Consider the following 55458-nt stretch of genomic DNA (forward strand, 5'->3'; position numbering starts at 1 on the left):
ATGCGCGAGGGCGAACTGGCCCTGTGCGACGCGGAACTGGCCGAACGCTGGGGCGAGCAGCCGCTCGCCGCATGCGGGGTGCTGGCCAACTTCACCCTGGTGCGGGCCACGGACATCGTCCTCGACCCCGATGAACTGGAGCCGCGCGAGGGCGACTTCGCCGAGCCCGACGACGCGGGGCTGCTCGACGCGGTCGACGTGTGGTGCGAGGACGTGCTCGACCGGCTGCCGGACACCCCGGTGCCTCCGGTCGCCACGGAGATCGTCGCGGTGCGCGACCTGGACCTGGTGGACGACGACTGCTGGCCGCAGGCCCTGACACTGCTGGCGCAGCCGCCGCTGCGGGACGCGCTGACCCAGCCCGTACGCATCCTGCTGCCGGACGGTACGACGGAGACGGTGCGGCCGTACACGGCGTGGTGGCTGCGCGACCACCCGGTGCTCGACGGCCGCCGCCCCGCCGGCCTGCGCGCGGCAGGCGCGGACCCCCTGCTGGAGGGCCTGTACGAGTCGGCCGACACGACGGGCTTCGAGGACACCCAGGTGCTCCACGCCCTCGGCGTACGCACCTCCGTCGCCGCGCTGCTCGACGAGCCGGGCGGCGCGGCCGAGCTCCTGGCCCGCCTCGCCGACCCCGGCCGCCGGGTGCGCGCGGACCGGCTGCACGCCCTGTACACGGCGCTGGCCGACCTCGACCCGGAGCAGGTCACGCTCCCCGACGAGCTGCGGGCCGTGGTGGACGGTGAGGTGGTGGTCGTTGACGCGGCGGAGGCAGTCGTGGCGGACACCCCCGACCTGCTGCCGCTCACCTCCGGGCTCCCCCTGCTCCCGGTGGCACCCTCGCGTGCGGCGGACCTGGCCGAACTGTTCCAGGTGCGCCGCCTGAGCGAGGCGGTCACGGCGGAGGTCACGACCGAGGGCGAGGTCCACGAGGTCCCCGAGTCCGTACGGGTCCTGCTCGGCCCCTCGACGCCGGCGACATACGCCGAGCACGAGGAGCTGATCGCGGGCGGCGTCGAACTCGACTGGCGCCGCACCCCGGACGGCGTGCTCCACGCCGCGACGCTGGAGGGCGTGGCGGCGGCCCTGGCCTGGGCGACGGCCCAGTGGCCGCGCCGCTTCGAGGTGGCGGCGCTGCTGGAGGACGCGTCGCGGACGGCGGAACTGGAGAGGGCGCGCTGGTTCGACGCGTGAGCCCCGCGCTGGGGCAGGATGCGCCGATGGACGACCTCATACGCGCCTGGGAACGCATCGAGACCTGGCTGCGAGAGCGCCAGTGCACCAGAGCTGTCTCCGCGCTGCACCCGCCGGCTTCCGAAGAGGCCATCCAGTCCCTCCAGGCTGCCATCCCGTACCCGCTCCATCCGCATCTCGTGCAGTGGCTCCGAATCCACGACGGCGCCCCCGGATGTGACGCCCTCATCTGGCCGGGCGGCTACGTCCCGTACGGCACCGAAGGGCTCAAGGCCGGGCCGGAGTACATGAAGGAAGGGCTCGAAGAGTTCCTCGACCAGTTCCCCGAGTATCGGGACGATCCCGAGGACTGTCCTGCGGTTCCGTGGGCGGATCCGCTGTGGCTCCCCATTGCCGGGACGAACACGGGTGAGAGCCTCCTCATCGACCACCGGCCCGGCGACACCTACGGCAACATCATCGAGGTCGACTATGAGAGCAACGAGGTCACCGCGGTTCGCTGGAAGGATCTGGGAGAGATGATCGGGCTGATGGCCGAGTCCCTGGAGTCCGGATCCCCTATGCCATATTCGCGCCAGAATTCGCGCGTTCCTCAACTGGACGAAGGCCCACCCAGGTACCTCAACTGGAAGTTGGAGAAAATCCAGGACTAGGACGCGAGAAGACCCCTCCCGTAGACCCGCAGGAGTGGGCGAGCGAGCCGGTGATGCACGGGCGGGTGTCGGGGACGCTGAAGGTGAAGCCGCGGGCGACGCCTGTCTCGTACACCTCCACCGGCGCACGCGGGTAGCCGAGCCGATCATTTGGCCGAGACAAACTCGCGTCTGCCCGGTCGTCAGGGCCAGGTGCGCTCGAGGCGGTCCCGCCGTACGGCATACGCGGCGGGACCGCCCTTCTCGACGGCCCGGTAGATCGCGTCCCGGCGCGCGTCGAGCCGTTCGGCCATGTCGATACTGCGGAGCTGCTGATTGTCGAGGTAGAAGAGCACTGCACTACGGTCCAGAACAGGCTGGATCTCAAGGTCCCTGGTCTTGATGCGGCCGTCCTTCGACAGCGGGACCCAGGACTGGTCCAGGCCGTGGGCAATCCACTGCTCGTCCGGGATGTCCTGTGCGTCTGTCGGGAAGACATCGCCGATGCAGTGAACCGCCCAGCCGCGAGACCTCAGTTCCTCCGCGACGCGGCGCCCAAGGTTGCGGTCGAGGAAGAACTCAGGCGGCAAGGCGCACCACTGCGTGGCACAGAGCGTCGACCTGCTCTGGGCTCATGTCGAACTCGTAGGCGATCTCCTCGACGGTTTCGCCGGCCTCCCAAAGGTCGGTGACGGCCTTGACCGGGACGCGATTGGTCGCGATGACCGGCAGACCGCGGCCGAAGCGTGGGTCGATCACGACCGGGACGGACTCCGGGTACTGCCTCAAGCGCAGACTCGAAGGGAAGTCGTCGTCCGCGTCCCAGGTCAGGTAGCGGAGGTAGTCGGACACCACCTCGTGGATCGGGGCTTGCCCGTCCCTGGCTCTGCGCAGATCACCGAACCCGTGCTCGACGAAGATGTCCACGCCATCCGTCGCGATCCGCTTCGAGACGAGGCCGTAGGGGGTGTCGAAGGCGTTGCGTACCGCGGCGGCCGCTTCCCTGATCTCGCTCATGCGCAGGCCCAGCGAGCGCAATGACCTCAGGACATGGGCTTCGGCCACGGCGATGAACGGCACCGAGGGCTGGTTCTTGCGCACGGGTTCCACTTGGTGGACCAGGGGGGCTCCCGCCGCTGTGCCCTTGAGCCAGGAGGTGAGGGTCGACGACGGAATCTCCAGGTAGGAGGACGTTTCCGCAGGAGTGAGAAGCCCGTCCGTAAACCTGTCGACCATGATCCACCTCCTGCTGCTGTCAGGTCCGGCACCATTGCAGCACCAGGTTCCCACGACGGGAGCGGCGGCACACGAATTGCTCAGCACGCCGCCGCCAGGCCGGCGCCCGGTGGGCAGTCGCGGCAGCGGCCCGGTTCCGCCGCGCGGAAGGCGCGTTTGCAGCCGCCGTCGCAGGTCTGCCAGGGCAGGACGGCCGGGGGCGAGGACTGGGCCGGGGCGGGGGCGGGCAACTCGCGGAGGCGGTAGGCCAGGATGCGGGCGGGGCGGGCGCGCAGCGGTTCCGGGAGCCTGATAGTGAGGTGCTCGGTGATCTCCTCGGGGCTGATGCCCAGTGTGAGCCACTCGGTCACCGCCGGGGCGAGGCGGTCGACCTCCCCCCGGGACAGGATCAGCCTGCGGTCGACAAGGCGCAGCGAGGCCAGGACGACGGCGGCCCGCGGGTCGGGCTCGGCGACCCGCACCGGGGCAGGGGCGTCGGGCCGGGCGACCGGTACGGGTACCGGGGGAGCGGCGTCCGGGACGGGCACAGGCTCCTGCCGGGGCGGCCTGGGCCTGCCCGGCCGCGGCGGCACCGGCGGTTCCGGCGGCGTGGGGTCGCCTTCCTGCGGCGGCACGTCGTGGAAGAACGTCCGCGTACGGATCAGGCCGCCCGGTCCGCGTTCGACACGGCGCTCCAGGTAGCCGTCCGCCTCCAGCTCCCGCAGGGCTCGCGAGATCAGGGTCTCGCCCTCGGTGAAGTGCTCGCACAGGGCGTCGATGCGTACCGGTTCGCCGTCCGGCAGGGACAGGATGTAGGCCGCGACACCGACCGTGACCGCGCTCCCGCGGCGCTGGGCAAGGGCGTTGGCGATCACGGTGAAGTCCGCGGCCAGGCGGGTGCGGACGTGGATCACGCCGGAGGTCGGTGCTCCGGCGGGGGCGCGCAGGAGCGCGTTAGACTGCGACTCAGCCATCGGGAAGGTACTGCTTCCTGATCGGTGAGGCCCTCGATCGGGATGCCAGTCCCGGCCGGGGGCCGTCATATGCCAGTTGGTGCGGCGAACGTAACGGCCCGCCATCCCGCCCTGCAAGCCGGTCACCCGTCCGGGTGACGCCGGGGAGGGTGGGAGGGGGGAAGGTTCTTTCCCCCGGGTTCTTTAAAGGAGTTGGCGGCCCACCGCCCCCCGACGAGCCGGGGCGCGGAGAGGGTCGCGGAGACGGCCGGACACCGGTCCCCCGACCGGCCGGGAGCGGTCGGCTGAGGAGCCGGGGCCCGTTCTCGGCCCGCTGATGAACACGGCTCAGCGGGACGCGCCCGAACTCCCTTCCGCGCACGCCTCGTTCGACCCCGACCCCGACCCCGCCCGCAGCAGTGACGCGCCCATCGGCGTGAGGGTGTGCAGCACCGTCGTGCCGTCGCGGACGCTGGTGAGGAGTCCCGCATCGCGCAGCGCGGTGGCATGTCTGCTGGCGGAGGACGCGGAGACGCCGGCGGCGCGGGCGATCTCGCCGGTCGTGGCGCCGGCCGCCGCGGCGCGCAGGGCCGTTGCCCTGGCGCGGCCGAGCAGCGCGGTCAGTGGTTCACCGGGAGGGCTGTGCGTGGCCGCCGGCTCGTGGGGCAGCGGGTACCAGAGGACGGGTGGCAGGTCCGGGTCGGCCAGGCTGACCGGGGCTTCCCGGGCGAAGTACGAGGGGACCAGTGTCAGCCCGCGGCCGTTCAGGTGCAGGTCCCGGTCCTTGGCGGGGTAGGTGACCTCCAGGACGGGACGGCGCCAGTGCATCGTCGGCCCGAGGCTCGCCAGCATGCCTTCGACACCGCCGTCCAGCAGCCCGCGGCAGCGCGCCGTCCGTTCGGCCTCCACACGCGCGTGGATACGTTCCCCGTATGGGGCGACCACCGCCTCGTAGTACCTGCGCAGCAGCCGGACGAATTCCTTCCGTGTCGGCAGTTCGGCCATGCGCGGCGCCCACGAAGGGGCCCCGACGATCCGGTCGAGGACGGACATCTCCGAAAGGACGCGGCGCGGAGACGCGGCCAGGATCGATTCCATTCCGTCGTCGAGGTCGGCCGTGTTCCCCGGAGTCAGAAAGTCCGGAAAGTACGCGGCTCTTGGGAACAAGGGCAGGACGACGCTGCGCAGGGCGCGCTCCAGTCCCTTCTCCCGCAGGGTGTGCCGCGCCGTCCGGTGCCAGTCCGCGTGGGCCCACCGGCCCTTGCGCGTCTGGAGGCGGTGCAGGCTGGCCGTCGTCTCCCACAACGGGTCCGGGACGGTCGCCAACCTCGTTCTGGCCAGGTCTGATTCGCTGAAGTGGATGCGGAGCATCTCGTTCCCCCCGGTTGAGCGCTGCCATTGCGTTCAGCCGCAACAGCATGGTCCGGCCCCCGGGACCTGAGCAAAGGTTTGTCGTGCAGGGCGAGTCGCGGTTCCTGAAATCCTGACCCGAACGCTCAGCCGCCGCCCCGGCTGACGCACGGCACACCCAGCGCGCTCCGTGGCTCCCGGACACGGCGGACCCCGGAGCGCGCCGCGGTGCGCTCACCCCGGCATCCGCCGCCCCACCACCCGCCACGCCGTCTCCAGCAGCGCCGCGCTGCCCGCCGCGATCGCCACCGCCGTCCACGGCATCGTCACGCCGACCAGCTTGAGCGCGAAGAAGTCCTGGAGCCAGGGAACGATCAGCACCACCAGGAAGCCCGCACCCATCGTCGCCACCAGGCCGATCCGCCACCAGGTGTAGGGGCGCGCGATGATCGCCAGGACCCACATCGCGACCAGGAACAGCGTCAGCGTCGCCGCGCTCGTCTCCGCGTCCAGCGCGCCCGGGCCGCGGTAGTGGGCGCGCGCCAGCAGGTACGTGCCGAACGTCGCCGCCGCCGCGATCGCGCCCGCCGGGATCGCGTAGCGCATCACCCGCCGTACGAAGTGGGGCTTCGCCCGCTCCTTGTTGGGCGCCAGAGCCAGGAAGAAGGCCGGGACACCGATGGTGAGGGTGGACAGCAGGGTCAGGTGCCGGGGGAGGAACGGGTACTCCACCTGGGAGCACACCACCAGGATGGCGAGGAGGACGGAGTACACCGTCTTCGTCAGGAACAGCGTGGCGACGCGCGTGATGTTGCCGATCACCCGGCGGCCCTCGGCCACTACGGACGGCAGCGTCGCGAAACTGTTGTTGAGCAGGACGATCTGTGCGACGGCGCGCGTGGCCTCCGAGCCGGAGCCCATGCTCACCCCGATGTCCGCGTCCTTCAGCGCCAGGACGTCGTTGACGCCGTCGCCGGTCATCGCGACCGTGTGGCCGCGGGACTGGAGCGCGCCCACCATGTCGCGTTTCTGCTGCGGGCTCACCCGGCCGAACACCGCGTGCGCGTCGATCTCCGCGCCCATCGCGGACCGCTCGGCCGGCAGCCGGCGGGCATCGACCGTGCGGCCCGCGCCCGGCAGTCCCAGTTTGCCCGCGACCGCGCCGACCGCGACCGCGTTGTCCCCGGAGATGACCTTGGCCGCGACGTTCTGGTCGGCGAAGTAGCGCAGGGTCTCCGAGGCGTCGGGGCGCAGCCGTTGTTCGAGGACGACCAGCGCCGCAGGTTTCGCGCCGTCGGCCGGGGCCGGCGCGTCCAGCTCCTCGGCCGCCCGCGCGAGCAGCAGCACCCGCAGGCCCTGCTGGTTGAGGGCGTCGATCTCGGCGAGGGCCGGGTCGCCGTCCGGCAGCAGGACGTCCGGCGCGCCCAGCAGCCAGGTGGACGTCTCCCCGTTGCCCTCGCTGAAGCTGGCCCCGCTGTACTTGCGCGCCGAGGAGAACGGCAGCGACTCCGTGCACCGCCACTCCTCGCTGTCCGGGTACGCCTCGATGATTGCCTGGAGCGAGGCGTTCGGCCGGGGATCGGACTCCCCGAGCGCGCCGAGCACCTGCCGTACGTACCCCTCGTCCGTCCCGCCCAGCGGCCGCAGCTCCGTGACGTCCATCCCGCCCTCGGTGAGGGTGCCCGTCTTGTCGAGGCAGACGACGTCGACGCGGGCCAGGCCCTCGATCGCGGGAAGCTCCTGCACGAGGCACTGCTTGCGGCCGAGGCGGATCACGCCGATCGCGAAGGCGACGGACGTCAGCAGGACGAGCCCCTCGGGGATCATCGGCACGATGCCGCCGACGGTGCGGGCGACCGAGTCCCTGACGTTGGCGTCCTTGACGACGAGCTGGCTGATGATCAGGCCGATCGCGGTCGGGACCATCATCCACGTCACGTACTTGAGGATCGTGGAGATGCCGGAGCGCAGCTCGGAGTGGACGAGGGTGAAGCGCGACGCCTCCTCCGCGAGCTGGGCCGCGTACGCCTCGCGTCCCACCTTCGTCGCGGTGAACGCGCCGCCGCCCGCGACCACGAAGCTCCCGGACATCACCTGGTCGCCGGGCTGCTTGAGGACGGGGTCGGCCTCGCCGGTCAGCAGCGACTCGTCGACCTCCAGGTTGTCGGCCTCCGCGATCTCGCCGTCGACGACGACCTTGTCCCCCGGCCCGAGTTCGACGAGGTCGCCGAGGACGATGTCGGACGTGGAGACCGAGGCGGTGACCCCGTCGCGCCGTACGCGCGGCTTCGCCTCGCCGATGAGGGCGAGCGAGTCGAGGGTCTTCTTGGCGCGCAGCTCCTGGACGATGCCGATGCCGGTGTTGGCGAGGATCACGAAGCCGAAGAGGCTGTCCTGGATCGGCGCAACCGCGAGCATGATCACCCACAGCACGCCGATGATCGCGTTGAAGCGGGTGAAGACGTTGCCGCGGACGATGTCGACGGCCGAGCGCGAGCTGCGCACGGGCACGTCGTTGACCTCGCCGCGGGCCACCCGCTCGGCGACCTGGTCGGCGGTCAGCCCGGTCGCGGGCGCGGCCGGCACCTTGGGGCGCGGTGGCTGCCGGGGGTGTACGGGGTCGAGTCCGGCACCCGCGTCGACAGCGGGTCCGCGGGGCTCCTGGCCGTCCATGTCGATCTCCGCCCGCTGCGTCATGGTTCCGACGGTACGGCGGGCGGGCCGGCTTCACCCCCCGGGCGGGCGGAAGATCGGACCGGGGGAGGACCCGAATGGTCCCGTGGGACTACGGACCGGGCGGCGGGGCGGGGTCGTGTCGTGTTCGGGCGGACGCGGTCGGCGCCGCCGGTTCCGGTGGGTGCGCTGCGGGCTCGGCCGGCCGCGCCGGGCCCGGGTCGGGTCGGTGCCGTCCCGGCGGACGCCGGTCGGCCCCGCCGCGGGGCGGGGTGGGACGCTGCCGCTCCGCGCCGGCCCGGGCGTCAGGCCCTCGCGCGTCAGGCCTTCGGGCCTGCTTCCGGCGCCTCGGCCGCTTCGGCGGCCCGGCGCTTGATCGCCGCGTCCCGGCTGCGGACGTACCAGATGCCGATCAGGCCGAGGCCGCCGCCGGCCAGACAGGTCCACACCCACCAGGTCAGGTCGCGGTCGGCGAACCAGCCGTAGAAAGGGACCTGGACGAGGAACATGACGAACCACAGGATCGTGCCGCCGGTGATGGTGGCGACGATCGGCCCCTCAAGGGGCTCGGGTGCCTCGTGCCTGGGGGTCCATTTCGCCATGCGCACAGTGTAGGTCCGGGACCGGAGGCATCCGCCGGGGCAGTCCCGGCAGGGGTCTACGCGCGGAGATACCGATCTTCCACCTTATATGTTCATACTGAACGAGTTTGCGTCCGACCGGTTTCGTTCGTATGAACCTCCGTACACATCCCCCACGAAACCGGGTGAGAAAGGTCCTGCATGTCCCCCACGGCCACCGCCGAGGTCGCTTCTTCCGGCCTGCCGCCCACGCCCCAGCAGCCCGTCGGCGGTCTGGACCGCTTCTTCAAGATCTCGGAGCGCGGCTCCACGGTCGCGCGCGAGGTCCGGGGCGGTTTCGCCACCTTCTTCGCGATGGCCTACATCCTCGTGCTGAACCCGATCATCCTCGGCAGCGCCAAGGACATGTACGGTCACCAGCTCGACGGCGGCCAGCTGGTCACCGCCACCGTCGTCACGGCGGCCTTCTCCACGCTCCTGATGGGCGTCATCGGCAACGTCCCGATCGCGCTCGCCGCCGGTCTCGGCGTGAACACCGTCGTCGCCCTCCAGCTCGCGCCCCAGATGGCGTGGGCGGACGCGATGGGCATGGTGGTGCTCGCCGGCTTCGTGGTGATGCTGCTGGTGGCCACCGGGCTGCGCGAACGCGTGATGAACGCGGTGCCGCTCGGACTCCGCAAGGCGATCGCCATCGGCATCGGCCTGTTCATCATGCTCATCGGCCTCGTGGACTCCGGGTTCGTCACCCGAATCCCCGACGCCGCCCACACCACCGTGCCGCTCCAGCTGGGCACCGGCGGTCACCTGCTGGGCTGGCCGGTCCTGGTCTTCGCCCTCGGCACCCTGCTCACGCTCGCGCTGATCATCCGCAAGGTGCCGGGCGCGATCCTCATCTCGATCGTCGTGATGACCGTCCTCGCGGTGGTCATCAACGCCGTGGCGGACGTCGCCTCCTGGGGTCTGACCACGCCCGAGTGGCCCGGCAACCCGCTCTCGACACCGGACTTCGGCCTGATCGGCCAGGTCAGCCTGTTCGGCGGCTTCGAGAAGGTCGGCCTGCTGACCGGTGTCCTGTTCGTCTTCACCGTGCTGCTGTCGTGCTTCTTCGACGCGATGGGCACGATCCTCGCCGTCGGCGACGAGGCAGGGCTCATGGACAAGGACGGCCACTACCCCGGCATCAACAAGGTGCTGGTCGTCGACGGCCTCGCCGTCGCCGCGGGCGGCGCCACCTCCTGCTCCGCCAACACCTGCTTCGTGGAGTCCACGGCCGGTGTCGGCGAGGGGGCCCGTACGGGTCTCGCGTCCGTCGTGTCGGGTCTGCTGTTCTCGCTCGCGCTGTTCCTCACGCCGCTCGCGACGATGGTCCCCTCCCAGGCGGCGACGCCCGCGCTGGTGGCGGTCGGCTTCCTGATCCTGGCGGGTTCGGTCAAGGACATCGACTGGAGCGACTTCACGATCGCCGCGCCCGCGTTCCTGGCGATGGTGATGATGCCGTTCACCTACTCGATCACGCACGGCATCGGCATCGGCTTCATCGCGTTCAGCGCGCTGCGGCTGGCGACGGGGCGCGGGCGCGAGGTGCCCGCCGCGATGTACGCGGTGTCGGCCGTGTTCGTCTTCTTCTACGCGATGCCGGCGCTGGGCCTGACCTGATCCGCCGGAGCGGGGGCCGTCAGGTCCTCCCGTAGAACTTCTCCGTCTCGTCGACGGCCGCCTTGAAGCGTTCGTCGAAGTCGTCGCGAATGAGCGTCCGGACCACATAGTCCTGGACGCTCATTTGTCTTTTGGCGGCGTGCTGCCGGAGCCGGTCGAGCAGCTCACCGTCTATCCGCAGGCTGAGCACTGTCGATCCCATGCCCGCCAGGGTCGCCGGACCGCCGCCGCCCGTGCGTCACTTTCGGACTCGGTCTCACTCGTATGGGTGATACATCGATCGAACCCGTGACGCATGCGGTAAGGGACTGGTCTTTAGCTAGGGTAATGAGTTATGCTAATGACATGTCTGACCTGGCCCACGGTACTGACGCAGATGTCGCCGCCGTGAACTCCCTGCGCTCGGCCGTCATGCGGCTGGGCCGGCGCCTGAAGCACCAGCGCGTCGACGAATCGCTGAGCCCGACCGAGATGTCCGTGCTCGGCACCCTGGCCCGCTGCGGCTCGGCCACCCCCGGCGAGCTGGCCCGCAAGGAGTACGTCCAGCCGCCGTCGATGACCCGCATCGTCGCGCTCCTGGAGGCCAAGGGCCTCGTCCGTCTGGAGCCGCACCCCGAGGACCGCCGGCAGAAGGTCGTCAGCCCCACCGAGCAGGCCGAGGCCATGCTCGAAGAAAGCCGCCGCAAGCGGAACGCCTGGCTGGCCGCCCTCGCCGAGGGCCTCGACGAGGACGAGTGGGCCAAGCTGCGCGCCGCCGCCCCCGTCCTGGAGAAGCTCGCACACCTGCAGTAACCGCCGACGCCGAGGAGGCGAACCCTTTTGAGTACGGGATCCGGAGCAGACTCCGCCCCCGCACCGACCGCCACCGACTCCACGACCGACCGCAAGCAGACCATGTTCAGCTCGCTGAGGATCCGTAACTACCGGCTCTTCGCGACCGGACAGGTGGTCTCCAACACCGGCACCTGGATGCAGCGCATCGCCCAGGACTGGCTGGTACTGAGCCTGACCGGATCCGCCTCCGCCGTCGGCATCACCATCGCGCTGCAGTTCCTCCCCATGCTCCTGTTCGGCCTGTACGGCGGAGTGATCGCGGACCGGATGCCCAAGCGGCGGCTGCTCCTCGTCACCCAGGCCGCGATGGGCCTGACCGGCCTGGCGCTCGCCGTGCTCACGCTCAGCGGCCACGTCCAGGTCTGGCACGTCTACCTCACGGCGTTCCTGCTCGGCCTCGTCACCGTCGTCGACAACCCGGCACGGCAGTCGTTCGTCGCCGAGATGGTCGGCCCCGACCAGCTGCGCAACGCCGTCTCGCTGAACTCCGCGAACTTCCAGTCCGCGCGGCTGGTGGGCCCCGCGGTCGCCGGTGTGCTGATCACCGCCGTCGGCAGCGGCTACGCCTTCCTGCTCAACGGACTGTCCTTCCTCGCGCCCGTCGCGGGCCTGCTCATGATGCGGCCCTCGGAGCTGCACAAGGTGGAGCGCGCGCCACGCGGCAAGGGTCAGCTGCGCGAGGGCCTGCGCTACGTCGCGGGCCGGCCCGAGCTGATCTGGCCGATCGTGCTCGTCGGCTTCATCGGCACGTTCGGCTTCAACTTCCCGATCTGGCTCTCGGCCTTCGTCGACGACGTCTACCACTCCGGAGCCGGTACGTACGGCCTGCTCAACACCCTGATGGCGGCCGGATCCCTGGCGGGCGCCCTCCTCGCCGCCCGGCGCGGCACGTCCCGGCTGCGGATGCTCGTGGGCGCGGCGGTGGTGTTCGGCCTGCTGGAGGTCGTGACGGCCTTCGCCCCTGCCTTCTGGATCTTCGCGGCGCTGATGGTCCCGATCGGCATGTTCGGCCTGACGGTCAACGTCACGGCGAACTCCAGCATCCAGATGGCGACGGACCCGCTGATGCGGGGCCGCGTGATGAGCCTGTTCATGATGGTGTTCACGGGCGGTACGCCGGTCGGCGCGCCGCTGGTGGGCTGGGTCACCGACACGTACGGCGCGCGGATCGGCTTCGCGACGGGCGGCGCGGTGGCCGCGCTCGCGGCGGCGGGTGTCGGTGTGATGCTGGCGAGGGTCGGCGGCCTGCGGCTCTCGGTGGGCTGGCACGGGGGGCACCCGTCGGTGCGCTTCGTGGAACGCGAGCGCCTGACGACAGCGGCGTAGGCCGCGCGAAGCGCGGCGCGAGGGCGGTGCGGGGGGTGCGCTGCGGGTGGGGGGCGCTGCGGGTGGGGGGCGCTGCGCGGGCTCTTCCCCACCCCGCCCCTCCCCGTAACCGGGGGCTCCGCCCCCGGACCCCCGCGCCTCAAACGCCGGCGAGGCTGCATTTGCAGCCCGTCCGGCGATTGAGGACACCGCGCGAAGCGCGGTACGGGGCCCGGGGCTTGCCCCGGTTACGGGAAGGGGCGGGGTGGGGAAAGGCACACTGGGCGCATGAGACTCTTCGCCGCCGTCATCCCGCCCGACCCCGTCGTCGACGAACTCGCTCTCGCCGTCGACCGGTTGACCGCCATGCCCGGGGCCGAGCGGCTGCGGTGGACCGGGCGGGCCGGGTGGCACTTCACGCTCGCCTTCATGGGGGAGGTCGGCGACGACCTCGTGCCCGAGCTGCGGGAGCGCCTCGCGCGTGCCGCGCACCGGACCGAGAGCTTTCCGCTGCGGCTGCACCAGGGAGGACGGTTCGGGCGAAGGGCCCTGTGGGCCGGGGCCGCCGGCGGGCTCGACACGATGCGGCTGCTCGCCGAGCGCGCCGACGCGGCCGCCCGCCGTTCCGGGATCGACATGCACGAGCACCGCAGCTACCACGCGCACCTGACCATCGCCCGCGCCCGTGAGGACACGGACCTGCGTCCGTACGTCGAGGCGCTCGACGACTTCGAGGGCTCCCCCTGGCGCGTGGAGGACCTGGCGCTGGTTCGCAGCAACCTGCCGGGCGGCGGGGTGCCGGGCGCCGGCCCCCGCTACGAGGTGGTCGATTCCTGGCCGCTGAAGGCCGCGGGTTAACCTCGACGGGTGAATCCCAAGACCCGCAACCAGATCATGGCCGCCGTTCTGGTGCTGATGTTCGTGATCGTCGCCGTGGCGGCCGTGGCAGGCCGGTAGCCCGCACGGCCGCCGTCAGCGCGGCGAGCGCGTCACCAGGCGAACGCCTCCGGCGACGGCCCGGGCCCCGGGAAGATCTCGTCCAGGGACGTGAGCACCTCCTCGGACAGCTCCAGCTCGACCGCCCGCAGCGCGGACTCCAGCTGTCCGGCCGTGCGCGGGCCGACGATCGGGCCGGTCACACCGGGTCGCGTCAGCAGCCATGCAAGCGCAACCTCGCCCGGCTCCAGGCCGTGCTTGTCCAGCAGGTTCTCGTACGCCTGCACCTTCTCCCGTACGGCGGTGTTCGCGAGCGCGTCGGCCGAGCGACCGGTCGTGCGCCGGTGCCCGTCGGTCTCCTTCTTGATCACGCCGCCGAGCAGTCCGCCGTGCAGCGGTGACCAGGGGATGACCCCGAGGCCGTACTCCTGCGCGGCCGGGATGACCTCCATCTCGGCGCGGCGCTCCGCCAGGTTGTACAGGCACTGCTCGCTGACCAGCCCGTACGAGCCGAGCCGGCGTGCGGTCTCGTTGGTCTGGGCGATCTTCCAGCCGGGGAAGTTGGAGGAGCCGACGTAGAGGATCTTGCCCTGCTGGATCAGGACGTCGATCGCCTGCCAGATCTCCTCGACCGGGGTGCGGCGGTCGATGTGGTGGAACTGGTAGAGGTCGATGTAGTCGGTCCGCAGGCGCTTGAGCGATGCGTCCACGGCGCGGCGGATGTTGAGGGCGGAGAGCCGGTCGTGGTTGGGCCACGGGTCGCCGTCGCCCGCCATGTTGCCGTAGACCTTGGTCGCGAGGACGACCTTGTCGCGGCGGTCGCCGCCCTTGTCGAACCAGGTCCCGATGATCTCCTCGGTGCGGCCCTTGTTCTCGCCCCAGCCGTAGACGTTGGCGGTGTCGAAGAAGTTCAGGCCCGCGTCGAGCGCGGCGTCCATGATGCTGTGGCTGGTGGGCTCGTCTGTCTGGGGCCCGAAGTTCATCGTCCCCAGGACGAGTCGGCTGACCTTGAGTCCGGTGCGTCCGAGCTGCGTGTACTCCATGACGCCCTAGCCAACGCCTTCGAGCGCGCTCCAGGCAAGGGCGCGGGCTCGTTCAGTGGTGACGGCGGCCGGTGTCCGCGTCCGCGCAGTGGAGTCCGGCCCATCTGCCGTCCTCGGTCACCGACCGGAACAGCACCCGGTCGGTGCCGAGCGGGACCGGGGTGCCGCGCCACAAGTTGGTGGGCACCACCCACCGGACCTCGCCGTCGCGGACACCGGCGACCGCACCGTCGCCGCCGACGAACGCGTGCTCCGGTCCGGCGGCCAGTACGGACGGCTCCCGCAGCGTCCGGCCGTCGGGGGCGGTGAGACCGACAGGCTGCATGAGGTGACGGCCGCCGTTCGTCCCGTTCGTCCCGGCCTGGTACAGCCGCCTGCGCCAGGTGAGGGCGTAGAGCCGGTCGCCCGCGCACACCGCCCGCTCGGAGAGGGAGGTGAAGCGCCACCAGCCCAGGGACGGGCTCGCCAGGGGTTCGGCCCGGTCCCGTCCGGCGTACGCGTAGAGCCGGATCCGGCGCTTCAAAGGGGCGGAGAACAGGGCGCGTTCGCCGTCGACGAGCGCGGGATCGTAGGTGAGGCGCTCCACGGTCCGCCGCGGGAACCGGGTGCGGGAGATCTCCTCGCCCGTGCCCGTGGCGCGTACGGAGAGGACCGCGTGGGAGCTCCAGCAGTGGAAGACCACGGAGTCGCTCGGGGCCTCGGGCCGGAGCAGGGCGCCGAATCCCGCGGACTCCTGGGTCCACAGCTCCTCGCCGGTGCGGGCGTCGAGGGCGCGCAGGTCGCCGACGTCCAGGACGACGCGGGGCCCGCAGACCAGCAGGTCCCATATCCGGCTGAACTCGTCCTCCCACAGGGTCTCGCCGGTCCGCGCGTCGACGCCGGCGATCCGGCCCCGGTCCTCCCCGGCCTCGCCCCAGAGGACCACGGTGGGGCCGGCGGCCGCGAGCCGTACCAGGGGGCTCTTGCGACGCTCCCACAGCACCTCTCCGCTCGCGGGGTCCAACGCCGTGAACCCGCACCGCTCGGCGTCACGCCGGACGGGCACCACGACGGCGCCGTCCGCGCGCGCCAGGGCCTGGGGGTCGGGATCGGTGAGCGGCCGGCTGCACCACAGGAGGCCGCCGCTGTGCGCGTCGAGGGCGACGATGCGGCCCTCGGCCAGGGGCACGTGGACGCTGCCGCCGGCGACAACGGGCCCGAACATCGTCCCGGCCGGCGCCCGCAGGGTCCACAGGCGACTGCCCTCGTGCGCCCTGACGGTCAACTGCGGTATGTCATCGGCCATATGGCGCCCCCCCGGGCATACGCGGACCCTCAGCGGGATGGTAGCGCCGACCGCCGCGCGGCCCTACGCCTGTGACTCGCGGGGGAAGTCGCCGGTGGTGAGGGTGAGGCCGACGGGGGTGCCGGTGAGGTCGACGTCCGTGCCGAAGGCGACGGTGGTCTCGGTGGAGTAGTCGCCGTCCTTGGGGTCGGTGTAGACGTGAACCTTGCCCTGATAGGGGTCGGCGATCAGGAGGACGGGGACCTCCGCCACGGCGTACGCCGTCTTCTTGGGGCCGTAGTCGTTGTGGCCGGTGCCCTTGGAGATCACCTCTGCGACGAACTCGACGTCCTGATACCGCCAGCGGCCTTCATCGGTCTTCTTCGCGCTCTCCGCCATGACCGTCACGTCGCTGGCGAACCCGTTGAGGTGGCCCGGGTAGTCGACTCGTACGTCGGACTTCACGCGCTTGCGGGGGTATTTGGTCCGCAGTTGCTCGACGATGTCGAGGATGATTTCCCAGTGGTTGTCCCGCTGCGGCGACATGAAAACGGCCCCCTCGACGATCTCGACCTTGAATCCCTCGGGGGCGGATTCGAGCCACTGGAACATCTCGTCCAGGGTGCGTTCGTCGCTGTTCTCGGCCATCTCGATCCTGCGCTCGTCCAAGGCGGTCATCGTGGCGCTCCTCCCCGGCTGCCGCTCGAACGCGTGCAGCCGCGCGGTACAACGATACGCACGGTGACCGGTCACGTCCTCGATTGCGTCACGCGCCGCCCAGCCATCCCGCCGCGTCGAGGCGGAAGGTCTCCGGGCCGGTCACCGTTCGCAGGGCGTCCTCGAGGTCGCGCAGGCGGTCGGTGCCCATCGACGCCGCCCATTCCGCGCGCAGTTCGTCGAAGATCGCGGCGGAGCGGGCCAGGGCGTCCAGGCCGTGGGGGGTGAGGCGGACGAGTTTGCGGCGGGCGTCGGCAAGGTCGTCGGCGCGTTGCGCGTAGCCGAGGGCGACCAGGCGGTCGACCGTCTTGCCGGCTGCCTGCTTGGTCACGCCGAGCCGGCGCCCGAGGTCGCTCGCGCTCGCGCCCGCAGGGCCGATCGCCTGCATGGCGAAGCCGTACGCGGGTCGGACGTCGGGGTGGCCCTGGTCGGCCAGTTCGGCGTGCAGCCTGTCGATCAGTGAGCGGAAGCCCGCGAAGAGCAGCAGGGGCAGCTCGTAGCCGGGCCGGTCGGTATCCGCCTTGCGCGTATCGACAACCTGGTTTACGTTTTCGGCATCAGAATCGTCAACCATGTTGTCCATTGTAGGAGCCGGCCATGTTCCCCGAGCACACCCTCGACACCGCGCCGCCCACCTCCCGCCCGGCCATGCGGGCCGCCGCCGAGCGTCTCGGCCACCTGCCGCCCGCCGTCGCGAGACTCGCCACGTCCCCCCACCTCCTCGACGGCTTCCTGGAGCTCAGCGCCGCCTTCGAGCGGACCACGCTCGATCCGCTCGCCCGCGAGACCGTCGTGATGACCGTCGCCGTACGCAACGACTGCCGGGTCTGCGTCGCCCTGCACACCGGCAAGCTGCGCACGCTCGGCGCGGACGGCGAACTGATCGCGGCACTGCGCGAGGCGAGGGCGCTGGACGACGAACGCCTGGAGGCGGTACGGACGTTCACGCTGGAGGTCCTGCGCACCGCCGGCGCGGTCGGCGACGACGAACTCGGCGCCTTCCTCTCCCACGGGTTCACCCCGCAGAACGCGCTGGAGGTCGTCATGGGCATCGGCACGTACACGATGTCGACGCTCGCCAACCGGCTGGTGCGGGCATAGCGGGGGAGCCGGGGGCGTGCCCCGCGACGGCCCGCGCCCTCCACCGGACGGGGGCGGATTTCGGCCGTTGTGCACGGGGCAGAGCGTGTGACCCTTCCCTTCTCCGGGACGTCGTGCCGCAATGACGACCGCCAGCCCGTGACCCCCACACGAAGGCGGGATCCCCCCATGAAGTTCTCCGAGCACCGCATCCTGCTCCTCGCCGCGACGCTTGCCGCAGGCACGCTCGCCGTGGCGCCCTCCGCCCAGGCGGCCCCCCAAGTGACGCCCGAGACAGCGACGTTGTCGTTCGACTGCGGCTCGTACGGCTCCGGCACGGCGACGCTCAAGGCCGCGCAGGACGGCACGGCCGCGACGATCGAGGTCTCGACGGACGCCATCAAGGCCCCCGTTCCCATCGGGGCCAACTCCGCCGAGTCCACCCTCACCCTCACGAAGAACGGCTCCGGCACGACGACGTTCACCGGCCGCTCCAACCCGGCCATTCCGGCCGGTGGCTCGGTCTCGACGGGGCCGCTCAGCGGCACGGTCGCGTCGGGCGACAGCCTGGAGGCACAGTCCCTGACGGTCAAGGTCTTCGGCGTCACCGCCGAGTGCAAGGCGACGTCCCCGCAGGACCCGGGGCCGTTCGTCTTCTGACGGCCCGGTGTGACGCGTTCCCGGCGGTGCCGCCCCTGAACGGGGGCGGCACCGGCTTCGAACGGGCGGCGGCGACGCCTGCGACGTCGCCCGTTCGGCGGCCGGGCCCGTGCACGCCCTCGCCACCTCTGCGCACCGTGGGGGAGTGACCCTCCCCCTCATGAGCGCCTCATGAACGCCGCCAAGCCCCTCGCCCCGGCCCTGCTCTGCACCCTCCTCGCCACCGCCTGCGGCGGGTCGAGCGCCGCCGGGGAGACGTCCCCGCTGGAGGACATGGCGGCCCGGCTGCACACCCACGTCGCCAAGGTCTGGCCGCACACCGGACGGATCTGGCCCGGCGCCGACTACAGCCGCAACGTGCTGCTGATCACCGACGGCAGGGCCGCGTACGCCGTCGACACGGCCGGCCACCGCGAGGTCCCGCTCGCCGACCTGACGGCGAGCGGCATCGAGGTGCCGGCGTACGAGCGCGGCTTCGACGCGATCACGTGGAAGGGCCGCCGCGGCATCGTCGTGCGGCCCCAGATGACGGTGAAGGCCGATGCCGAGGACCCCACCGGCTTCGACTCCGGCGACGCGGCGCTGCGCACCTTCGGGCTGGCCACGCACGAGCAGTTCCACAGCTACGTCCAGCAGGACGCGAAGGGCGACCCGGCGTGGGCGTCCCTCCCGGCGCTGGCCGACCGGGCCGGCGGCGTTGACGACCGTGCCCAGCACTACCCGACCGAGGTCGAGCCGCGCAGCTACCGCACGATGGTCTACAACAGCCTGCTCGCCGCGTACCAGGACCCGCAGCGGCGCCGGGACCACCTGGCCGCCGCCGCGTACTGGCAGCAGACGTGGGCCCGGACGTATCCGAACGAGGCGAAGTCCCAGCCGCTCCTGGACACGATGGAGGGCTCGGCCCGCTACGTCGAGTCCATGGCCGTGGCCATGGCCACCGTCGAGGACCCCCGCGACAGGGAGCAGATCAGGACCCGCCTGACCGGAACGCTCAGGCCCCTGAAGTCCGTGAACAAGGGCTTCGAGCCGTACGCGATCGGCGCGACGGCCCTGTTCACGGCGGACGCCATGTCCCTCGACGCCCGGAAGCGGATCACAGAGGAACCGGTCACCCCCCAGCAGGTCGTTCTACGGGGCGTGAAACCCGTGCGACAGACCCTGCCGGCGGACGTCCGCCGCGCCCTGACGGCGAACGCCGCACGCGCGGACAAGAAGATCGCCCCGGACATCGAGCCGTTCGTTGCCGGGATGCGGGACAAGAAGAAGTGGGTGCTGCTCGTCCCGCAGAGCGCGGCGAAGGGCACGCTGGGCGGCACCGGCTTCTACACGACGGACCAACTGCCGCTCACGATCATCGCGAAGGCCCGGCTGAGCTTCGCGCTGGACGGCGGCGGCAGCCTGTCCGTGAACGGCCGGACGGTGGCGGAGGTGCCGCTGGAAGGCGAGCTGTACTACGGCACCCCGCTGGACCCGGCCGACCCGGACGTCTCCCTGAAGGGTGACCGGCTGGTGCTGAAGTCACCTGAGCTGAAAGGCGAGTTCACGGTCAGGTCGGAGACGGACGACGGCCAGCGGGTCCTGTACGCGCGGACGCCGTGAGCGGGGCCGGCGCGGGGCGGGTTTCGGCGGGGCCCGGCGCTGTCCCGGACAGGTACGGGCCTCTGACCTGCGGCCCTACACCGTGTCCGGGACGGCGGCCCGGTGCGCGTATGGAAGGAACGTCGTCCAGGTGGCGAGGGAGAGAGTGAGGGAGGGGCGGGTGGTGTCCTTGGAGTCGCGGACGTGGACGGTGGCGGGGGTGACGGCGACTTCGACGCATTCGCCTTCGCCGCTGCTGTAGCTCGACTTGGCCGCCGGCGGGCGTACGGGCGCTGACGCGGCGGCGTACGTGGGGGTGCCCGCGCTCGACGGGCTCACGTGGCCCCTGGACTGGAGGTCACGACCCACATTCGAAGTTCCGTTCGTAGCGCCCCAGTTGTTGCACAAGACCGTGGCATGTGCTGTACGGTGACGCTGACATCACGCTCCGTATAAACGGGGCGGTCCTCGGCGGTGCGCCAACACCATCCGAGGACCTTCACCACGAGTGGAAGATAGGGTCCACCGGGATGCTTCGGCATGCTATCGCGCCGTCTCGGCGCTTCGTTAAGGCTTCGCACGACATCGTCCGCCACCGCGGGCTCAACAGCGACGCCAAGATTCTGATCCTGCTGGTGCAGGGACTCCCCGAAGGCCCCGCCGTCGAGCGGGCGCTCGGCCGCCACGCGGAAGACATGGGCTTCACGCCCCGCCAGTATCAGAAGGCCAAGAAGCTGCTCGTGCAGCACGGGTTCCTGCACGAGTGGCAGTGGCAGAACGACCGTGGGCGGTGGAACACCGACCAGTTGATGTCGAACGTGAGCCTGACGGGTGAGGAGGCGGACCGGGTCCGGGAGGGCGCCCCTCCGAGTGAGCCGGAACCGGTCGTCGGTGAAGCGGAGCCCCGGGGTCTCGGCGACTCCCCACCAGTGGAGAAGAACGAGGAGAAGAACCCTCCCCACCCACCCACCGAAGCCCAGCCTCGCGAAGTCGTTGCCGCCGAACGCGTGTTGCTGTCGCTGCGGCACACGCACCGGGAGCTGCTGCTCGGCGTCCGCGAGGCGCACAGCCTTGCCGAGTCCGCGGCGGAGTGGCTGCGGCGGGGCGTCTCTGCCGCCGAGCTACGGCAGGCTCTGACGGCTGGGCTGCCGAAGGGCGGCGTCCGGTCGGCGGTGGGGTTCCTGCGGCACCGGCTGGTGGAGAAGCTCCCGGCACCGGTCACGGCGGCGGTCCCGGCCGTGCCATCGCCAGGTCTCGTGGCCTGCGAAGGGCCAGGCGAGGAGCACCTGTTCCGCCCAGTCGGTGACGAGACCCACTGCGGGCGCTGCCGCACAGCCGCGGCGGCTACCCAGGCGCGGCCACGCCCGGAGCGCGTCTCGTGGCAGACCCGTGTCGCGGAGGCGATGGCGGATGGGTAGGGCGTCCTACGCTGCTGTCGTAGCACAGTGTGAGGTCCACGAGAGGAGCGGCGGCATGGCGGCCTGGGGCGATTTTCTGGAGGAGGCCCGACAGGACCTCGGCTTCACCGGTCAGGTGGTGCCGCGCACCGTCGAGGGAGTCCGTGCGGCGTTGCTGCCCGGTCGTCTCCCGGAATTCGGCGCCGAATTGGGCACGCTGTCCGAGGGCGTCGAGTTCGAGGCGTTCCTCAACCACTGGTGGACGCAGGCCATGGCGGACAGCGTCCAGGATGAAGAGGGCAAGGAGTCGGCGATCGAGTTCGCAGATCTGGCCGTCGCCCTGCGGGCGAGAGCTGCGGGCGGCCCCGAGTACAGCCACGACGATGTGGAGAAGATGCTCAAGGACGTGGCCTCATGAGGTTCACGATCATCTGGGAGGCGACGGCTGCCGAGGGCCTGCGCAAGCTCAAGGCCCGGGACGGTGAGGGCGTGAAGCCTCTTGTGAAGGCAGTCAACGCCTTGGCGTTCGATCCGGAGCCGTCTGCGAGCAGCAAGCTCGGGGGGACGGGCCTCCGCCGGTTACGGGTGGGTGCGTATCGCGTCACGTACGACGTCGATGGGGCCCGTGTGGCGATCAAGGTCCTTACGGTGGGCAGCACCCCGGTCCGAGGCAGAGACCGTCTCCGGCGTCAGCCGGGCGCAGCAGAACCCCCGCCGCGTACAGAATGTGCGCTGCCCGCGCGAGCCGCGTCAGTGGATGGCGTCGAAGACGTTCTTCTGCAGGCCGTTGGCGTACGCCTCGTGCTCGACGAGCCTCAGCTTCTGGGTGTCCTTGTCGGTGTCGCTGAACAGACGCTTGCCCGCGCCGAGCAGGAGCGGGAAGACGAGCAGGTGGTAGCGGTCGATCAGGCCGGCATCCGAGAGGTTCCGGTTGAGGGTGGCGCTGCCGTGGACGATGATCGGGCCGCCCTCGGCCTCCTTCAGCGCGGCGACCTCGTCGAGCGAGCGCAGGATCGTGGTCTCGCCCCAGTTCGCGACCAGGTCGTCCTCGGCCAGGGTGCTGGAGACGACGTACTTCGGCATCGCGTTGTAGGTGGCGAACTCCTCCATGCCGGGCCAGACCGGGCTGAACGCCTCGTAGCTGACCCGGCCCAGCAGCATCGCGGTGGCTTCCTGCTGCTCCCGGTCCTTGATGTCGAATGCCTCCGGGAGGAACTCGACGTCCTTGAAGGTCCACCCCGAGTTCCGGTAACCGGGCTCGCCGCCCGGGGCCTCCACGACGCCGTCGAGCGAGACGAAGGCGGTGCTGATCAGGGTGCGCATCTGAAGGTCTCCTGGTGTTTCGTGGCCGGTACTCAGCAGGTCGGTCGGTGCCCGCTTCGGCCGACGCGCGGCTGAAGTACACCAACTGTCACTGATGACTGCGGATCGAGGAGAGACTCATCGCGGGAGCTGGAGATCCGTGCAGCCGTGCTGCTTCGCCGAGCGCTCGGCGAAGGCCGTGAGTGCGGATCGGGCGAAGTCCTCGACGTCCTCGTGCACGTATTCCGTGGTGGAGATCGTGAAGAGCGCGCGGGCGCTGGTTCCAGGACACTTGGCGGTGGCCCAGAAGAAGTCGCCGAATCGGCCCGCGTCCCGCGTGGACTCGTACTCCGGGTACTGGGCCTGAGCGAAGGGGCCGAAGAAGGCACGGACCTGGAACAACTCCTCCGCCCGGGCCTTCGTCTCGCCCAGCACGCAGGTCTCCAGCAGGGAAGTCTCCGCCGCCGGTGTTTCCTTGAGCCAGTGGACGATGTCCATGTCGTGCATCGGGATGCCCGCGCACGTCCCCTTTGCGTCGAAGCGGGACTTCTCTTCCGGCTCCGCGGGGACGGGCGGTATCGGGCCGCCCGCCTCGGCCTCGCAGTCCCAGTGCTCGGCCGCCCTGACCGCGGTGGCCGTGACGAGCTCGGCGGTGGTGCGGCCCGCCACCGTGTCTCCGCTGCCGGACGCGCTCACGACGACGGAGGCATCCTGGTTGCGGCATTCCAGCACGGCGGCGGTGCTTGCGAGGTTGGTGTAGCCGCGCCAGCCACCACCCAGCGTCATCGGCAGCGTGCCCCTCTCCCCTGGACGCAGATCGTCGAACACACCCCGCGGGCCGTCGTCGTCCCGGGCCGATTCGGGGATCCGGGCGATGGTGAGCAGGCTCCGGCCGACCTTGCAGAACTGGTGGTCCGCGCCGCGATCCCAGTCGTTCGGCAGGCCCTTCTCCGTGTCGTAGCCGGTGAAGACAGCCGACTCCTTCGGCGGGATCAGCCCCTCGCAGTACGAGGCCAACGCGTCCTCGTAGCGCCAGCGCTTTCCGGTGTCGCTCAGCTGGTACCAGCCGTAGCCCGCGACGGCGACGAGCGCCAGCGGCAGTGCGGCGTACAGCGCCAGGCGGCGTATGACGGTCATCTGCGTGCCCTCCCGGTTCGGCGTCCCCCGCCGCAACGTACCCCTCAGGCGGCGGCCCGGTACGGGCGGCCCAGGCCCCAGGCCTGGTGCATCGCGTCTGCGAACGCGGCCGCCAGTTTGTGCTCGCCGCTCGGGCCCGGGTGGGTGCCGTCGTAGGTGTCGCGGTGGATGTCGTACGACAGCGGGCGCGAGGCCAGCAGGATCGGGGACGCCGGCGTGTCCAGGTCCGCGACCGCCTTCGCGAGGAGCACGTTGAAGCGGTCGCACTCCGCGGCGAACGGGGCGTCGGACTCGGCGCGGACGTTGGGGATGACCGGGAGGAGGACCATGCGCACGTGCGGGTCGGCCTCGCGGGCCCGGGTGACGAACTCCCGTACGTTCGCGGCCGTCTGGTCGCTGTTGGTGTAGAAGCCGAGGTCTATCAGGCCGAGGGAGACCAGCAGGACGTCCGGCTTCTCGGCGGCGATCGTGTCCCCGATGACGGGGGCCATGTGCAGCCAGCCCTCGCCCCAGCCCGCCAGGTGGCGGCGGGCCTCCGCGGGGAAGGCCGGGTCGGCGTAGGCCGTCGAGACGGGTGCGTTCGCCTCGGTGTCGTACAGCGTGGTGCGCGGGCCGACGATCTCGTACGGCTCGCCGAGGGACGCGAGGTGCTGCCACATCCGGTAGCGCCAGCTGTAGTCGCCGGCGCGTCCGATGGTCATGGAGTCGCCGACGAACAGAAAACGCATGGGCGTCATCATCGCCGAACTCGCCGGTAATCTGCGATGTGAGGCTGGACACGGGCCCGGCGGGCGGGGGCACGGGCCGGTCGCGTCAGCGGCGGGTCAGTACCGCCACCAGCCGGTCCATCTGCTCGCGCGGGTCCGGCGCGCCGGGCCACGTGGTCATCAGCAGGTGGTGGACCGTGCCCACCAGGGCGAGGGCCGCTGCGGACGTGTCGAGGTCCTCGGGGACGCGGCCCAGAGACCTCTCGGCGTCCAGGTACCGGGTGACGGACTCCTGGATCGCGGCGAAGCCCGGCGCCCCGGACGCCATCGCGTCGCGGAAGCGTTCGGCGGCGCCGGGGCGGGTGAGGGCGAGGCCCGAGACGTCCGGGCCGGTGGCGGTGAGCAGGGCGGACGCGACACCGGAGAGGTTGGCGGCGACCGTGTCCGTGCCCGCGCGGGCGGGCAGGTCCGCCGCGAGGGCGGCCGTACGGGCGAAGCGGTCGAGGACCAGTTCCGCGACGAACTCGTCGAGCCCGCCCGCGAAGTGCGCGTGCAGCAGGCCCTTGGAGCAGCCCGCCTCGTCCGTGATGGCCCTGCTGGTCAGGGCGCCGGGGCCGGCCGCGGCGACGACGCGTTCGGCGGCGGCGAACAGCCGCTCGCGGGCGTTGGGTACGGCGACTCCGCGTGGGGACATCCATATTCCTTCCAGGGGGCATGGACAGTATGGGCGCGTGCCCATACTGTTTGGGCATACGCCCATACTAGTCGGGAGGCACTGCCGTGCAGAACATCGTCAACACCGAGCAGGAACAGGCGTGGAACGGGTACGAAGGCGTCCACTGGGCCCGCCACCAGGACCGCTGGGACGCCGTCAACGAGGGCTTCAACGAGCCCCTGCTCACCGCCGCCGCGATCGGCGCCCGGGACAGCGTCCTCGACATCGGCTGCGGCGCGGGTGCCACCACCCGGCTCGCCGCACGGCGTGCGGTGGAAGGCCGGGCCATGGGCCTCGACCTGTCGGCCCCCATGCTGGAGCGCGCCCGTGCCTCCGCACGCGCCGAGAACCTCGGCAACGTGGTCTTCGAGCGGGGCGACGCCCAGGTGTACCCGCTGGAGGGCCGGGCCTTCGACGTGGCCATCAGCCGCTTCGGCGTCATGTTCTTCGCCGACCCCGTCGCCGCCTTCGCCAACATCCTCGGTGGCCTGCGCCCCGGCGGCCGCGCGGCGTTCGTCGTCGCGGCGGACGGCGGGGGCAACGAGTGGCTCCAGGCGCTCGCCGGGCTGCGCGGCCTGCTGCCCATGGGCGGGTTCGGGGCGACCGGCGGGCCGGGCATGTTCTCGCTCGCCGACCACGACCGCACGCACGAGGTGCTGTCCGCGGCCGGGTTCGGCGAGATCGCGACCGAGCGGGTGGAGGCGTACGGGAGGTGGGGGAGCGACGCCGAGGACGCCACCGCGTTCCTGCTGGGCTCGGGTCCCGGGCAGCATCTGCTCGGGCAGGTCGACGAGGCCACGGGGGAGCGGGCCCGGCGCGCGCTCGAGGACATCCTGCGCGCGTACGAGAAGGACGGCGCGGTCCGGATGCGCAGCACGGCGTGGCTGGTCACCGCCGTGCGCCCATAGGGGCTTCCCGGCGGAGGTGGCAGGCTGGGGGCATGCGTTCGCTTCCGTACGTCACCGGCCTCGCCGCCGCGCTCGTCCTCGCCGCCGCCGTGCCCGCGGGGGCGGCGGACGACGACGGCGGGTTCACCATCGAGGACCCGCGGATCACCGAGTCCAGCGGGCTCGCGGCGAGCCGGGCGCACCCCGGGATCTACTGGACGCACAACGACCAGGACGAGCCCCGGGTCTTCGCCGTCGACTCGGCGACCGGCGAGACGGTGGCGACGGTCACCCTGCAGGGCGTGGGCACGCCGCGGGACATGGAGGCGATCTCCGTCGGAGCGGACGGGAACGTCTACGTCGGCGACATCGGCGACAACCTCGACGGCAGCTGGGACCACGTGTGGATCTACCGCTTCCCCGAGCCGTCCCGGCTGCGCGACCAGACGGTGCGCGCCACGCAGTTCGTCGTGAAGTACGCCGACGGGCCGCGCAACGCCGAGGCGCTGATGGTGCATCCGAAGACCGGCCGCGTGTACATCGCCTCGAAGAACGAGGACGGGGGCGGGCTGTACGAGGGCCCGGCCAGGCTCAGCCCGTCGGGGACCAACACCTTCCGGCGGATCGGCGAGGTGCCGTGGGTGACCGACGGCGCCTTCTCCCCGGACGGTGGGGAGCTGGTGCTGCGTTCGTACTTCAGTGCCCGCGGCTACGTCTGGCAGGACGGCCGCCTCGGCGCCGACCACCGGGTGCGCGCCCCGATCCAGGGGCAGGCGGAGTCGGTGACGTACACGCTCGACGGCAAGGCGCTGATGTTCGGCACGGAGGGCGAGCGGAGCACCGTCGAGCGGGTGGAGGTGCCGTCGCGGGACGGCGGGTCCGGCGGCGGCGCCACGGCGCGGCCCGGTGGCGGCGACCGGGCCGGGGCCGGCGGCGGGGAGACCGGCATGACGACGTACGGCCTGATCGTGCTGGGTGGCGGGGCGCTGCTGGTGCTGGCCCTGCGTCGGCGGCGCCGTTAGGGAGTGTCCGGCGGATCGGGGGCGGACACCGGTCAGGCGGTGGCCGCCCGTTGCCGTACCAACGCCTCGAAGCCGTCGACCAGTCGCTCCAGGCCGAAGGCGAAGTGGTCGAACTGCGAGGAGAACGCGTCGTCGGAGAGGCCCGCCAGGGTCGGGTAGTCGCCGCTGAGCATGGCCTTCGCGAGGAAGGGCTCCTGGCTCCGCCAGAAGTCCTCCTCGCTCTGGCCGGTCTGCTGCGCGGCCTCCTCGGTCTCCACCTCGATGCGCACGATGCCGGCGACGAAGCACTGCACGGCGATGATCACCGAGATCAGCTCCGGGTCGCGCAGTCCCATGCCCTGGAGCGCGGACAGTGAGGTGTCCAGGCCGCGTACGGCGCTGGGTCCGAGGACCGTACGGGACTGATTGACCTTCAGCAGCCAGGGGTGCGCGCGGTAGAGGTCCCGGTAGCCGCGGGCCATGGCGCGTACGGCGTCCTGCCAGGCGGGGGACTCGGGGGCGTAGGCGTCGTTGTCCAGGGGCTCGCCCGTGACCCGGTCGAGCATCAGGTCGAGCAGTTCGGCCTTGCCGGGGACGTACCGGTACAGCGACATGGTGCCGGTGCCCAGCTCGGTGGACAGGCGGCGCATCGAGACGGCGGCCATCCCCTCGGCGTCGGCGAGTGCGACGGCGGCCGTGACGATCCGGTCGAGGGTGAGGGCCGGTTTGGGGCCGCGCGAGGGGCGCTCGCCGGTGCCCCACAGCAGTTCGAGGCTGCGCGAGACGTCGCCGCTGCCGCTCGTTTCGGTCGTCGTCATGGCTTCACCCTAATCCCGTCGCGCAAAACTGGGTACGGTGTACTCTCATATGAGTACGCCGTACCCAGTTTTAGTTCGTGAGATTTCGTGAGGGGTGGAGAGGCCGTGGACCAGTACGCCGTGATGGCCGAGGGCATCGAGAAGAGATACGGGGACAAGAAGGCGCTCGCGGGGTTCGACCTCGCCGTGCGCAAAGGCACCGTGCACGGGCTGCTCGGGCCGAACGGCGCGGGCAAGACCACCGCCGTCCGCGTCCTCGCGACCCTGCTGCGGTTCGACGGCGGGCGGGCCGAGGTCGCCGGCGTGGACGTGGCCCGCCACCCGCGCCGGGTGCGCCGCCGGATCGGGCTCACCGGCCAGTACGCCGCCGTCGACGAGGTGCTGACGGGCCGCCAGAACCTGGAGATGTTCGGGCGCCTGTTCCACCTCGGCGGCCGACGCGCCCGGCTGCGGGCGGACGAACTGCTGGCACAGTTCGACCTGGTGGACGCCGGGGACAAGGGCGTCGGCACGTACAGCGGCGGCATGCGGCGCCGGCTCGACCTCGCCGCGTCCATGATCCTCGCGCCGCGCGTGCTGTTCCTGGACGAGCCGACCACCGGCCTCGACCCGCGCTCGCGCGGAGAGGTCTGGGAGGCGGTACGGCGGCTGGTCGCGGGCGGCACCACCGTCCTGCTCACCACGCAGTACCTGGAGGAGGCCGACAGGCTCGCCTCCCGGATCACCGTCATCGACCACGGCCGGGCCATCGCCGACGACACCCCCGACGGGCTGAAGAACCGCGTCGGTGGCGACCGCATCGAGGTCGTCGCCCGCGACGCGGCCGACCTGCCGGCCGTCGCCAAGACCGTCGCCCGGGTCAGCGACACCGAGCCGTCGACCGACGGCGTGGAGCGGCGCGTGCACGCACCGGTGACCGACCGGGTCGCGGCCCTGACCGAGGTGGCCCGCACCCTTCAGGACGAGGGCATCGCGGTGGAGGACATCGGACTGCGCAGGCCGAGCCTCGACGACGTGTTCCTGCGCCTGACCGGGCACGGCACGGACGACGGAACCGAGGAGGCGGCGGCGTGAGCGCGCTCGACACGGTGGACCTGGAGACACACGACGCGCACGGCCGCGCCTACTGGGTGGTCGCCGACTGCTGGAACGTCGTACGCCGCGGACTGACCCACTACCAGCGCCAGCCGGTCCTCATCGCCTGGCAGCTCGGCTTCCCCATCATCTCCGTGCTGCTCTACGGCTACGTCTTCGGCGGCGCGATGAAGTCCCCCGACGGCGGGAGCGTCCGCGACTTCCTCATGCCGGGCATGTTCGCGATGACCATGGCCTTCGGCTTCATGAACACCGCGCTCGCGGTCGTCACCGACGCCACCAAAGGCGTCATCGACCGCTTCCGGTCCATGCCGATGGCCCCCTCCGCCGTGGTCACCGGACGCGGCGTCAACGACCTCATCGTCGCCTGCGCGGAGCTGACCATCCTCGCGGCGACCGCCTTCGCGATGGGCTGGCGCTCGGACGCGGGCCCGGGCGCGGTGCTGGCGGCGTTCGCGCTGCTGCTGCTCCTGCGGTTCTGCCTGATCTGGGTCGGCATCCTGCTCGGGCTGCTCGTTCCGACACCGGAGGCCGCCGGCGGCCTCTACGCCGTCGCGTTCCCGCTCACCATGATCTCCAGCGTGTTCGTCCCGCCGTCGACGATGCCGGACTGGCTCGGCGCGATCGCCGCATGGAACCCGATCTCGTCCACCGCGGCCGCGGCCCGCGAACTGTTCGGCAACCCGGTCGCGAGCGACGGCAGCTGGATCCAGGAACACGCGCTGCTGATGGCGGTGGTGTGGCCGCTCGCGATCACGGCGGTGTTCCTGCCGCTCGCCGTCCGGCGCTTCCAGCGCCTGAGCCGCTGACGCGCCGAGGCGCCGAGTCGCTTCCCGCGCTTGAGTCGCTGCCCCCGCCCGAGTCGCTTTCCGCGCCTGAGCCCCTGACCTGCGGATCTCCTCCCGTCTCGACCCCGCTCACCAGCCGGTCGAGACTGGAAGGAGACCGGAGGGCCGCCACCCCGACGGCCCCGGCCGTGGAGGCAGTCATGACGGCGACCACACGTGAGGACACCCCGGTTGCAGTCGAGGGCGGCGGTGTCGAGGTGCGGATCAAGGAGGCCGGCGGCGACATGTCCGTCGCCTTCCTTCACCTCCCCAAGGGCACGGACATGGCGCCCGCGCTCAAGGGGATGCCCGGGGACCTGTGCCAGTGCCCCCACTGGGGCTACCTTTTCAAGGGACGCATCAGGATGCGGACCGCTTCGGGCGAGGAGACCTACGAGGCCGGGCAGGCGTACTACTGGGGGCCCGGCCATGCTCCCGAGGCACTGGAGGACACCGACGCGGTGGAGTTCTCGCCGACCGCGGAGTTCACCGAGGTGATCGACCACGTCAAGGCGCAGATGGGATGAGGGCCCGCGGGGGTGCGGGGAACGCGAAGGGCCCGGCGGTGTACGGCCGCCGGGCCCTTCGCCGTGCTGTCCGGTGCTACAGCTTCTCGATCACGTAGTCGATGCACGCCGTCAGCGCCTCGACGTCCGCCGGGTCGACCGCCGGGAACATCGCGATGCGCAGCTGGTTGCGGCCCAGCTTGCGGTACGGCTCGGTGTCCACGATGCCGTTCGCGCGCAGCGCCTTCGCGACCGCCGCCGCGTCGATCTCGTCCGCGAAGTCGATCGTGCCGATGACCTGCGAGCGCTTCGCCGGGTCCACGACGAACGGGGTCGCGTACTTCGACGCCTCGGCCCAGCCGTAGAGGGTGCGCGACGACGTGGCCGTGCGGCGCACCGACCAGTCGAGGCCGCCCTGGCCGTTGATCCACTTCAGCTGCTCGTTCAGCAGGAAGAGGGTCGCGAGCGCCGGGGTGTTGTACGTCTGGTTCTTGCGGGAGTTGTCGATCGCCGTCGGCAGGCTGAAGAACTCCGGGACGTGGCGGCCGGACGCGTGGACCCGCTCGGCGCGCTCGAGCGCGGCCGGGGAGAACACTGCGAGCCACAGTCCGCCGTCGGCGGCGAAGGACTTCTGCGGGGCGAAGTAGTAGACGTCCGACTCGGCGATGTCGACGGGCAGGCCGCCCGCGCCCGAGGTGGCGTCCACCAGGACCAGCGCGCCCTCGTCGGCGCCCGCGACCCGCTTGACCGGGGCCGCGACACCGGTCGAGGTCTCGTTGTGGGTGAGGGCGTAGACGTCGACGCCCGCCTCGGCCTGCGGCTCCGGGTGGGTGCCGGGGTCGGAGGAGATCACCGTCGGCTCGGCCAGCCACGGCGCCAGCTTCGCGGCCTTGGCGAACTTGGAGGAGAACTCGCCGAAGGACAGGTGCTGGGACTTGTTCTCGATCAGCCCGTGCGTCGCGATGTCCCAGAAGGCGGTGGAGCCGCCGTTGCCGAGGACCACCTCGTAGCCCTCGGGCAGGGAGAACAGCTCGCGCACACCGTCGCGTACCTCGCCGACCAGGTTCTTGACCGGAGCCTGGCGGTGGGAGGTGCCGAGCAGAGAGCTACCGGTGGCGGCCAGGGCGTCCAGCGCCTCCGTACGCACCTTGGAGGGGCCCGCGCCGAAACGGCCGTCGGCGGGCTTGATGTCAGCGGGAATCTGGATATCAGCCACGAGCCGGAGCGTATCGCCTCCGGCGGCCGGGCGCCGACCCGGTCCGGACCATGAGACGGCCCGCACGGCCCTGAGCTGCGGGATCAGCCGACGCGCTCCTGAAGGTGCTTGATCAGGGCGATCAGGACGAACTTGCTGGACGAGTGGTCCCGGGCGTCGAACTCGACGAGCGGCACGCCCGGCCCGAGCGTCAGCTCCCCCCGGATCTCGTCCTCCGATCGGAAAGGACCGCCGAAGTCGTTGACGGCGACGATGAACGGCGTGTCGTGGCCCTCCAGGCAGTCGATCGCGTACCGGGCGCTGTCGAGCGCCCGGGTGTCGACCAGGACGACGGCGCCGTTCGTCCCGTCCAGGAGCGGGTCCCACAGGAAACGGAACCGGTCCTGCCCGGGCATGCCGAAGAGGTGGAGCACCGTGCGCTCGTCGAGGGTGAGGCGGCCGAAGTCGAGGGCGACCGTCGTCACCGTCCGGCCGGGCACGGCGGAGGGCACGCTGATCGGCTCCTCCGTGTGCAGCGGGCGGATCTCGCTGACGGACCGCACCATCGTCGTGCTTCCGGTGCCGGACCCGCCGGCCACGACGATCTTCATCGCGCCGAGGTGTGCCGCGGCGCGGGTCATCGTTTCTCGTCGGTGCCGGTCATCGGGCGATGCCTTCCGAGGATGCGGTGGGGGATGTCTGAGCCGCTGCCTGCTGATCAAGTGGAGGTCACTATAGGAGAGTTGGCGATCACTTGGGCAAGGTCCTGGCGTCTCTCCTTCTGTTCTCATCTGCACACCGTGCGCAACGGGGACCGCACTCCCCGGCGATGACGCAGGTGTGAGCCGTGCCGAGCGGGTCATCCTGGGAGACATGACAGGGGATACGCACGACGTGGCACGGGCACTCGGAGCCGCCGTGCGCGGCGACGTCGACTTCGGCGTCGCGGCACGGGCCCTGATGACCATGGACGCCTCGAACTACCGGCGCGTCCCCGACGGTGTGGTCGCGCCGCGCGACGCGGACGACGTGGCGGCGGCGCTGACGGTGTGCCGGAAGCACGGGGTGCCCGTGGTGCCGCGCGGCGCCGGTACGTCGATCGCCGGCCAGGCCACGGGCGTCGGCGTCGTCCTGGACTTCACGCGCCACATGAACGCGATCGTCTCCGTCGACCCCGCGGCCCGCACGGCCGTGGTGCAGCCCGGAGCGGTGCTGGACACGCTCCAGGCGGCGGTGCGGGGACACGGCCTCGCGTTCGGCCCCGACCCCTCCACGCACAGCCGGTGCACGATCGGCGGAATGGTGGGGAACAACTCGTGCGGCGCCCACTCCGTGCGCTGGGGCACCACGGCGGACAACGTCCGCGGACTCAAGGCCGTCACCGCGGCGGGCGCCCCCGTCACCCTCGGCCGGGGCACCGGCTCCACCGGCGTCCCGCCCGGCCTCGACGACCTCGTCCGCGCCAACCTGGCCCTCCTGCGCACCGGTTACCCCGATGGCCTGCCGCGGCGTATCTCCGGCTACGCCCTCGACGCCCTCCTCCCCGAGCAGGGCACCGACCTCGCCCGCGCCCTCTGCGGCAGCGAGGGCACCCTCGCCGTCCTGACCGAGGTGACCGTCGGCCTGGTCGAGACCCCCGCCGCCCGCGCCCTCGCCGTCCTCGGCTACCCCGACGAGAGCGCCGCCGCCGAGGCCGCCCCCGGCCTCCTGCCCCACCGGCCGCTGACCGTCGAGGGCATGGCCGACGACCTCGTACCGGATGCGGCGGGCCTGCCGCGCGGCGCGGCCTGGCTGTTCGTCGAGACCGGCGGCGCCACCGCCGCCGAGGCCCGCGCCCGCGCGGCGGAGATCGTACGGGCCGCCGACGCGCTCGACGGCACGGTCGTCGACGACCCGGCCGGCATGCGGGCGCTGTGGCGCGTTCGCGAGGACGCGGCCGGCACCGCGACCCGGACGCCCGGCGGCGGCGAGGCGTGGCCGGGCTGGGAGGACTGCGCCGTCCCGCCGGCCCGGCTCGGGCCGTACCTGCGCGACTTCCGCGCCCTGCTCGCCGAGCACGGACTGCACGGCACCCCCTACGGCCACTTCGGCGACGGCTGCATCCATGTGCGCATCGACTTCGACCTGATGAGCCGCGCGGGGGTCGGGCGCTTCCGGGCCTTCTCCGAGCAGGTGGCGGACCTCGTCGTCGCGCACGGCGGCTCGCTGTCCGGCGAGCACGGCGACGGCCGCGCCCGCGCGGAGCTGCTGCCGAAGATGTACGGGCCCGAACTCGTCGGCCTCTTCGGCGCCGTCAAGGACCTGTGGGACCCCGACGGCCTGCTCAACCCGGGCATGCTCGTCCGCCCCGATCCGCTCGACACGGGCCTGCGCTTCGACGTGCTGCCCAGGCGGCCGGTCGACGTCGCGTTCGGCTATCCGCACGACGGCGGCGACTTCGCGGGCGCGGTGCGGCGCTGCGTCGGCGTCGCCAAGTGCCGTACGGAGCACGCCGCCGCGGGCGGCGACGTCATGTGCCCCTCGTACCGGGCGACCGGCGAGGAGCAGCACTCGACGCGGGGGCGGGCCCGGCTGCTGCACGAGATGCTGGCGGGCGAGATTGTCACGGACGGGTGGCGTTCGACGGAGGTCCGGGACGCGCTCGACCTGTGCCTGGCGTGCAAGGGCTGCCGCAGCGACTGCCCCGTGGGCGTGGACATGGCCACGTACAAGGCGGAGTTCCTGCACCACCACTACGCGGGCCGGCGCAGGCCCGCCGCGCACTACGCGATGGGCCGGCTGCCCGAGTGGCTGCGGCTCGCCGCGCCGTTCGCGCCCGTCGTCAACGCGCTCGCCCGCTTCGGCCCGGCGGCGGCGCTCGCCAAACGGGTCTGCGGGATCGCGCCGGAGCGGCGGCTGCCGGTCCTGGCACCGAGACCGCTGAGCCGCCTGCTCCGGGACCGGCTGCGCGACCGCACGGAGGTCCTCGCGAAGAGCCGTACGGCGGTGCTGTGGCCCGACACGTTCACCGACCGGCTCGTGCCGTCCGTGGGCCTGGCGGCGGCCGAGGTCCTCCAGGCGGCGGGCGTCGGGATCGTGCTGCCGCCCGGCCGGGTCTGCTGCGGGCTGACGTACGTCTCCACGGGCCAGCTGGACCGGGCACGCGCGGTCATGCGGCGCACGCTCGACACGGTGGAGCCGCTGCTCGAACTGGACGTCCCCGTCACCGTGCTGGAGCCGAGCTGCGCCGCGACGCTGAAGACGGACCTGCCGGAGCTGATGGGCGACGATCCGCGGGCGGCCCGGCTCGCGGCCTCGGTCCGCACGTTCGCCCAGACCCTCCAGCAGTGCGCCCCCGACTGGAGCCCGCCGCGCCTGGACCGCCCGGTGGCGGGCCAGACGCACTGCCACCAGCATGCGGTGCTGGGCGACGCGGCTGAACGGGCCCTGCGGGAGAAGGCCGGCCTGAGCGGCGAACTGAGCGGCGGCTGCTGCGGCCTGGCGGGCAACTTCGGCTTCGAGGCGGGCCATTACGAGGTGTCCGTGGCGTGCGCGGAGGAGCAGCTGCTGCCGGCGGTGCGGGCGGCGTCGCCGGACACGGTGCTGCTGGCGGACGGCTTCTCGTGCCGCACCCAGCTCGACCAGCTGGCGGGGCGCCGGGCACGGCACCTGGCGGAGGTGTTGGCGGAGGGGCTGGTGCGGGGTGCGGGGTGAGGGGGCCTTTCCCCTACCCGCCCCTTCCCGAAACCGGGGGCAGGCCCCCGGACACCCGGGGCCTGCGGCCTGACGGCCGCGGGCGCCGGGCTTCGCCCGAGCGTCCAGGACCGCCCTGCGGGTGGGAGCCGCCTTGTGCCCTGGCGGGCGCTGCGTCGGCGGCTTCGCCGACGCGGCCGCCCCCCCGTGGTGCCCGGCGGGCCGGGCAGGGTGTGGGCCCATTTCGCCGCGAGGCGTCGGCGGCTGCGCCCGCACGGAGGCGCCCTCCCGGGGCCTCCGGGGGCCGGCCCTCGCTCTGACGGGCGAAGCCCCGGGGCTTCGCCCGAGCGTCGGGACCGCTCTGGTGCCCTGGCGGGCAGGATGTCGGGGCTTCGCCCGACGCGGAACCGCCCTGCGGGCCTGGGTGCGGCCTTGTGCCCTCGCCGGCGAGGCGTCGGCGGCTGCGCCCCACGCGGGCGTCCCGCGAGGGGCCCCGCCGGCCGGGCAGGCGCGCCGGACCGCCCTGCCTGTGGATGGGTCGGCGGGGCCCGGTCGGCGGTTGGGCTGAGGGCCGACCAGTGGCTCGCGCCGCGTCCGCTGCTGGAAGCCGTACGCGGCGAGCAGCCCGCGGTTCTGCTGATCGACGAGGTCGACCGGGCGGACGAAGCCCTGGAGGCGGTCCTCCTGGAGTGCCTGGCCGAGTACCAGGTGTCCGTGCCGGAGAATGCGCCTCGTGCCCTGGCGGGCGCGGCGTCGGCGGCGGCGCCCGCACGCGGAAGGCTCTATGGGTGGTCCCCGACGGGGCCGGGCAGCGGCTGCGTGGGCGGTCAGCGGATGGGCCCTGTGTCCCGGCGGGGTCGTCAGTGGGCGCCGGAGGACACCTCGCGGGCAAGGTTCACCAGGTGGGGGATCGCGGGGTGCGGGGACGTGGCGCGCCAGGCGAGGAGGACCGGGACCGGTGGGGCGTCGGTCAGCAGGCGGTAGGCGACGCCCGGGGTGGTGTGCAGCTCGGCGGTCGACGCGGCGGAGACGCCCACACCGCGGCCCGCGGCGATCGCCGTCAGCCAGTCGTCCGTGTTGCCGACCGTGAGTGTGTCCGCGGGCCGGACCTCGGGCGGCCACAGGTCGGGCGTCGTCATGCCGGAGACCGTGTTCAGCACCACCGGCTCCGTGGCCAGATCGGCCAGCGTGAGCGTGGCGCGGGCCGCGAGCGGCCCGTCCGCCGTCACCGCGGCGACGCGTGCCTCGGTGAACAGCAGCGCCGTGACCAGCCCCGGCGTGTCCACGGGCCCGCGCAGCACGGCGGCGTCCACCCGGCCGCCGGTCAGTCCCGCCGTACGGTCGTCGACGCGCAGTAGTTCGAGCGGTGTCCCCGGGTATTCGCGGCCCCAGCGCCGCAGCAGCGGCGTGGTGTACGGGCCGAGCGCCGCCCAGGCGTGGCCGAGCCGCAGCGGCGTACGCAGCAGCCGGCCCGCGTCGAGGGCCTCGTCGAACGCCGTGACGGCGGCGGCCGCCTTGTCGCGGAACGCCCGCCCTTCGGCGGTGAGGGCGAGGTGGTGCGTGGAGCGGTCGACGAGCCGGGTACCGAGGTGCTTCTCCAGCGCCGCGAGCGAGCGGGAGACGCTGGGCTGGGTGACGTTGAGCCGGGCGGCCGCCCTCGTCACGCTGGACTCCTCGGCGATGGCGAGGAAGCAGCGGAGATGACGCAGCTCGATGCTCATACGTCCCGAGCATAACCGCAGCGAGACCGACATTTCACGGGCGCCGCGCGGGTCCGTAGCGTGGAGGGGGTGAGGACCGGCCGAGGAGAACAGGGAGACCAGGCGGTGAACGATTCGCGGTCGACGCGGGGACGCGCGCCCACGCGGACGGGCCCGGCCGTCGGGTCCGTCGTCGTGCTTCCGGAGGGCGCCGGTCCGGCGAGCGGCGGGGGAGGCACGGCCCCTGCACGCCGCCGGTCCCTCGGACCGGTGTCGCTGGTCGTGGCGGGAGCGCTGTCCGTGCAGTTCGGCGCGGCCGTCGCCGTGATGCTGATGCCGCGTACGGGCCCGCTGGGCGTGGTCACGCTGCGGCTCGTGCTCGCCGCGCTCGTACTGCTCGCCGTGTGCCGGCCGCGGCTGCGCGGGCACTCGCGCGCCGACTGGGGCACGGTCGTCGCCTTCGGCGCCGCGATGGCCGCGATGAACGTGCTCTTCTACCAGGCCGCCCACCGCATCCCGTTGGGCGCCGCCGTCACCCTGGAAGTGCTCGGCCCGCTCGTCATGTCCGTGATCGCCTCGCGCAGGCTCGTCAACCTGCTGTGGGCGGGGCTGGCACTCGGCGGCGTGGCCCTGCTGAGCGGCGGCGGTTTCGACCGGCTCGATCCCGTGGGCGCGCTGTTCGCGCTGGGCGCGGGCGCCATGTGGGCGGCGTACATCGTTTTCAGCGCCCGCACCGGACGGCGTTTCCCGCAGGCGGACGGGCTGGCGCTGGCGATGGGCGTGGGCGCGCTGCTCAGTCTGCCGCTGGGCCTGATGGAGGCCGGGTCGCGGCTGCTGGTGCCGACCACGCTGGGGCTCGGGCTCGCGGTGGCGCTGATGTCGTCGGTGCTGCCGTACACGCTCGAACTGCTGGCGCTGCGCACACTGCCCGCGGCGACGTTCGCGGTCCTGATGAGCCTGGAACCGGCGATCGCGGCGACGGCCGGATTCCTCGTACTCGGCCAGGCCCTGGCGCCGACCGAGGCGGCGGCGATCGGCCTGGTGGTGGCGGCGAGCATCGGTGCCGTCCGGTGCAGCCAGGTCCGTCCCTGACCAGGGCGGGGGCCGTTGGTGGTTGTGGGCGGTGGGCGCTGCAGTCCTGGTGGGTGTGGGGCACCCAGGTCCGTTCCTGACCAGGGCGGGGGCCGTTGGTGGTTGTGGGCGGTGGGCGCTGCAGTCCTGGTGGGTGTGGGCAGCCAGGTCCGTTCCTGACAGGACCCCGCGCAGCCCGCCGGTCCCCCCGGCGGGCTGCTTCGGGCGGGTCACCGCCCGGTCAGTGCTTCGTCTTCGTGTTCCAGAGGGGCGCGCCCTCCTTGTCGTAGATCACCACGTTCCCGTCGGACTGGACCGCGAGGAACGCTCCCGGGTGGCCGTCGGTCACCGAGGCCCAGACCGGCTGGTTGTCCGGCGTGTAGATCACGAGGTTGCCGTCCTCCTGGAAGACGGCGCGGGCACCCTTCGTGGCCGGGTTCTTCGAGACCCAGCGGGGGCTCTCCTTCTCGTCGAAGACCACGAGCCTGCCGTCGTCCTGGAGCACCAGCTTCGCCTTGCCCGCGTCGACCTCGTCGCCGATGTCGAAGGTGGAGACGGCGGAGATCTCGTGGTTGCCGTTCTCCGTGACCCGGACCTTGATCTTCGGGGCGTTGTCCGCCAGCTTGCCGTCGGCCAGGCGGTCGAGGGTCGACAGCGACGGCGCGAACGCGTACACCGCGCCCTCCGTCCTTACGAACTGCTCGAAGCGCACCTGCTTGCCCACGAAGGAGACATCCGTCGTGACACCGATCATCGGGTCCGTACCGACCTTGGGATCGCGCTGCGGGAAGTTCGGGTCGTTCACCCAGTCCTTCTGGATGAACTCGAACTGCCTGACCAGGTCGGCCTGGTAGCTGACGAAGACCAGACCGCGCGCCGCGTCGGGACCGTTGCCGCCCGCCCCCGCCGGGTCGAAGGGCCGGCCGTACGGGATGCCGCGCCGCATGATGCGCCGGCCGTCGAGCCCGCCCTTCTCGAGGACGGGCTTGTCGCCCTTCTTGAGGGCGAGGCCGTCACGGGGGTTGGTCTTGCGCAGGTGGGAGAAGAGCGGGGTGATCTCCCCCTCCAGGTCGTTCGCGAAGCTGATGTCGTTGTCGCTCGCGCTCTCCGGGTCGAACGGCACGTCCGCGTGCGGACACTTCGCCACGGGCGTGCCCGAGCGCCAGCGCCCGACCATCCGGGCGGCCAGCCATTCCGTGGTGGCCTCCGGCGGCACGGCCTTCGCGTTCTTCAGCTCCTTCAGCCGCGCCCCGATCTGCGCCCACCAGCCCGGCACGTCCTGGCCGAGCCGGCGCACCACGTGGAAGGAGCCGTTCTTCGCCCAGTCCGGCAGATCGGACGGCTTGCCGCTGACCGTCTCCTCACCGATGACGAACTCGCCGGCCGGGATGATCCGGGTGCCCGGGCTGCCCTTCTTCCACTCGGGGTGCTGAGGGTCCGGCGGGTCGAACCCCTTGACGGCCGGCTCGCTGACACCGTCCTTGAATCCGAAGTGCTCCTTGCCCCGACGGTCGCCCTCCAGGGTGCCGCCGTCCTGCTCGAAGACGATCACCACCTTGTGGACGGAGGCTTCCTGCCGCTCGTGGGCGAGGGCCGCCCGCAGCTCCCCGACCTTGTCGGCCGCGATGGTGAGCACGGCGTGGACGGGCTGCGAGACGCTGTCGCCGAAGAGCCAGTTCTCCGGGGAGTTGTCGCCGGTGTCCCCGAGGATTCCGGCCCGCACGGCCGAGCCCTGCTTGAACGCGTGCTGGGTCGTGCCCTCGGCGGTACTGGGGAAGGGGTCCTTGCCCGTCAGTGTCCTCAGACCGCCGTAGGTGAAACTGACGGTGCGCCATACGGCGGTGAGCGCCTTGGGGTCGTCGCCGCCGGTGTTGCGGCGCGCCGCGCTGAAGGCCGCGTTGAACGCCGCGACCTGCCGCGTCGTGGCGATACGCGGCTTCAGGCGCCGCAGCCAGGTGCGCGCCCTCGTCGCGTCGTCGAACTTCAGGAACAGCAGCTGTACATGGTCCTTCTTGAAGCCTGCGAGCACATCGCCCTGGATTTCCGTGCTCTCCCGCAGTGCCAGATCCGTCACTGTCGTCCTCCGGTTCCTCGGTGTGGGTTTCCTGTGTCGAACTCGGGCCGGTGCGTCACCTGGCGGCGGGCGGACCGAAGGACACGAACTTGGCCGTGCTGGGCACGCCGTCCTCGTTGAGGAGGAAGAGCATGTAGTAGCCGGGCGGCGCGGCCTGGGCCGAGGGCGGCGCCTGCAACTGGAGGGAGCCGTCGCCGCGGCTCCTGATCCGGACGTCGAGATGGCGCTGGCTGAAGTTCACCGAGTGGGTGGCCGTGGTGGGGGCCAGCAGGACGGCCCGCCTGACCTGCTCCGCGTCCGGGGTGAGCACCGTGAACCGGTCGTCGTAGCCGATCCTGCTCCGGGGCACGGCGGCCAGGTCGGGGCGGTCGCCGTTGTGCAGGTAGGCGGGCTCGTAGATCTCGATGCTGCCGTCCATGTCGTCGTTGATGTCCGGGTCGTTGGCGATCTGCTGGGCCTCGTCGCCGGTGACCATGATCCGGCCGTCGGGCAGGACGACGGCGTTGGAGTGGTAGCCGCGCGGGAGCCGCTGGGCGGGCCCGAGCTTCCAGTTGCCGTCCGCGTCCCGCATCTCGGTCTGCCGGTACTTGAGGTCGGCGTTGGGGTTGTAGGGCCCGTTGCCGTAGTCGCGGATGTCGAAGGCGCCGTTGACGGTGAACAGGGTGCCGTCGGGCAGGATCAGCGTGTCGTCCTGGGTACGGCCGAAGGCGCGGGCGTCCTTCGTCTTCCACTGGCCGCCGACGAGCTGGTAGGTGTTCGGGTCGTCCCGGCTGCCGCCGAGGACGAGGACGGAGTCGGGGCCGCGGAAGCCGGCGGGCAGAGGCACCGCGGAGCCGTAGTTGCGCATAAACGCGTCGGGCCGGTTCGGCAGGCTCGTGCGGGTCTCGGCGACCGGGTCGAAGAGCCACTGCTGGTCGTGATCGCGGCCGAGGCCGTAGATCTTGCCGTCCCGCAGCGAGAACAGATGCGGGTAGTCGTGCTTGAACGGGGCGTCCGCCTTGAAGATGTCCACCGGGACGTCCCTGGGCACGTCGTTCCTGGTGGTGGGGACGGGGTGGCCGAGGGCCGGGAAGCGTTCGACGACGGGTGTGGGAGTCGCCCAGCCGAGCTCGGACTGGCCGGACATGATGAGAATCCGCCCGTCGGCGCCCGTCACGGCGCTCGGGTACCAACGTCCTACCGACATCTCCTTGTTGAGCGACCAGTTCTCGGTCCACGGGTCGAAGACGAGGGAGAGTTTGGCGCCGGAGCCGTGGTTGCCGCCGAGGTTGCCGCCGAAGACGCCGAGCATGCCGTTGGGCAGGAAGGCGTGGCCGGCACAGAAGAACGGCGCGGGCCGCGGTTCGTTCTTCCCGTCCGGCATCATGACCGTGGGCGGCGTGACCTTCTTGAACGCGTCGTTGCCGCTGCCCTTCGAGGGATCCCAGAGGTAGGCCCGGCCCGCGTTGGCCTTGCCGATGATCTGGGTGGGCGCCGTCTCCTTCGTCGGGTTCGTCTCGATCCTCTCGAACGAGAACATCAGAACCTTGCCCGTGGGCAGTTGTGCCACGTGGACGCCGAAGTCGGGCGACGGGAAGTACTCCTTGAAGGCCCCGTACTCCCGGGCGCTGAACGTGCCGTTGTGCGCGGACTGGGACTTGGCGAGCGACTCCAGGCGTGCCGTGCGCGTCGTCTGCGGGTAGTCGCCGAGGTCCTCGGCCCGCATCCGGGCCCTGGCGTGCGTCTCGGCGTGCTCCTGGCCGAGCACGGCGGCCTCGCCCTTGTCCACCGGAACCTTGCCGCCGGCGCGGGTGCCGGCGCCGGCGCCGGGGGCGGGTTGGGCCTCCGTCCCCCGGGAGGCGGACTGCGAGGTGGACTCGCTGTCGTGGGCCACCGCCGGGAACGCGGTGGCGAAGGGAGCGGTGAGTGCGGAGATGACGGCGCAGGCCGACATCAGTGCGGACAGTCTTGGTCGTGACAAAGGAACTCCTCATGGCCTCTCGGCCTCCGCGTGCAGGCACGCCTCACCGAGGCGAGGCGCAGTGAATATGCAGGCGGAATAGCCCTGATGTAACTGACTGTGGCATATGAACACGGAGAGTGACCGTCCGCGACGCGCGGAATCCGCGTGTCGGCGAACGGGGGCGAGCCGCGGATGCGGCGGGAAGGGGTGGGTCGGTGATCAAGGTAGAGGTGATGTCGGTGGGGCCCGCAAGAGCCGCATCACCGAACCACTCGTGCGGTTCAAAGAGAATCAATTCTGCGCCGGCAGGCCGTTTGACCTGGGCCGGGAGCGGATTCCGGCCCTGAGTGGCCGGAAATATCAAAGCAAGCACGCTTGCTTGTTTTATGGAGGGCTGCCATGCTCCGGGGCACGAACCGTCGTGCCCACAGGGGAGCGTCACGTGTCCGAACCAGCCGCCGTGCTCGACGACTTGCGCAGCGAAAGCGATGAACTCGACCGGCTGGTCGCCGGTCTGGCCCCCCGGGCGTGGGCCGCCGCGACACCCGCCGCCGGCTGGAGCGTCGCGCACCAGATCGCCCACCTCGTCTGGACCGACCGGGCCGCGCTGACGGCCGTCACCGACCCGGACGCCTTCGCCGCGGAGATCGACAAGGCACTCGCCGCGCCCGACTCGTTCGTCGACGACGGGGCGGCCGAGGGCGCGGCCCTGCCCCCCGCCGACCTGCTGGACCGGTGGCGCGAGGGCCGTGAACGGCTGCTGACCGCCCTGCGCGAGGCCCCGCCCGGCGCCCGGTTCCCCTGGTACGGGCCCCCGATGAGTGCCCCGACGATGGCGACCGCGCGGCTGATGGAGACGTGGGCGCACGGCCAGGACGTCGCCGACGCGCTCGGCGTCGTACGGAAGCCGACGGCGCGGCTAGCGCAGATCGTGCGCATCGGAGTGCGGACGCGGGACTTCGCGTACGGGGTGCACGGGCTGACCCCGCCCGCCGAGCCGTTCCGCGTCGAACTGACCGGACCCGGCGGCGAACTGTGGACCCACGGCCCGAAGGACGCGGCGCAGAGGGTGACCGGCCCGGCGCTGGACTTCTGCCTCCTGGTCACGCAACGGGCGCACCGCGCGGATCTGTCGCTGCACGCGACGGGCCCGGACGCGGACCGCTGGCTCGACATCGCCCAGGCCTTCGCGGGGCCGCCCGGCAAGGGCCGCGAGCCGGGGGTCCGCCGACCCGGCGGGGACGGCGGTGGGCGCGGATGAGCCGCCCCGCGGCCGGACCGGCCCTCCCGGGCCGCCGCGCGCCGCTGCGCGTCGGGAACGCCTCCGGGTTCTACGGCGACCGCTTCGACGCCGTGCGCGAGATGCTCACCGGCGGGCCGCTCGACGTGCTCACCGGGGACTACCTGGCCGAGCTGACCATGCTCATCCTCGGGCGCGACCGCCTGAAGGACCCGCGCCTGGGCTACGCCAAGACGTTCCTGAGGCAGTTGGAGGACACCCTCGGGCTCGCCCGGGAACGCGGTGTCCGCATCGTCACCAACGCGGGCGGCCTCAACCCCGCCGGGCTCGCCGACGCCGTCCGCGCCCTCGCCGCACGCATCGGCGTCCCCGTCCGCGTCGCCCACGTCGAGGGCGACGACCTCTCCGCCCGGTTCCCCGACGCGCTGACCGCCAACGCCTATCTCGGCGGCGCGGGCATCACCGCCTGCTTGCGCGCAGGCGCCGATGTCGTCGTCACCGGCCGCGTCACCGACGCCGCGCTCGTCACCGGTCCGGCAGCGGCGCACTTCGGCTGGGGGCCGGAGGAGTACGACAAGCTCGCGGGCGCGGTCGTCGCCGGACACGTCCTGGAGTGCGGCACGCAGGCCACCGGCGGCAACTACGCGTTCTTCACCGGCCACGACGTCCGCCGCCCCGGCTTCCCCCTCGCCGAAATCCACGCCGACGGCAGCTGCGTTATCACCAAGCACGACGGCACCGGCGGCCTCGTCGACATCGGCACCGTCACCGCGCAACTGCTGTACGAGACGGGCGGCGCCCGGTACGCGGGCCCGGATGTGACCGCCCGGCTCGACACCGTACGGCTGGCGGAGGACGGCCCGGACCGGGTGCGGATCTCCGGCGTGCGCGGCGAGGCCCCGCCGGCCGACCTCAAGGTCGGGCGGGCCCGCATCGGCGGCTGGCGCAACGAGGTGGTGTTCGTGCTGACCGGCCTCGACGTCGAGGCCAAGGCCCGGCTCGTACGGGACCAGTTGGAGGACGCGCTCGGCAAGCAGCGGCCCGCCGAGGTGCGCTGGGAGCTGGCCCGCACGGACGCGGCCGACGCCGACACGCAGGAGCGCGCCAGCGCGTACCTCCGGCTCGTCGTGCGCGACCCGGACGCCGGGCGCGTGGGGCGCGCGGTGAGCAGCGCAGCGATCGAGCTCGCGCTCGGCAGCTACCCCGGCTTCCATGTGACGTCCCCACCGGGCAAGGGGGCGCCGTACGGGGTGTTCGAGGCGGTGTACGTACGGGCGGACACGGTCCCGCACTGGGCGGTCCTGCCGGACGGCCGGACCGTCGACATCCCACCGGCCGCCGGCCGGGCGGCCACAACGGCCGGGACCCGCGGCGCAGTAGTTTTCGCCGCCGAGCCCGACGCCACCGCCGCTTCCGGCCCGGCACGCGGTGGCCCCGCCCCCGACGCCACCGCCGCTCCCGGCCCGGCACGCGGGCCCGGTGGCCCCGCTGCCGTGGCGGCGGCGGACGGCGACGTGCCGCCCGGAGCACAGCCCTCCCTCGACGTGCTTCCCGCCGACGGCGGGCCCGCGCTGCCCGAACCCCTGCCGCCCGGCCCGACCCGTCGCGCCCCCCTCGGTCTCGTCCTGGGTGCCCGTAGTGGTGACAAGGGCGGCGACGCCAACATCGGTGTCTGGGCCCGTACCGATGACGCCTGGCGCTGGGTCGCCCACGAGCTGACCGCCGAGCGGCTGCGCGTCCTGCTCCCGGAGACCGCGAGGCTGCCCGTCACCCGGCACGTGCTGCCCAACCTGCGCGCCCTCAACTTCGTCGTCGAGGGGATCCTCGGCGAAGGCGTCGCCGCGCAGGCCCGTTTCGACCCGCAGGCCAAGGCGCTGGGCGAGTGGCTGCGCGCCCGCTGCGTCGACATCCCGGAGGCTTTGTTGTGACCGTTCTCGGCTCGGCCGTCGATGTGACGGGCCCCGAATACGCCGCCCACCGCGAGGCGATGCTCGCCCGCATCGCCGATCTGGAGGCGGAGCACGCCAAGGCGCTCGCGGGCGGCGGCGAGAAGTACGTCGCCCGGCACCGGGGGCGCGGGAAGCTGCTCGCGCGCGAGCGGATCGAGCTGCTGCTCGACCCCGACACCCCCTTCCTGGAGTTGTCGCCGCTCGCCGCCTGGGGCAGCGACCATCCCGTGGGCGCGTCGATCGTCACCGGTATCGGCGTCGTCGAGGGCGTCGAGTGCCTGATCACCGCCAACGACCCGACGGTGCGTGGCGGCGCGTCCAACCCGTGGACGCTGAAGAAGGCCCTGCGCGCCAACGAGATCGCGTACGCCAACCGGCTGCCGTGCATCTCGCTCGTCGAGTCGGGCGGCGCGGACCTGCCGTCCCAGAAGGAGATCTTCATCCCCGGCGGGGCGCTGTTCCGCGACATCACCCGGCTCTCGGCGGCCGGGATCCCCACGATCGCGGTCGTGTTCGGCAACTCCACCGCCGGCGGGGCCTACGTCCCCGGCATGTCCGACCACACCGTCATGATCAAGGAGCGGTCGAAGGTCTTCCTCGGCGGGCCGCCGCTGGTGAAGATGGCGACCGGCGAGGAGAGCGACGACGAGTCGCTCGGCGGGGCCGAGATGCACGCCCGCACCTCCGGCCTCGCCGACCACTTCGCGCTCGACGAGCAGGACGCGCTGCGCCAGGCACGCCGTATCGTCGCCCGCCTCAACTGGCGCAAGGCGCACCCCGATCCGGCCGGTCCCGCGCAGGAGCCGAAATACGCGGCCGACGAGCTGCTCGGCATCGTGCCGGAGGACCTGAAGACGCCGTTCGACCCGCGCGAGGTCATCGCCCGGATCGTGGACGGCTCGGACTTCGACGAGTTCAAGCCGCTGTACGGGCCCAGTCTGGCGACCGGGTGGGCGAGGCTGCACGGCTACCCGGTGGGGATCCTCGCCAACGCGCAGGGGGTGCTGTTCAGCGCCGAGTCGCAGAAGGCGGCCCAGTTCATCCAGCTCGCCAACCAGCGCGACATCCCCCTGGTCTTCCTGCACAACACCACCGGCTACATGGTCGGCAAGGAGTACGAGCAGGGCGGCATCATCAAGCACGGCGCGATGATGATCAACGCGGTGTCCAACTCCCGTGTCCCGCACCTGTCGGTGCTGATGGGCGCCTCCTACGGGGCCGGGCACTACGGCATGTGCGGGCGGGCGTACGACCCGAGGTTCCTGTTCGCCTGGCCGAGCGCCAAATCGGCGGTGATGGGCCCGCAGCAGCTGGCCGGCGTGCTGTCGATCGTCGCCCGCGCCTCGGCGGCGGCGAAGGGGCAGCCCTACGACGACAAGGCTGCCGAGGCCGACGCGGGGCTGCGCGCGATGGTCGAGCAGCAGATCGAGGCCGAGTCGCTGCCCGTGTTCCTGTCGGGGCGGCTCTACGACGACGGGGTCATCGACCCCCGTGACACGCGGACGGTGCTCGGCCTGTGCCTGTCCGCGATCCACACGGCACCGGTCGAGGGCGCCCGCGGCGGCTTCGGCGTCTTCCGGATGTGAGGACTCTTCCGTGATTGCTTCTGTCCTGGTCGCGAACCGCGGCGAGATCGCCTGTCGCGTCTTCCGCACCTGCCGTGACCTCGGGATCGCGACGGTCGCGGTCCACTCCGACCCCGACGCCTCGGCCCTGCACGTACGGGAGGCGGACGCGGCGGTACGGCTGCCGGGCGCCGCGCCCGCGGAGACGTACCTGCGCGGCGACCTGATCGTGAAGGCGGCGCTGGCGGCCGGCGCGGACGCGGTGCACCCGGGGTACGGATTCCTGTCCGAGAACGCGGACTTCGCCCGCGCCGTGCTGGACGCCGGGCTGATCTGGGTCGGCCCGCGTCCCGAGGCCATCGAGGCGATGGCGTCGAAGACCCGGGCCAAGGAGCTGATGGGCCTCGCGCCGCTGACCGACGTCACCGAGGCGGACCTGCCGGTCCTGGTCAAGGCGGCGGCGGGCGGCGGCGGCCGCGGGGTGCGGGTGGTCCGCTCCCTGGCGGTGCTGCCCGGCGCACTCGAGGCGGCGAGCTCCGAGGCGGCCTCCGCCTTCGGTGACGGAGAGGTGTTCGTCGAGCCGTACGTGGAGGACGGCCGCCATGTGGAGGTCCAGATCCTCGCCGACACGCACGGGACGGTGTGGGCGCTCGGCACACGGGACTGCTCGCTCCAGCGCCGCCACCAGAAGGTGATCGAGGAGTCCCCGGCGCCGGGACTGCCGCAGGGGCTCGTCGACGCGCTGCACACACAGGCCGTGCGCGCGGCCCGGGCCGTGGGGTACACGGGCGCGGGCACGGTGGAGTTCCTGGTCGGCGCCGACGGCCGGGCGCACTTCCTGGAGATGAACACCCGCCTCCAGGTGGAGCACCCGGTCACCGAGGCCGTCTTCGGCATCGACCTGGTCGCGCTCCAGCTGGCCGTCGCCGAGGGCGCCGCCCTGCCGCCGGACCCGCCGCCGGCCGCGGGCCACGCGGTGGAGGCCCGCCTGTACGCGGAGGACCCGGCCTCGGGCTGGACCCCGCAGACGGGCGTGCTGCACGCCTTCGACGTACCGGGCCGCGCTCCCGGCATCCGCGTCGACTCCGGGTACGCGGCCGGCGACACCATCGGCGTGCACTACGACCCCATGCTCGCCAAGGTCGTCGCCTGGGCGCCCACCCGCGCCGAGGCCGTTCGCAGGCTCGCGCACGCCCTGCGGCGGGCCCGGGTGCACGGGCCGGTCACCAACCGGGACCTGCTCGTACGGTCGCTGGAGCACCCCGACTTCGCCGCGGCGCGCCTCGACACCGGGTTCTACGACCGCCATCTCGGCGCGCTCACCGCCCCCGCACCCGGCGAGGCGCACGCCGCCGTGGCCGCCGCGCTCGCCGACGCGGCCGCGCGCGGGGGCCGGTTCGGCGGGGCCTGGCGCAACCTCGCCTCCCAGGACCAGATCAAGACGTACAACGGCCACGAGGTCCGCTACCGGCCCGCCCGCGACGGCGGCTACGTGCTCCCCGGCAGCCCCGGCGTGCGCGCCGTCGAGGCGACCCCGTCCCGCGTGCGGTTGGAGACCGACGGGGTCGTACGGGCCTACGACGTCGGCGTCCACGGCGACACCGTGTACGTCGACAGCCCCGCCGGCGCCCACATCCTCACCGCGGCCCCCCGGTTCACCGACCGCGCCGGCCGGGCCGAGCCCGGGTCGCTCCTCGCGCCCATGCCCGGGACCGTCGTGCGCGTCGGGGACGGCGTCCACGAGGGCGCCCGGGTCGTCCAGGGACAGCCGCTCGTGTGGCTGGAGGCCATGAAGATGGAGCACAGGATCGTCGCTCCCGCCTCCGGCACGCTCACCGCACTCCACGCCCGCCCCGGCCGCCAGGTCGAGGTCGGCGCCCTGCTCGCCGTCGTACAGGACATACCGGAAGCCCAGGAGGACATCGCGTCATGACCGTCATGGAGAGCCGGGACCACCAGGACCTGCGCGCCGCCGTCGCCGCCCTCGGCAGGCGGCACGGCCAGGACTACGACCGCGCCAGGCTGTGGGCCGAGGCCGGGAAGCTGGGCTACCTCGGCGTGAACCTCCCCGAGGAGTACGGCGGCGGAGGCGGCGGCATCAGCGAACTGTCCATCGTACTGGAGGAGTCCGGCGCGGCGGGCTGCCCCCTGCTGATGATGATCGTGTCGCCGGCGATCTGCGCCACCGTCATCGCCCGGTTCGGCACCGAGGAGCAGAAGCGCACCTGGCTGCCCGGGCTCGCCGACGGCAGCCTGAGCATGGCGTTCGGCATCACCGAGCCCGACGCGGGATCCAACTCGCACCGGATCACGACCACGGCCCGTCGGACCGGCGACGGCTGGTCGCTGACCGGCCGCAAGGTCTTCGTCTCGGGCGTCGACATCGCGGACGCCACGCTGATCGTCGGACGCACCGAGGACGCCGGTACGGGAAAGCTGAAACCCTGCCTGTTCATCGTCCCCCGCGACGCCGAGGGCTTCCACCGCTCCGCCATCGACATGGAACTCCAGGCCCAGGAGAAGCAGTTCGAGCTCGTGCTCGACGACGTGCGGCTGCCCGCCGACGCGCTCGTCGGCGACGAGGACGCGGGGCTGCTCCAGCTGTTCGCCGGGCTCAACCCCGAGCGCATCATGACCGCCGCCTTCGCCATCGGCATGGGCCGCCACGCCCTCGCCAAGGCCGTGGCGTACGCCAAGGAGCGCCAGGTCTTCCAGGTCCCCATCGGCGCCCACCAGGCCATCGCGCACCCCCTCGCCCAGGCCCACATCGAGCTGGAGCTCGCCCGGCTGATGATGCAGAAGGCCGCCGCCCTGTACGACGCGGGCGACGACGCCGGCGCGGGCGAGGCGGCGAACATGGCCAAGTACGCGGCGGGCGAGGCGTGCGTGAAGGCGGTCGACCAGGCCGTGCACACCCTCGGCGGCAACGGACTCACCCGCGAGTACGGTCTCGCGAAGCTGATCACCGCGGCCCGGGTGGCCCGTATCGCCCCGGTCAGCCGCGAGATGATCCTGAACTACGTGTCCCACCAGTCCCTGGGTCTCCCCAAGTCGTACTGACAGACGACATCCTGGCCGTCCGTACCCACCCGTCGAGGGGGCCGTCATGGTGTTCCGCAGCAGCTACGCAGATGTCCCGGCCGTCGTCGAACCCATCCACGAGGCCGTGCTGGGCCGGGCCGCCGAGTACGGCGACACGGTCGCCCTCGTCGACGGCGCGAACGGCACCACCGTCACCTACCGGCAGCTCGACGCCTCCCACCGGCGGATCGCCGCCGCGCTCGCCGACGCCGGCCTCGTCAAGGGCGACGTGCTCGCCCTGCACAGCCCGAACACGATCGCCTACCCGGCCGTGTTCTACGGGGCGACGCGGGCCGGCGCGGCCGTGACCACCGTTCATCCGCTGGCCACGGCCGAGGAGTTCGCGAAGCAGCTGCGCGACTCATCCGCCCGCTGGATCGTCACTGTCTCGCCGCTGCTGGAGGTCGCCCGCCGGGCGGCCGAGATCGCGGCCGGGATCGAGGAGATCTTCGTCTGCGACCGTGCCGTCGGGCACGTCGGCGTCCCCGACATGCTCGCCTCGACCGCGCCCGAACCCCAGGTGGCGATCGACCCGTCCGAGGACCTCGCGGCCCTGCCGTACTCGTCCGGTACAACCGGCGTGCCCAAGGGCGTGATGCTCACCCACCGGTCCATCGCCACCAACCTGGCGCAGCTGGAGCCCTTCGTCCCGATGGGCCCCGGCGACCGCATCCTGGCGGTGCTGCCGTTCTTCCACATCTACGGGCTGACCGCCTTGATGAACGCCCCGCTGCGGCAGGGCGCCACCGTCGTCGTGCTGTCCCGCTTCGAGCTCGACCCCTTCCTGTCGGCGATCCAGGAACACCGCATCAGCGGCCTGTACGTCGCCCCGCCGATCGTCCTCGCGCTCGCCAAGCACCCGGCCGTCGCGAAGTACGACCTGTCGTCCCTGGAGTACATCGTCAGCGCGGCCGCCCCGCTGGACGCCCGGCTCGGCGAGGCGTGCTCGCGCCGGCTCGGACTCCCGCCGGTGCGGCAGGCGTACGGGATGACCGAACTGTCCCCGGGCACCCATGTCGTGCCGCTCTCGGCACAGAACCCGCCACCGGGCGCCGTGGGGCTGCTGCTGCCGAACACCGAGATGCGCCTCCTCGTCCTCGACGGCTCCGGCGAGGACGTGGGCGCCGGCGAGGAGGGCGAGATCGCCATCCGCGGCCCCCAGGTGATGAAGGGCTACCTCGGCCGACCCGACGCGACCGCGGCGATGATCGACGCCGACGGCTGGGTGCACACCGGGGACGTCGGACGCGTCGACGAGGACGGCTGGCTGTTCGTCGTCGACCGGGTCAAGGAACTCATCAAGTACAAGGGCTTCCAGGTCGCCCCGGCCGAGCTGGAGGCGCTGCTGCTCACCCACGAGTCGGTCGCGGACGCGGCGGTGATCGGCGTCGTGGACGATGACGGCAACGAGGTCCCGAAGGCGTACGTCGTGCGGCAGCCGGGCGCCGAGAAACTGACCGAGGACGACATCACGGCGTTCGTCGCCGAGCGCGTCGCGCCGTACAAGAGGGTGCGACGCGTCGAGTTCACCGGCGGCATCCCGCGCGCCGCGTCGGGGAAGATCCTTCGACGTGAGCTCAGGGACCGCGAGAACCGCAGCGAGGAGTAGAACCGCATGACGATCCGCACCGACCGCGACCGCGGCATCACCACCCTGACGCTGGACGACCCGGACCGCCACAACGTGCTGTCGGCACGGCTCGTCGGCGAGCTGGCCGAGGCGCTGGCCGCATGCGGCGAGGACGAGGCCGTACGGGCCGTGGTGCTCACGCACACCGGCACCACGTTCAGCGCGGGCGCCGACCTGAAGGCGCCGCCGAGCCCGTACGCGTTCGTCGCCCTGCTGCGGCAGATCGTGGCGCTGCCCAAACCGGTCGTGGCGCGCGTGGCGGGCCAGGTGCGGGCCGGCGGGCTCGGTCTCGTCGGGGCGTGCGACATCGCGGTGGCGACGAGCGTGTCGGACTTCGCGTTCACCGAGGTGCGGATCGGGGTGGCGCCTGCGGTGATCTCGCTGCCGCTGCTGCCCCGGATGGACCCCCGGGCCGCCGAGCGGTACTACCTGACCGGGGAACGGTTCGACGCCGCCGAGGCGGCCCGCGCCGGGCTGCTCACCCTCGCCGCCGCCGATGTGGACGAGGCGCTGGCGCCGCTGGTCGAGGGGCTGCGCAGGGCGTCGCCGCAGGGGCTGGCCGCGTCCAAGCAGCTGGTCACGGCTAGGGTGCTGGAAACCTTCGACCGGGACGCGGAGGACCTGGTCCGGCGTTCGGCGTCGCTGTTCGCGTCGCCCGAGGCCCGGGAGGGGATGACGGCCTTTCTCGAACGACGGGATCCCGCATGGGTGTTGTGACGCCGCCCCCGGCGGCGAAGGCGCCGAAGCAGGACCGCAGCCGGGCGACCCGGCAGCGGCTGCTGGAGGCCGCCGTTTCGTGCCTGGCCGAGGTCGGCTGGGCCGGCTCGACGGTGTCGGTGGTCGCCGAGCGCGCCGGGGTCTCCCGCGGCGCGGCGCAGCACCACTTCCCGACACGGGAGGACCTGTTCACGGCGGCGGTCGAATACGTGGCCGAGGAACGCTCGCAGGCGCTGCGGGAGCTGCCCGTCCAGGACCGGGCATCGGTCGTCGCCGCCCTGGTGGACCTGTACACGGGCCCGCTGTTCCGCGCCGCGCTCCAGCTGTGGGTGGCCGCCTCCAACGAGGAGCAGCTGCGTCCTCGCGTGACCGAGCTGGAGGCGAGGGTCGGCCGCGAGACCCACCGCATCGCGGTACGCCTGCTGGACGCCGACGAGTCACGTCCCGGCGTGCGCGAGACGGTCCAGGGCCTGCTGGACATGGCCCGCGGCCTGGGCCTCGCGAACCTCCTCACCGACGACGCGGCCCGTCGCGAGCGGGTGGTGGAGCAGTGGGCGGCGCTGGTGGAGGAGGGGCTGCGGTGAAACGTATCTGCATACCGAGAGTATGCATTCCTGCGGTATGCTGACCGTATGGCTGAGACCACGCGTATCACGGTGACTCTCCCCACGGAGCACGTGGAGGAGCTGAAGAAGCTCACGGACAACGTGTCCGCCTTCGTGGCCGAGGCGGTCGACCGCCGGATACGGCACGTGCTGCTGGGTGAGGAACTGCAGCGTTATCAGGAGGAATTCGGCGCCTTCACCGAGGAGGAGCTGGCCGAGGCGCGCGCGGAGATCGACCAGGCGATGAACCCCGGCAACATCTCGGCCAGGGCAGCGTGAACGACCGCATCAACACCGTCGTCCTCGACTCCGAGGGGTTGTCGGCCTGGATCGCGCAGGACCGCAAGATCACGGCGAAGATCCAGCACTTCTACAACGTGGAAGCGAGGCTCGTCGTCTGCGCCAACACCATCGTCGAGGTGATGTATGACGGAGTGAGCCTTCCCCGGCTTCAGTGGCTGCTGTCGCGGGTGAACGTCGAGCCCGTCACCGAACAGTCCGCCCGCGCGGCCGCCCGCCTCCTCAAGGGCACCGGCCTGCACGGCCACAAGTACGCCATCGACGCCACGGTCGCCGAGATGGCCCTGCGCCAGCCGGGGCCGGTCGTGATGCTCACCTCCGACGTCGACGACATGGCCCGCCTCTGCGACGGCCGGGTCCACCTCATCGGCATCTGAGCACACGGGGTGCGCGGGACCCGTCACGCGCACCCCGTCCGCCGGTGACGGCCGTCAGCCCACGATGTCCTCGTAGCCCGCGATCTCGCGCGGGCTGCGCGCCCCCGGGCCCACGTAGCGCGCCGAGGGGCGCACCAGGCGGCCCGTGCGCTTCTGCTCCAGGATGTGCGCCGACCAGCCCGCCGTACGGGCACAGGTGAACATCGACGTGAACATGTGCGCCGGGACCTCGGCGAAGTCCAGCATGATCGCGGCCCAGAACTCGACGTTCGTCGCCAGCACCCGGTCCGGACGGCGGTTGTGCAGCTCCTCCAGCGCCGCCTTCTCCAGCGCCTCCGCCACCTCGTAGCGCGGCGCACCCAGCTCCTTCGCCGTACGGCGCAGCACGCGGGCCCGCGGGTCCTCGGCGCGGTAGACGCGGTGGCCGAAGCCCATCAGGCGCTCGCCCTTGTCGAGGGCCTGCCGCACGTACGCGGCCGCGTCGCCGGTGCGCTCGATCTCCTCGATCATGCCTAGCACGCGCGAGGGCGCGCCGCCGTGCAGCGGGCCGGACATCGCGCCCACGGCACCGGACAGGGCCGCCGCCACGTCGGCACCGGTGGAGGCGATGACGCGGGCGGTGAACGTCGAGGCGTTCATGCCGTGCTCGGCGGCGGAGGTCCAGTACGCGTCGACGGCCTTGACGTGCTTGGGGTCCGGCTCGCCGCGCCAGCGGATCATGAAGCGCTCGACGACCGACTCGGCCTTGTCGATCTGGCTCTGCGGCACCATCGGCAGGCCCTGTCCGCGAGCCGACTGGGCGACGTACGACAGCGCCATCACGGCCGCGCGGGCCAGGTCGTCACGGGCCTGCGCCTCGTCGATGTCGAGGAGCGGTTTGAGGCCCCACACCGGGGCGAGCATCGCGAGCGCGGACTGCACGTCCACGCGGATGTCACCGGAGTGGACGGGGATCGGGAACGGCTCGGCGGGCGGCAGGCCGGGGTTGAAGGCACCGTCGACGAGCAGGCCCCACACATTGCCGAAGGACACCTGCCCGACCAGGTCTTCGATGTCGACGCCCCGGTAGCGGAGCGAGCCGCCCTCCTTGTCCGGTTCGGCGATCTCCGTCTCGAACGCGACGACTCCTTCGAGTCCAGGTACGAAGTCGGACATCAGGCGGCTCCTCGAGATGTGTACGACAAGGTGTGCACGGACGTGCTGTGCCGTGTGTACGGCGGGGGCGGTCACCCCGGTGATGCCCCGTGCGGTCGGTGGTCACCCAACCGCCGGGAAGGCAGGCACGATATCCCCTGCTGTAGGGAGGGCACAGTGGCCCGACCCAAGATTTTGGCCGGTCCGTCCGATGCGGGGAAGCGTGACATCCGGCACACTGCCCCGATTCCCGCCGGGAGGATTGGCGGCACTCCGTGCCGGGCAAACTGGGGCCTGCGGCAGGATGTCCCCGTGACCGACCATGCCGCCCACGATGCCGCAGGCCCGCGCCGCCACGGGCCGTACGACGCCGCCCCGGACGTGACCGTCTCCGGGCTCCCCGCGCCGGCCCCGTCCGATACCGAGCTCGTCGTCCCGGACCCCGCCGTCATGCGCGAGCAGTACCGCTCAACGCCGCTGGACGAGTCCGCGCTGGCCGGCGGGCCCATGGAGCAGTTCTCCCGCTGGTTCGCCGAGGCCGCGGCCGCGGCGCTGCACGAACCCAACGCCATGGTCGTCTGCACGGCGACACCCGACGGCCGGCCCTCCTCCCGGACCGTGCTGCTCAAGCAGTACGACGAACGCGGCTTCGTGTTCTTCACGAACTACGACTCCCGCAAGGGCCGGGAGATCGACGCCAACCCGTACGTCTCGCTGCTCTTCCCCTGGCACCCGCTGGAGCGCCAGATCGTCGTCACCGGCACCGCCTCCCGCATCGGCCGCGACGAGACCGTCGCGTACTTCCGCACCCGCCCGCACGGCTCGCAGCTCAGCGCCTGGGCGAGCGACCAGTCGTCGGTGATCGGCTCGCGCACCGAACTGCTGCGCCGCTACGAGGAGCTCGCGGCACGCTACCCGGAGGACGCCCAGGTCCCGGCCCCCGCGCACTGGGGCGGCATCCGGGTCGTGCCGGACGCGGTCGAGTTCTGGCAGGGGCACGAGAACCGGCTGCACGACCGGCTGCGGTACGTGCGCACCGACGGCGGCTGGCGCGTGGAACGCCTCGCGCCGTAGAGGTCCCTCCCTAGGGGGTGTCTCGCCGATCTTGCCGGGCTCCCGACGCCTGGCACCGCGCCTCGC

The 55458-nt window shown here is 72.1% G+C and carries 52 protein-coding genes and 1 pseudogene (1 of these 53 only partly in view); 30 read left to right on the forward strand and 23 right to left on the reverse strand.

Translation table 11 applies throughout. From position 1 onward, the window contains the following. Both ACF08N_RS24240 and ACF08N_RS24245 read left to right on the forward strand, forming a co-directional pair. Positions 1–1194 carry the 3' end of a sacsin N-terminal ATP-binding-like domain-containing protein gene (locus ACF08N_RS24240; protein WP_392326761.1) on the forward strand. The gene continues 2004 nt to the left of window position 1, outside the view, so 1194 of the gene's 3198 nt are visible here — the last part of the coding sequence; its start codon lies beyond the left edge, outside the window; the stop codon is at positions 1192–1194. Continuing rightward, entirely contained in the window at positions 1191–1847 is a 657-nt protein-coding gene (locus tag ACF08N_RS24245) for an SMI1/KNR4 family protein (RefSeq protein ID WP_392326762.1), read from the forward strand. The genes ACF08N_RS24240 and ACF08N_RS24245 overlap by 4 nt, the downstream gene beginning before the upstream one ends. Positions 1848–2029: 182 nt before the next feature. Here ACF08N_RS24245 and ACF08N_RS24250 read toward each other — a convergent pair whose 3' ends face one another. The 6 genes from ACF08N_RS24250 to ACF08N_RS24275 all read right to left on the reverse strand — a co-directional run bounded on the left by ACF08N_RS24250 (position 2030) and on the right by ACF08N_RS24275 (position 8619). After that, positions 2030–2416 (reverse strand): toxin-antitoxin system, toxin component, PIN family protein, encoded by a 387-nt coding sequence (locus ACF08N_RS24250; RefSeq protein ID WP_392326763.1) that lies wholly within the window; start codon positions 2414–2416, stop codon positions 2030–2032. Continuing rightward, positions 2406–3062 carry a DUF433 domain-containing protein gene (locus ACF08N_RS24255; RefSeq protein ID WP_392326764.1) on the reverse strand — a complete coding sequence of 219 codons (657 nt, stop codon included), beginning with the start codon at positions 3060–3062 and terminating at the stop codon, positions 2406–2408. Before ACF08N_RS24255 ends, ACF08N_RS24250 begins: the two co-directional genes overlap by 11 nt. A gap of 80 nt (positions 3063–3142) precedes the next feature. After that, positions 3143–4015, reverse strand: a complete 873-nt coding sequence (locus ACF08N_RS24260) for a hypothetical protein (protein WP_392326765.1) — start codon at positions 4013–4015, stop codon at positions 3143–3145. Between the two features lie 327 nt (positions 4016–4342). Beyond that, the gene (locus ACF08N_RS24265; protein WP_392326766.1) at positions 4343–5365 is read right to left on the reverse strand and encodes an ArsR family transcriptional regulator; all 1023 of its coding nucleotides are present in this window, start codon (positions 5363–5365) and stop codon (positions 4343–4345) included. 213 nt (positions 5366–5578) lie between these two features. Further along, positions 5579–8041: an HAD-IC family P-type ATPase gene (locus tag ACF08N_RS24270; protein ID WP_392326767.1), complete on the reverse strand. Its 2463-nt coding sequence runs from the start codon at positions 8039–8041 to the stop codon at positions 5579–5581. Between the two features lie 296 nt (positions 8042–8337). Next, positions 8338–8619, reverse strand: coding sequence for a DUF2530 domain-containing protein (locus ACF08N_RS24275; protein ID WP_392326768.1), 282 nt, complete (start codon positions 8617–8619; stop codon positions 8338–8340). Positions 8620–8799: 180 nt separating this feature from the next. Here ACF08N_RS24275 and ACF08N_RS24280 point away from each other — a divergent pair, with 180 nt between their 5' ends. Further along, complete coding sequence (locus tag ACF08N_RS24280) at positions 8800–10254, forward strand: NCS2 family permease (protein ID WP_392326769.1); 1455 nt, start codon at positions 8800–8802, stop codon at positions 10252–10254. Positions 10255–10273: 19 nt separating this feature from the next. On the opposite strand, the gene ACF08N_RS24285 is transcribed toward ACF08N_RS24280, so the two are convergent. Beyond that, positions 10274–10456, reverse strand: coding sequence for a ribbon-helix-helix protein, CopG family (locus ACF08N_RS24285; protein WP_392326770.1), 183 nt, complete (start codon positions 10454–10456; stop codon positions 10274–10276). A 143-nt stretch (positions 10457–10599) separates the two neighbouring features. Here ACF08N_RS24285 and ACF08N_RS24290 point away from each other — a divergent pair, with 143 nt between their 5' ends. The 3 genes from ACF08N_RS24290 to thpR all read left to right on the forward strand — a co-directional run bounded on the left by ACF08N_RS24290 (position 10600) and on the right by thpR (position 13251). Beyond that, positions 10600–11046 (forward strand): MarR family winged helix-turn-helix transcriptional regulator, encoded by a 447-nt coding sequence (locus ACF08N_RS24290; RefSeq protein WP_392326771.1) that lies wholly within the window; start codon positions 10600–10602, stop codon positions 11044–11046. A 27-nt stretch (positions 11047–11073) separates the two neighbouring features. After that, positions 11074–12414, forward strand: coding sequence for an MFS transporter (locus ACF08N_RS24295; protein WP_392326772.1), 1341 nt, complete (start codon positions 11074–11076; stop codon positions 12412–12414). A 267-nt stretch (positions 12415–12681) separates the two neighbouring features. Further along, positions 12682–13251, forward strand: a complete 570-nt coding sequence (gene thpR, locus ACF08N_RS24300; protein ID WP_392326773.1) for an RNA 2',3'-cyclic phosphodiesterase — start codon at positions 12682–12684, stop codon at positions 13249–13251. 131 nt (positions 13252–13382) lie between these two features. On the opposite strand, the gene ACF08N_RS24305 is transcribed toward thpR, so the two are convergent. The 4 genes from ACF08N_RS24305 to ACF08N_RS24320 all read right to left on the reverse strand — a co-directional run bounded on the left by ACF08N_RS24305 (position 13383) and on the right by ACF08N_RS24320 (position 16936). Beyond that, positions 13383–14372: an aldo/keto reductase gene (locus ACF08N_RS24305; RefSeq protein ID WP_392326774.1), complete on the reverse strand. Its 990-nt coding sequence runs from the start codon at positions 14370–14372 to the stop codon at positions 13383–13385. A 52-nt stretch (positions 14373–14424) separates the two neighbouring features. After that, complete coding sequence (locus ACF08N_RS24310; RefSeq protein ID WP_392326775.1) at positions 14425–15657, reverse strand: PQQ-binding-like beta-propeller repeat protein; 1233 nt, start codon at positions 15655–15657, stop codon at positions 14425–14427. A 63-nt stretch (positions 15658–15720) separates the two neighbouring features. After that, complete coding sequence (locus ACF08N_RS24315; RefSeq protein ID WP_392326776.1) at positions 15721–16314, reverse strand: Uma2 family endonuclease; 594 nt, start codon at positions 16312–16314, stop codon at positions 15721–15723. A gap of 88 nt (positions 16315–16402) precedes the next feature. Beyond that, a complete protein-coding gene (locus ACF08N_RS24320; protein WP_392326777.1) occupies positions 16403–16936 on the reverse strand; it encodes a MarR family winged helix-turn-helix transcriptional regulator in 534 nt (177 codons plus the stop codon). Between the two features lie 14 nt (positions 16937–16950). Here ACF08N_RS24320 and ACF08N_RS24325 point away from each other — a divergent pair, with 14 nt between their 5' ends. The 3 genes from ACF08N_RS24325 to ACF08N_RS24335 all read left to right on the forward strand — a co-directional run bounded on the left by ACF08N_RS24325 (position 16951) and on the right by ACF08N_RS24335 (position 19695). Then, positions 16951–17454, forward strand: a complete 504-nt coding sequence (locus ACF08N_RS24325; protein WP_392326778.1) for a carboxymuconolactone decarboxylase family protein — start codon at positions 16951–16953, stop codon at positions 17452–17454. A gap of 168 nt (positions 17455–17622) precedes the next feature. Further along, positions 17623–18093 carry a hypothetical protein gene (locus tag ACF08N_RS24330; RefSeq protein WP_392326779.1) on the forward strand — a complete coding sequence of 157 codons (471 nt, stop codon included), beginning with the start codon at positions 17623–17625 and terminating at the stop codon, positions 18091–18093. Positions 18094–18264: 171 nt separating this feature from the next. After that, positions 18265–19695 carry a hypothetical protein gene (locus ACF08N_RS24335; RefSeq protein WP_392326780.1) on the forward strand — a complete coding sequence of 477 codons (1431 nt, stop codon included), beginning with the start codon at positions 18265–18267 and terminating at the stop codon, positions 19693–19695. Between the two features lie 75 nt (positions 19696–19770). Here ACF08N_RS24335 and ACF08N_RS24340 read toward each other — a convergent pair whose 3' ends face one another. Then, positions 19771–20013, reverse strand: a complete 243-nt coding sequence (locus ACF08N_RS24340) for a DUF397 domain-containing protein (protein ID WP_392326781.1) — start codon at positions 20011–20013, stop codon at positions 19771–19773. Positions 20014–20093: 80 nt separating this feature from the next. Here ACF08N_RS24340 and ACF08N_RS24345 point away from each other — a divergent pair, with 80 nt between their 5' ends. From ACF08N_RS24345 to ACF08N_RS24355, 3 genes and pseudogenes are all read left to right on the forward strand, one after another. Further along, on the forward strand, positions 20094–21092 hold the full coding sequence (locus tag ACF08N_RS24345) for a hypothetical protein (protein ID WP_392326782.1): 999 nt from the start codon (positions 20094–20096) through the stop codon (positions 21090–21092). Between the two features lie 55 nt (positions 21093–21147). Beyond that, complete coding sequence (locus tag ACF08N_RS24350; protein WP_392326783.1) at positions 21148–21489, forward strand: hypothetical protein; 342 nt, start codon at positions 21148–21150, stop codon at positions 21487–21489. After that, a pseudogene (locus ACF08N_RS24355) lies at positions 21486–21716 on the forward strand (type II toxin-antitoxin system RelE/ParE family toxin); the annotation flags it as partial. The gene ACF08N_RS24350 and the pseudogene ACF08N_RS24355, both read left to right, overlap by 4 nt. Positions 21717–21821: 105 nt before the next feature. Here ACF08N_RS24355 and ACF08N_RS24360 read toward each other — a convergent pair. The 4 genes from ACF08N_RS24360 to ACF08N_RS24375 form a co-directional block, all read right to left on the reverse strand. After that, the gene (locus ACF08N_RS24360; protein ID WP_392326784.1) at positions 21822–22394 is read right to left on the reverse strand and encodes a dihydrofolate reductase family protein; all 573 of its coding nucleotides are present in this window, start codon (positions 22392–22394) and stop codon (positions 21822–21824) included. Positions 22395–22511: 117 nt separating this feature from the next. Beyond that, the gene (locus ACF08N_RS24365) at positions 22512–23510 is read right to left on the reverse strand and encodes a hypothetical protein (protein WP_392326785.1); all 999 of its coding nucleotides are present in this window, start codon (positions 23508–23510) and stop codon (positions 22512–22514) included. 44 nt (positions 23511–23554) lie between these two features. Next, the gene (locus tag ACF08N_RS24370) at positions 23555–24238 is read right to left on the reverse strand and encodes a GDSL-type esterase/lipase family protein (protein ID WP_392326786.1); all 684 of its coding nucleotides are present in this window, start codon (positions 24236–24238) and stop codon (positions 23555–23557) included. Between the two features lie 85 nt (positions 24239–24323). Further along, positions 24324–24911: a TetR/AcrR family transcriptional regulator gene (locus ACF08N_RS24375; protein ID WP_392326787.1), complete on the reverse strand. Its 588-nt coding sequence runs from the start codon at positions 24909–24911 to the stop codon at positions 24324–24326. Positions 24912–24997: 86 nt separating this feature from the next. On the opposite strand from ACF08N_RS24375, the gene ACF08N_RS24380 reads away from it, so the two are divergent. Both ACF08N_RS24380 and ACF08N_RS24385 read left to right on the forward strand, forming a co-directional pair. Further along, positions 24998–25840, forward strand: a complete 843-nt coding sequence (locus ACF08N_RS24380; RefSeq protein WP_392326788.1) for a class I SAM-dependent methyltransferase — start codon at positions 24998–25000, stop codon at positions 25838–25840. Positions 25841–25872: 32 nt separating this feature from the next. Beyond that, entirely contained in the window at positions 25873–26841 is a 969-nt protein-coding gene (locus tag ACF08N_RS24385) for a WD40 repeat domain-containing protein (RefSeq protein ID WP_392326789.1), read from the forward strand. Positions 26842–26873: 32 nt separating this feature from the next. Here ACF08N_RS24385 and ACF08N_RS24390 read toward each other — a convergent pair whose 3' ends face one another. Further along, positions 26874–27638 (reverse strand): TetR/AcrR family transcriptional regulator, encoded by a 765-nt coding sequence (locus ACF08N_RS24390; protein ID WP_392326790.1) that lies wholly within the window; start codon positions 27636–27638, stop codon positions 26874–26876. Positions 27639–27761: 123 nt separating this feature from the next. Between ACF08N_RS24390 and ACF08N_RS24395 the strand changes: the two genes are divergently transcribed. The 3 genes from ACF08N_RS24395 to ACF08N_RS24405 all read left to right on the forward strand — a co-directional run bounded on the left by ACF08N_RS24395 (position 27762) and on the right by ACF08N_RS24405 (position 30087). After that, positions 27762–28712: an ATP-binding cassette domain-containing protein gene (locus tag ACF08N_RS24395; protein ID WP_392326900.1), complete on the forward strand. Its 951-nt coding sequence runs from the start codon at positions 27762–27764 to the stop codon at positions 28710–28712. Continuing rightward, on the forward strand, positions 28709–29542 hold the full coding sequence (locus ACF08N_RS24400; protein ID WP_392326791.1) for an ABC transporter permease: 834 nt from the start codon (positions 28709–28711) through the stop codon (positions 29540–29542). Before ACF08N_RS24395 ends, ACF08N_RS24400 begins: the two co-directional genes overlap by 4 nt. Before the next feature lie 179 nt (positions 29543–29721). Further along, positions 29722–30087 carry a hypothetical protein gene (locus tag ACF08N_RS24405; RefSeq protein WP_392326792.1) on the forward strand — a complete coding sequence of 122 codons (366 nt, stop codon included), beginning with the start codon at positions 29722–29724 and terminating at the stop codon, positions 30085–30087. A 76-nt stretch (positions 30088–30163) separates the two neighbouring features. Here the strand turns inward: ACF08N_RS24405 and serC are convergent, their stop codons facing one another. Continuing rightward, positions 30164–31282, reverse strand: a complete 1119-nt coding sequence (serC, locus tag ACF08N_RS24410) for a phosphoserine transaminase (RefSeq protein WP_392326793.1) — start codon at positions 31280–31282, stop codon at positions 30164–30166. A gap of 83 nt (positions 31283–31365) precedes the next feature. Next, a complete protein-coding gene (locus ACF08N_RS24415; protein ID WP_392326794.1) occupies positions 31366–31902 on the reverse strand; it encodes an ATP/GTP-binding protein in 537 nt (178 codons plus the stop codon). Positions 31903–32134: 232 nt separating this feature from the next. Between ACF08N_RS24415 and ACF08N_RS24420 the strand changes: the two genes are divergently transcribed. After that, positions 32135–34954 (forward strand): FAD-binding and (Fe-S)-binding domain-containing protein, encoded by a 2820-nt coding sequence (locus ACF08N_RS24420; RefSeq protein WP_392326795.1) that lies wholly within the window; start codon positions 32135–32137, stop codon positions 34952–34954. A gap of 839 nt (positions 34955–35793) precedes the next feature. On the opposite strand, the gene ACF08N_RS24425 is transcribed toward ACF08N_RS24420, so the two are convergent. Further along, positions 35794–36654, reverse strand: coding sequence for a LysR family transcriptional regulator (locus ACF08N_RS24425; RefSeq protein WP_392326796.1), 861 nt, complete (start codon positions 36652–36654; stop codon positions 35794–35796). A 105-nt stretch (positions 36655–36759) separates the two neighbouring features. On the opposite strand from ACF08N_RS24425, the gene ACF08N_RS24430 reads away from it, so the two are divergent. Beyond that, positions 36760–37725: a DMT family transporter gene (locus tag ACF08N_RS24430; RefSeq protein ID WP_392326797.1), complete on the forward strand. Its 966-nt coding sequence runs from the start codon at positions 36760–36762 to the stop codon at positions 37723–37725. A 220-nt stretch (positions 37726–37945) separates the two neighbouring features. Here ACF08N_RS24430 and ACF08N_RS24435 read toward each other — a convergent pair whose 3' ends face one another. Next, entirely contained in the window at positions 37946–39778 is a 1833-nt protein-coding gene (locus tag ACF08N_RS24435; RefSeq protein WP_392326798.1) for a Dyp-type peroxidase, read from the reverse strand. Between the two features lie 55 nt (positions 39779–39833). Then, positions 39834–41738: a galactose oxidase-like domain-containing protein gene (locus tag ACF08N_RS24440; RefSeq protein WP_392326799.1), complete on the reverse strand. Its 1905-nt coding sequence runs from the start codon at positions 41736–41738 to the stop codon at positions 39834–39836. Positions 41739–42162: 424 nt separating this feature from the next. On the opposite strand from ACF08N_RS24440, the gene ACF08N_RS24445 reads away from it, so the two are divergent. Genes ACF08N_RS24445 through ACF08N_RS24490 form a run of 10 tightly spaced genes read left to right on the forward strand, consistent with a single transcriptional unit; the run spans position 42163 to position 53184 of the window. Continuing rightward, on the forward strand, positions 42163–42981 hold the full coding sequence (locus ACF08N_RS24445) for a TIGR03084 family metal-binding protein (RefSeq protein ID WP_392326800.1): 819 nt from the start codon (positions 42163–42165) through the stop codon (positions 42979–42981). Beyond that, on the forward strand, positions 42978–44888 hold the full coding sequence (locus ACF08N_RS24450) for an acyclic terpene utilization AtuA family protein (protein ID WP_392326801.1): 1911 nt from the start codon (positions 42978–42980) through the stop codon (positions 44886–44888). The genes ACF08N_RS24445 and ACF08N_RS24450 overlap by 4 nt, the downstream gene beginning before the upstream one ends. After that, positions 44885–46495, forward strand: a complete 1611-nt coding sequence (locus tag ACF08N_RS24455; RefSeq protein WP_392326802.1) for an acyl-CoA carboxylase subunit beta — start codon at positions 44885–44887, stop codon at positions 46493–46495. The genes ACF08N_RS24450 and ACF08N_RS24455 overlap by 4 nt, the downstream gene beginning before the upstream one ends. 10 nt (positions 46496–46505) lie before the next feature. Beyond that, complete coding sequence (locus ACF08N_RS24460; protein ID WP_392326803.1) at positions 46506–48407, forward strand: acetyl/propionyl/methylcrotonyl-CoA carboxylase subunit alpha; 1902 nt, start codon at positions 46506–46508, stop codon at positions 48405–48407. After that, on the forward strand, positions 48404–49534 hold the full coding sequence (locus ACF08N_RS24465) for an acyl-CoA dehydrogenase family protein (RefSeq protein WP_392326804.1): 1131 nt from the start codon (positions 48404–48406) through the stop codon (positions 49532–49534). The genes ACF08N_RS24460 and ACF08N_RS24465 overlap by 4 nt, the downstream gene beginning before the upstream one ends. A 46-nt stretch (positions 49535–49580) precedes the next feature. Then, positions 49581–51164 (forward strand): 4-coumarate--CoA ligase family protein, encoded by a 1584-nt coding sequence (locus ACF08N_RS24470; protein WP_392326805.1) that lies wholly within the window; start codon positions 49581–49583, stop codon positions 51162–51164. A gap of 6 nt (positions 51165–51170) precedes the next feature. After that, a complete protein-coding gene (locus ACF08N_RS24475) occupies positions 51171–51902 on the forward strand; it encodes an enoyl-CoA hydratase family protein (protein WP_392326806.1) in 732 nt (243 codons plus the stop codon). Next, positions 51890–52486 (forward strand): TetR/AcrR family transcriptional regulator, encoded by a 597-nt coding sequence (locus ACF08N_RS24480; protein ID WP_392326807.1) that lies wholly within the window; start codon positions 51890–51892, stop codon positions 52484–52486. The genes ACF08N_RS24475 and ACF08N_RS24480 overlap by 13 nt, the downstream gene beginning before the upstream one ends. Before the next feature lie 48 nt (positions 52487–52534). Further along, on the forward strand, positions 52535–52786 hold the full coding sequence (locus ACF08N_RS24485; RefSeq protein WP_392326808.1) for a hypothetical protein: 252 nt from the start codon (positions 52535–52537) through the stop codon (positions 52784–52786). Then, positions 52783–53184, forward strand: coding sequence for a PIN domain-containing protein (locus tag ACF08N_RS24490; protein ID WP_392326809.1), 402 nt, complete (start codon positions 52783–52785; stop codon positions 53182–53184). Before ACF08N_RS24485 ends, ACF08N_RS24490 begins: the two co-directional genes overlap by 4 nt. A gap of 54 nt (positions 53185–53238) precedes the next feature. Here the strand turns inward: ACF08N_RS24490 and ACF08N_RS24495 are convergent, their stop codons facing one another. Beyond that, positions 53239–54339 (reverse strand): citrate synthase 2, encoded by a 1101-nt coding sequence (locus ACF08N_RS24495; RefSeq protein WP_392326810.1) that lies wholly within the window; start codon positions 54337–54339, stop codon positions 53239–53241. Between the two features lie 429 nt (positions 54340–54768). Here ACF08N_RS24495 and pdxH point away from each other — a divergent pair, with 429 nt between their 5' ends. Beyond that, positions 54769–55392, forward strand: a complete 624-nt coding sequence (pdxH, locus tag ACF08N_RS24500) for a pyridoxamine 5'-phosphate oxidase (protein WP_392326901.1) — start codon at positions 54769–54771, stop codon at positions 55390–55392. The last annotated feature ends 66 nt before the right edge of the window (positions 55393–55458 follow it).

The organism is Streptomyces sp. NPDC015127 (genome assembly GCF_043080095.1).
Lineage (GTDB): Bacteria > Actinomycetota > Actinomycetes > Streptomycetales > Streptomycetaceae > Streptomyces.

Excerpts from the sequence above, each read along its gene's own strand:
- ACF08N_RS24415 (WP_392326794.1), bottom strand. The coding sequence starts at position 31,902 with ATGACCCGCGCCGCGGCACACCTCGGCGCGATGAAGATCGTCGTGGCC.
- ACF08N_RS24335 (WP_392326780.1), top strand. The coding sequence starts at position 18,265 with ATGAACGCCGCCAAGCCCCTCGCCCCGGCCCTGCTCTGCACCCTCCTC.
- ACF08N_RS24255 (WP_392326764.1), bottom strand. The coding sequence starts at position 3,062 with ATGGTCGACAGGTTTACGGACGGGCTTCTCACTCCTGCGGAAACGTCC.
- ACF08N_RS24280 (WP_392326769.1), top strand. The coding sequence starts at position 8,800 with ATGTCCCCCACGGCCACCGCCGAGGTCGCTTCTTCCGGCCTGCCGCCC.
- pdxH (WP_392326901.1), top strand. The coding sequence starts at position 54,769 with ATGCGCGAGCAGTACCGCTCAACGCCGCTGGACGAGTCCGCGCTGGCC.
- ACF08N_RS24330 (WP_392326779.1), top strand. The coding sequence starts at position 17,623 with ATGAAGTTCTCCGAGCACCGCATCCTGCTCCTCGCCGCGACGCTTGCC.
- ACF08N_RS24370 (WP_392326786.1), bottom strand. The coding sequence starts at position 24,238 with ATGCGTTTTCTGTTCGTCGGCGACTCCATGACCATCGGACGCGCCGGC.
- ACF08N_RS24465 (WP_392326804.1), top strand. The coding sequence starts at position 48,404 with ATGACCGTCATGGAGAGCCGGGACCACCAGGACCTGCGCGCCGCCGTC.
- ACF08N_RS24480 (WP_392326807.1), top strand. The coding sequence starts at position 51,890 with ATGGGTGTTGTGACGCCGCCCCCGGCGGCGAAGGCGCCGAAGCAGGAC.
- ACF08N_RS24305 (WP_392326774.1), bottom strand. The coding sequence starts at position 14,372 with ATGGAGTACACGCAGCTCGGACGCACCGGACTCAAGGTCAGCCGACTC.
- ACF08N_RS24485 (WP_392326808.1), top strand. The coding sequence starts at position 52,535 with ATGGCTGAGACCACGCGTATCACGGTGACTCTCCCCACGGAGCACGTG.
- ACF08N_RS24495 (WP_392326810.1), bottom strand. The coding sequence starts at position 54,339 with ATGTCCGACTTCGTACCTGGACTCGAAGGAGTCGTCGCGTTCGAGACG.
- ACF08N_RS24285 (WP_392326770.1), bottom strand. The coding sequence starts at position 10,456 with ATGGGATCGACAGTGCTCAGCCTGCGGATAGACGGTGAGCTGCTCGAC.
- ACF08N_RS24475 (WP_392326806.1), top strand. The coding sequence starts at position 51,171 with ATGACGATCCGCACCGACCGCGACCGCGGCATCACCACCCTGACGCTG.
- ACF08N_RS24405 (WP_392326792.1), top strand. The coding sequence starts at position 29,722 with ATGACGGCGACCACACGTGAGGACACCCCGGTTGCAGTCGAGGGCGGC.
- ACF08N_RS24420 (WP_392326795.1), top strand. The coding sequence starts at position 32,135 with ATGACAGGGGATACGCACGACGTGGCACGGGCACTCGGAGCCGCCGTG.
- ACF08N_RS24310 (WP_392326775.1), bottom strand. The coding sequence starts at position 15,657 with ATGGCCGATGACATACCGCAGTTGACCGTCAGGGCGCACGAGGGCAGT.
- ACF08N_RS24315 (WP_392326776.1), bottom strand. The coding sequence starts at position 16,314 with ATGACCGCCTTGGACGAGCGCAGGATCGAGATGGCCGAGAACAGCGAC.
- ACF08N_RS24360 (WP_392326784.1), bottom strand. The coding sequence starts at position 22,394 with ATGCGCACCCTGATCAGCACCGCCTTCGTCTCGCTCGACGGCGTCGTG.
- ACF08N_RS24325 (WP_392326778.1), top strand. The coding sequence starts at position 16,951 with ATGTTCCCCGAGCACACCCTCGACACCGCGCCGCCCACCTCCCGCCCG.
- ACF08N_RS24275 (WP_392326768.1), bottom strand. The coding sequence starts at position 8,619 with ATGGCGAAATGGACCCCCAGGCACGAGGCACCCGAGCCCCTTGAGGGG.
- ACF08N_RS24265 (WP_392326766.1), bottom strand. The coding sequence starts at position 5,365 with ATGCTCCGCATCCACTTCAGCGAATCAGACCTGGCCAGAACGAGGTTG.
- ACF08N_RS24385 (WP_392326789.1), top strand. The coding sequence starts at position 25,873 with ATGCGTTCGCTTCCGTACGTCACCGGCCTCGCCGCCGCGCTCGTCCTC.
- ACF08N_RS24365 (WP_392326785.1), bottom strand. The coding sequence starts at position 23,510 with ATGACCGTCATACGCCGCCTGGCGCTGTACGCCGCACTGCCGCTGGCG.
- ACF08N_RS24350 (WP_392326783.1), top strand. The coding sequence starts at position 21,148 with ATGGCGGCCTGGGGCGATTTTCTGGAGGAGGCCCGACAGGACCTCGGC.
- ACF08N_RS24450 (WP_392326801.1), top strand. The coding sequence starts at position 42,978 with ATGAGCCGCCCCGCGGCCGGACCGGCCCTCCCGGGCCGCCGCGCGCCG.
- ACF08N_RS24395 (WP_392326900.1), top strand. The coding sequence starts at position 27,762 with ATGGCCGAGGGCATCGAGAAGAGATACGGGGACAAGAAGGCGCTCGCG.
- ACF08N_RS24260 (WP_392326765.1), bottom strand. The coding sequence starts at position 4,015 with ATGGCTGAGTCGCAGTCTAACGCGCTCCTGCGCGCCCCCGCCGGAGCA.
- thpR (WP_392326773.1), top strand. The coding sequence starts at position 12,682 with ATGAGACTCTTCGCCGCCGTCATCCCGCCCGACCCCGTCGTCGACGAA.
- ACF08N_RS24290 (WP_392326771.1), top strand. The coding sequence starts at position 10,600 with ATGTCTGACCTGGCCCACGGTACTGACGCAGATGTCGCCGCCGTGAAC.
- ACF08N_RS24470 (WP_392326805.1), top strand. The coding sequence starts at position 49,581 with ATGGTGTTCCGCAGCAGCTACGCAGATGTCCCGGCCGTCGTCGAACCC.
- ACF08N_RS24425 (WP_392326796.1), bottom strand. The coding sequence starts at position 36,654 with ATGAGCATCGAGCTGCGTCATCTCCGCTGCTTCCTCGCCATCGCCGAG.
- ACF08N_RS24390 (WP_392326790.1), bottom strand. The coding sequence starts at position 27,638 with ATGACGACGACCGAAACGAGCGGCAGCGGCGACGTCTCGCGCAGCCTC.
- ACF08N_RS24270 (WP_392326767.1), bottom strand. The coding sequence starts at position 8,041 with ATGACGCAGCGGGCGGAGATCGACATGGACGGCCAGGAGCCCCGCGGA.
- ACF08N_RS24320 (WP_392326777.1), bottom strand. The coding sequence starts at position 16,936 with ATGGACAACATGGTTGACGATTCTGATGCCGAAAACGTAAACCAGGTT.
- ACF08N_RS24375 (WP_392326787.1), bottom strand. The coding sequence starts at position 24,911 with ATGTCCCCACGCGGAGTCGCCGTACCCAACGCCCGCGAGCGGCTGTTC.